Raw genomic sequence first — 54,953 nt, forward strand, 5'->3', positions numbered from 1 at the left:
AGAACGGAAACTAAAGGGGTTCTCGGAGGTGAAGGAGGTGCTGGAGAAGATGCTTCAGGAGCGGTATGCCCCCCGTACACAGACTCTTACACATAACTCTTGACACGACCCTCCACCCCCGGCTCTAAGGAGGGTGGCTTAAAACACTTTAAAAGGCCTCGGGTTTTCGCCTTGTTTATTTGTACTTGACAAACGGTAGTTTTGTGAAAGAATGGGAGAATTTAAGTCTTCCCCAAAATAGCCTTCTTCAGCCACCCCCCAAGCCGCTTCCACCAGGGCCCAAACCGGGCCTCGTACGAGCGGGCCGCCTCCTCGGGGCCAAGGTCCGCCCCCAGTTCCTGGGCCAGGAAGTAGCGGTGGTCCATCACCCATAGGTAGAGGTCGGCCTCGGTGCGGCCAGGGAAATCCTTCAACAAACCCAGCCTTTGGATGGCCTCCACCGTGGGCCGGTAAAGGTTTCGGTACCAATCCACCACCCCCTCCTCCCAGGGAATCTCCCTGTCCTCCTCCAAACCCTTGAAGTACCGCCGGGTAGCGATGTGGTCCAGAAGAAGGTCGTAGCGTCCCAAGGTGGTAAAGCGGATCTCGGAGAACTCCTCTGGAGGGATGAGCTCCTTCAAGCGGGTTCTTTCCAGGAAATGGGCGTACTCGGCCTTGAGGATCAGGTCTTTCAAGGTATCCCCGGGTTGCAAGGCCACCGGCACCTCGAGGGCGATCACGTAAGCATCGATGAATTTCTGGCCCGTAGCCTTGGCCAAGGCCACCCGGTGGTTGCCGTCCTTGACGAAGTAGGCCTCCCCCACCTGGTACACCTCGATAGGGGGAAACTCGACCCCTGAAAGCTGGAGAGCCCTGAGGCGCTTCCAGCGCTCCAGGGTATGGGGGGTTCGCGGAAGGAAGTGGCGGTGGAAATCCTCGTAGCGGTCCACCGAACCCACCACCCTGTCCACCTCGATGGATCTAAGCCCAAGGTGATGCTCCCCCCTGGGTCGTAAGGCCAAGACTTCATGGAAGGGAAGGAGGGTATCGGGCTCCCCCTTAAACCGGTGAACCAGCTCCAGGAGTCTAGCCCGCCACTCCAAGCGCTCTGCCTCGCACTCCGCCTGCCAGGATTCCCTCGGTGTGGATCGGTCCATGGTTATGGAAGCGCTCCCACCCCCTCACTCAGGTTAACCCCTCTCGATCAAGAGAAGGTAAGAAACACCCGCAAGTCCAGGTGCGGCTTGCCATGAACCCACCCCCCGGGGTTAGATAAGGCCATGAGTTTATCCCTGCGCGCCCGCGTGGAAAGCGAGCTGGAAAGGTTAAAGCAGGAGGGGCTGTACATCCGCCCCAAGGTCCTCGAGGCTCCCCAGGAACCCGTAACCCGGGTGGAGGGACGGGAAGTGGTGAACCTGGCCTCCAACAACTACCTTGGTTTCGCCAACCACCCCTACCTGAAGGAGAAAGCCCGCCAGTACCTGGAACGGTGGGGGGCAGGAAGCGGGGCCGTGCGCACCATCGCCGGCACCTTCACCTACCACCTGGAGCTGGAAGAAGCCCTGGCCCGCTTCAAGGGCACGGAAAGCGCCTTGGTCCTGCAGTCGGGTTTCACCGCCAACCAGGGGGTGCTGGGAGCCCTGCTCCAGGAGGGGGACCTGGTCTTCTCCGACGAGCTGAACCACGCCAGCATCATCGACGGCCTCCGCCTCACCAAGGCCACCCGTTTGGTCTACCGCCACGCCGACGTGGCCCACCTGGAGGAACTCCTGAAGGCCCACGACACCGAAGGCCTCAAACTCATCGTCACCGACGGGGTCTTCTCCATGGACGGGGACATCGCTCCCTTGGACCGCATCGTGCCCCTGGCCAAGAAGTACGGGGCGGTGGTCTACGTGGACGATGCTCACGGAAGCGGCGTCCTGGGGGAAAAGGGCAAGGGCACGGTGCACCACTTTGGCTTCCACCAGGACCCCGACGTGATCCAGGTGGCCACCCTCTCCAAGGCCTGGGCAGTGGTGGGGGGATATGCCGCCGGGGCGTTAGAGCTCAAGGACCTCCTCATCAACAAGGCTCGGCCCTTCCTCTTCTCCACCAGCCACCCCCCGGCGGTGGTGGGGGCTTTGCTCGGGGCTTTAGAGCTCATCGAGAAGGAGCCCGAGCGGGTGGAAAGGCTTTGGGAAAACACCCGCTACTTCAAGAGGGAGCTTGCCCGTATGGGCTACGACACCCTAGGAAGCCAGACCCCCATCACCCCGGTACTCTTCGGGGAGGCCCCCTTGGCCTTTGAGGCGAGCCGCCTCCTCCTGGAAGAAGGGGTCTTCGCTGTGGGCATTGGCTTTCCCACGGTGCCCAGGGGGAAAGCCCGGATCCGCAACATCGTCACCGCCGCCCACACCCAGGAGATGCTGGACAAGGCCCTCGAGGCCTACGAGAAAGTCGGCCGTAAGCTTGGGGTGATCCGCTAGGCCGCTTCCCGAAGGACCCACCTGGTGGCTTCCTTGCCCCCCCGTACCCTGGGCCGCATCCTCACCCCTCCCTCCTTGGTGGGCTTCATGGTCTCCCTGGCGGAGGCCCCCAAGGGGGGAAGGATCCTGGAGCCCGCCGCGGCCCATGCCCCCTTCCTCCGGGCCTTCCGAGAGGCGCACGGCACCGGCTACCGCTTCTATGCGGTGGAGGTGGACCCCCTGGCCTTGGACCCGCCCCCCTGGGCGGAAGGCCATGTGGCGGACTTCCTCCTCTGGGAGCCCCACGAGACCTTCCACCTCATCCTGGGAAACCCGCCCTACGGGGCCCTGGGGGCGGGAGCCCGGCTCCCAGCAGAAAAGCGGGGGCTCTACCGCAAGCGCTTCACCACCTGGCACGGCCGCTACAACCTCTACGGGGCCTTCCTGGAGAAGGGGGTGAGGCTCTTAGCCCCTAAGGGGATGCTGGTCTATGTGGTCCCCGCGGGGTGGATGGTCCTTTCGGAGTTCCGTAAGCTCAGGGCCTTCCTGGCCCGGGAGGGGGAGACGGAGGTCTACTACCTGGGCCGGGCCTTCCCCGGGGTCAAGGTGGTGGCCGCGGTGGTCCGCTTCCGTAAGGGGGGAAGGGGACTAAGGCTTTACGACGCCGAGGGCCCATGGTTCCATAGCCCCGTCCTCCTTCTGGAAGACCCCGCCTGGCAGGGGGAGATGATCCGCTTCCCCGACCCCAAGGCCCTGGAGATGGAGAGGAGAGGGGTGCCCCTGGGGGCGCTTTTCCACCTCCACTTCGCCGCCAGGAGCCCGGAGATCCGGGCCCACCCCCTCACCCGCACCGCCCCGGGCCCCGGACTGGTGCCCATCCTCACGGGAAGGAACCTGAAGCCGGGGGAGATCGACTACGAGACCCCCCACTCCGGCCTCTACTTCCCCAAGGAGGCCGCGGGGCTCCTCAAGCCCTTCTACGCCACCCCTCACCTGGTGGTGGGGAACACCCGCCACTACCGGGTGGTGGCCGCCTGGGATAAGAGGGCTTATCCCTGGCGGGAGGAGTTCCACCTTTTGCCCAGGGCAGGGGTGAAGGTGGACCCAGAAGGCCTGGTGTCTTACCTGAATAGCCCAGAGGTCCAGGCTTACTACCGGGGGCTTTACCGGGAGGTGGTGCCCCACCTCACCCGGGAGATGCTCTTGCGGATTCCGGTGCCCAGGGATTTGGCCTTGAACCAGGTCCCCTTTGCCGCTAGCGCCCGGTGAAGTAAACGCGAAGGACAAGCCCCACGGCAAAGAGAAGGCCCAAGGCCACAAAGAGCTCTGGGCGCTTGGGAGGGTCCTTCAGGCCTTTGTAGAACCACCCTCCCGGCTCGAGGCCCCCCAGGTAGTGAAGCCCCGCCGCCAAAAGGAGACCGTAAAGGAGGTGCAGGCCATCCTTGGGCCTGAGGCCCGCCAGGAAAAGGGCAAACCCCAGGGCCACCTGCAGGATGGCCACCCAGGCCACCCCCCGCAAGGCCCGAAAGAAGCCCCCAGGCAGGGGCCGAAAAAAGCCCTGCAAGCCCACCAAGGCCAAGGCGGGCACCGCCAGGAGGAGCAAAGCCCCCAAGGAGGCATGCAGGAAAAGCAAAACCGGCATAGGGCCATGATAAGACACCCTCGCGGTTCATTTGGGGCAGGGGCCCCAAAGCGGAGGGCATCCCGGGCATTATTGGTAATAATACCAATCTCCTCCCCGGGAACACGCGCCCTCTTGGCCCATCCTTAAGGGAAAAGTGCCGCATTCCTTCCTGTGTTATACTAAGGGGGTGAGTTACGACGCTTCCGCCATTAAGGTACTCAAAGGCCTAGAGGGGGTACGCCACCGCCCCGCCATGTACATCGGGGGCACGGGGGTGGAGGGGTACCACCACCTCTTCAAGGAAATCCTGGACAACGCCGTGGACGAGGCCCTGGCGGGCTACGCCACAGAGATCGTCACCACCCTCAACCCCGATGGCTCCCTCACCGTGGAGGACAACGGCCGGGGCATCCCCGTGGACCTGATGCCCGAGGAGGGCAAGCCCGCGGTGGAGGTGATCTACACCACCCTGCACTCCGGGGGCAAGTTTGACAGCAGCGCCTACAAGGTCTCAGGGGGCCTCCACGGGGTAGGGGCCAGCGTGGTGAACGCCCTTTCCGAGTGGACGGTGGTGGAGGTGTTCCGGGAAGGAAAGCACCACCGGATCGCCTTCAGCCGGGGCGAGGTCACCGAACCCCTTGCCGTGGTGGGGCCCGCTCCCAAGGGCAAGACCGGCACCCGGGTCACCTTCAAGCCCGATCCCCTCATCTTCGGGAACCAGGCCTTTGACCCCAGCAAGATCAGGGCCCGCCTGCGGGAGGTAAGCTACCTGGTGGCGGGGCTCAAGCTGGTCTTCAAGGACCTCATCCACGGGCGGGAGGACGTCTACCTGGACAAAGGCGGGGTGGCCTCCTTCGCCAAGGCCCTGGCGGAAGAGGAGGAGCTTCTTTACGAAAAGCCCTTCCTCCTCAAGGGGCAGGAGGGGGAGGTGGAGGTGGAGGTGGGCCTCATCCACACCAAGGGGTACAACGCCGAGATCCTCACCTACGCCAACATGATCCCCACCCGGGACGGCGGTACCCACCTCACCGCCTTTAAGAGCGCCTACAGCCGGGCCCTGAACCAGTACGCCAAGAAGGCGGGCCTAAACAAGGAAAAAGGCCCCCAGCCCACCGGGGATGACCTTCTGGAGGGGCTTTATGCCGTGGTGAGCGTAAAGCTACCCCAACCCCAGTTTGAGGGCCAGACCAAGGGGAAGCTTTTAAACCCCGAGGCGGGGAGCGCCGTAAGCCAGGTAGTCTACGAGAAGTTTTTGGAGATCCTCGAGGAGAACCCCCGCATCGCCAAGACCATCTACGAGAAGGCCCTGCGGGCCGCCCAAGCCCGGGAGGCCGCCCGGAAGGCCCGGGAGCTGGTGCGCCGGCAAAACCCCCTGGAGTCCGACGACCTTCCCGGCAAGCTGGCCGACTGCCAAACGGAAAACCCGGAGGAAGCGGAGCTTTTCATCGTGGAGGGGGACTCGGCCGGGGGAAGCGCCAAGCAGGGCCGCGACCGGCGCTTCCAGGCCATCCTGCCCCTTAGGGGCAAGATCCTCAACGTGGAAAAGGCGGGGCTTTCCAAGGCCCTGAAAAACGCCGAGGTGCGGGCCATGGTGGCGGCCATCGGGGTGGGGATCGGGGGTACGGGCGACGAAGCCCACTTTGACCTCGAGGGCCTCCGCTACCACAAGATCATCATCATGACCGACGCCGACGTGGACGGAAGCCACATCCGCACCCTCCTCCTCACCTTCTTCTACCGCTACATGCGGCCCCTGATCGAAAGGGGGCACGTGTTCATCGCCCAGCCGCCCCTTTACCGCCTGCAGGTGGGGAAAAAGGTGGAGTACCTCTACTCCGACGAGGAGCTTGCCGCCCGCCTGAAGGAGCTGGAGGGGAAAAGCTTTGAGGTGCAGCGCTTTAAGGGTCTCGGGGAGATGAACCCCGAGCAGCTTTGGGAAACCACCATGAACCCGGAGAAGCGGGTTTTGAAGAAGGTGGAGCTCCAGGACGCCCTCGAGGCCAGCGAGCTCTTTGAGAAGCTCATGGGACAGGACGTAGCCCCCAGGAGGGAGTTCATCGAGGAGCATGCCCGCTACGCGGAGCTGGACATCTGACGACCTCCTGAGGGAAGAATCCCTGGCCCCTTAGCCAAGACCCATCCGGCCCATGCCCTACCCGCCCGACCACCCTGGGGATTGGCTGGAGGAGGCCACGGCCCTCCTCCTTCAGGAAGGCCGCCTTCTGCTGAAGGCCTACCCTGGGGCCGGAAAGAGCACCCTCTTCCCTCTCCGGCTCTTAAAGGCCTTGCCGGGTAGGATCCTCCTCTTTGAACCCCGGCGGGTGGCGGCCCGGGCTGTGGCGGCCAGGCTTGCGGAAAACCTGGGGGAGCCCCTAGGGAAAACCGTAGGCTACCGGGTGCGGCTGGAGGGGAAGGAAAGCCAGGAAACCCGCCTTTTGGTGATGACGGAGGGCCTGCTCCTCCGTTATCTCCTGGAAAGCCCCCACCTTCCTGGGGTTTCGGCGGTACTCCTGGACGAGGCCCACGAGCGCCATCTGGAGAGCGATCTGGCCCTAGCCCTACTCCTTCGGGTCCAGGCCACCCTAAGGCCCGACCTCAAGATCGCCTTGCTTTCCGCCACCCCCGACGAGGCCTTGGCCGCCCTAGCAGGAAGGGTCCTCGAGGTGGAGGGAGAAAGCCACCCAGTGGAGATCTTTCACCTGGAAAGGCCTTGGGAAGGCCCGCTGGAACCCCTGGCTGCCCGCTATGCCCGCAAGGCCTTTCTGGAAGGAGAAGGGGACGTCCTGGTCTTCCTTCCGGGGAAAGGGGAGATAGAGCGCACGCAAAGGCTTCTTTCGGATCTTCCCGCCTTCCCCCTCCACGGGGGGTTACCCCTCCGGGAACAGGTTGCCCTGCTCCGGCCTGGACCCAGGAAGATCGTCCTGGCCACGGATGTGGCGGAAACCAGCCTCACCCTTCCCCAGGTGCGTGCCGTGGTGGACTCCGGCCTGGCCAAAAAGCCCCGCTTTGACCCCAGAACCGGCCTCACCCGCCTCACCGTGGTACGTATCCCCGAGGAATCCGCCAGGCAACGGGCGGGCCGGGCCGGACGCACCGGACCTGGGCGGGTTTACCGGCTTTACCCCAAAGGCCCCTTTCCCCCCAAAAGGCCGGAGATCCTGGAGGCCGACCTCTCCTGGGCCCTCCTGGTGGCCCTGGCCCTGGGCGAGAAGCTGGAAGACCTCCCCCTACCCACCAAGCCTCCCCGAGGGGCCTTGGAAAGTGCCTGGAACCTCCTGGAACTCCTGGGAGCGGTCCAAGGGCATGGGCTAAGCCCCCTGGGAAAGCGGATCCTCTCCCTCCCCACCCACCCCCGCCTGGCCCGCATGGTGCTGGAAGCGGAAAGGCTGGGCCTTCTCCCCCTGGCCGCCGATCTCTTAGCCCTCCTGGAGGAGCGAAATCCCCTGGAGGGGGAGCCGGACCTGATGCTCCATCTAGAAGGCCTCCTCGAGGCCCGGAGGGAAAGGCGGGGTGCCTTTTGGCCCCACGAGCAGGTTTCCGCCCTCTGGCGGGGACGCTTTGGCGTGCTCTTTCCCGAGAACAAACCCCCCGGCGTAAGCACGATAAAACCCCAGCAGAGCCTTCCGGCTCCGGAAGAAGTGGGCCGGCTCCTCCTGGCCGCCTATCCCGACCGGGTGGCCAAGCGGGTAGCCCCAAAGCGGTACAAGCTCTCCTCCGGGCCCCTTATCCAGCTATCCGGTGACGGCCCCGCCTACCTGGTGGCCCCCTGGGCCGACCTGGGCCCCCAGGGAGGAAGGGTACTTCTTTACGCCCCTCTGGCTGAGGAGGATCTCCTCAAGCGGACCGAACAGGTCCTTTGGACTGGATGGGAGGAAGGAAGGCTCCGGGGCTATCTGGAGCAGCGCTACGGTGCCCTGGTGCTGGAACGGGTGGCGGTGGACCCAGGCCCCCCCACGGCCAAGCTCCTCGAGGAGGCCTTAAACGGCCAGCTACCCCTTCCCGAGGAGGCCCGGCAGGTCCTCCTGCGCCTCTCCTTCCTCCGAGCCCACGGGATAGAGGTGCCCGAACTCTCGGAGCAAGCCTTGCTTCGCGATCTTTCCTGGCTCCTCCCCTGGACCCAGGGGGTGCGGAAGGTGGAAGACCTCCTGGCCCTGCCCTGGAAGGAGATCCTTTTAAGCCTCCTAGGGGAAAAGCGGGAGCTTTTGGAGAGGCTGGCGCCGGAAAGCCTAGCCCTGCCTTCGGGCAAGCGCAGGCGCCTCACCTACCGGGAAGGGGCCCCACCCCTTCTTTCCCTGCGCATCCAGGAAGCCTTTGGCCTTCGGGAAACCCCCAGGGTGCTGGAAGGCCGGGTAGCGGTGGCGGTGGAGCTCCTTTCCCCCGCGGGCCGTCCGGTCCAGGTGACCCAGGACCTAAAAAGCTTCTGGGAAAACCGCTACCCCGAGGTGCGCCGGGAACTCATGCGCCGCTACCCCAAACACGCCTGGCCGGAGACTCCCTGAAACAACCCTCTACCCAAGGTTTCGGGGCTAGGTTTATACTCGGTTTAAGCAAAGGGAGGAAGCCATGGAGCCTTTCCAGGAAGCTTGGGCCCAAGCCTACTGCCGGAAGCTGAACGAAAGCGAGGCCTACAGGAGAGCCGCCGCCACCTGGGAAGGAAGCCTGGCCTTGGCGGTGCGCCCTGACCCCGCCCTGGGGTTCCCCAAGGGAGCGGCCGTAGTCCTGGACCTGTGGCACGGGGCGTGCCGGGGGGTGCAGGTGGTGGAGGGGGAGGCCGAGGCCGACTTCGTGATCGAGGCCGACCTCGCCACCTGGCAGGAGGTGTTGGAGGGCCGCCTCGAGCCCCTCACCGCCTTGATGCGGGGCCTTTTGGAATTGAAGAAGGGGAGCATCGCCGCCCTGGCCCCTTACGCCCAGGCGGCCCAGGAGCTGGTCAAGGTGGCCCGGGAGGTGGCATGAAGGCCCTGGTCTACCGCGGGCCCTTCCAAGTGGCGGTGGAGGAGGTGCCGGAGCCCAAGCTGGAGGCGGAAACCGACGCCATCGTCCAGGTGGAGCTGGCCGCCATCTGTGGCTCGGACCTGCACATCTACCACGGCAAGATCGCCGGGGTGCTGCCGGGCACCGTCTTGGGCCACGAGTTCGTGGGGCGGATTGTGGAAAAGGGCCCCCTGGTGCCCTTCCCCCTGGGGGAAAGGGTGGTGGGGAGCTTCCAGGTGGCCTGCGGGGACTGCCCAGCCTGCCGCAAGGGGCAGTACTTCGCCTGCCTGAAAGGAGGGGTCTTTGGCTTCGGCTTGGCCCTGGGCAATCTCCAGGGAGCCCAGGCGGAAAGGGTCCGGGTTCCCTTCGCCCGGCAAAGCCTTTTTCCCATTGGGGACCTGCCCGCGGAGGAAGCCATCCTGGCGGGGGATATCCTCACCACCGCCTACGGGGGAGTAAGGCCCTTCCTCTCTCCTGGGATGAGCGTGGCGGTGGTGGGCTCGGGGCCCGTGGGCCTCATGGCCCAGACGGTGGCCCACGCTCTGGGAGCCGGACAGGTCTACGCCATAGACCCGGAAGAAACCCGCCTGGAAAAGGCTGCGGCCCTGGGAAGCCTGCCCGTCAACCCCAAGGCGGAAGATCCCGTGGCCCGGGTGCGCAAGGAGACCCAAGGCCTAGGGGCGGATCTGGTGGTGGAAGCGGTGGGCGGGGATGGGGAGGCGTTGAAGCTGGCCCTCCGCCTGGCGGGGCCCGGGGGCATCGTGTCCAGCCTCGGGGTGCCCACCGCCGAGAAGCTGGAATACCCTTGGCTCTCCGCTTTCAGCCGGGGCATCACCCTGAAAAGCGCCTTGGCCAACATCCCCCGCTGGATCGAGGAGGTTCTGGCCCTGCAACGGGCGGGAAGGCTTAAGGGTAGCTGGGTGTTCAGCCATCGCCTGCCCCTCGAGGAGGCCCCTGAGGGCTACCGCCTCTTCCACGAGCGGCAGGCCACCAAGGTGGCCCTGGTGCCCTAAAACAAAACCGCCGCCCGCAGGCGGCTTCTTCCTCTGACTCCTTCATTATACCACGGTTTGCCGGTATGTAAAGGGGTATGCAGAAAAACCCATATCCAAGAGGGCGGAAGACCCGCGGCTACCCCTCCTCACAACCCCAAGGCCAGGGGGTCTAGGGAGCCTTTGGAGTTCCTCTGGAAGGAATCCGTATTAGGGCACAGGCCAGGACAATGTAACCTCGCTCCCGGCCCTCCTCGGAAGCTGGGCTAACCTCGAGGCAAGGCAAAGGAGGTAAAGGCCATGGCCCGGTATCTGGTGGTGGCCCATCGCACGGCCAAAAGCCCCGAGCTGGCCAGAAAGCTGGCCGAGCTTCGGAGCCAAGACCCCGAGGCCCGCTTTGTCCTTCTGGTACCCGCTGTGCCCCCGGCGGGCTGGGTCTATGAGGAAGGCGAGATCCAAAGGCGGGCCAAGGAGGAAGCAGAGGCCGCCAAGGCGGCCCTCGAGGCCCAAGGAATCGCCATAGAGGAGGCCAAGGCCGGGGATGTCTCCCCCATCCTGGCCCTGGAGGAAGAGCTCATGGCCCATCCCGGGGAGTACCAGGCCATCGTCCTGGCCACCCTGCCCCCGGGGCTTTCCCGCTGGCTCCGCCTGGACGTGCACAGCCAGGCGGAGCGCTTCGGCCTGCCCGTGATCCACGTGATCGCCCATTAAGCTCCCGCCTCCTGCGCTTGTTTCTCATCCTGGCCCCGTATACTCGGCCTGGTGCTGGGCCGGTATGTCCTCAAGGAGGTCCTGGTCCCTTACCTGGCGGGGGTCCTGCTTTTCGTGGCCCTCCTCACCTTTGACCTCCTCTCCAGCCTCTCCGGGGTGCTCCTAAGCCGGGGAGCCGGCGTGGAGGCCATCGCCAAGCTCATCCTCTACCGCCTGCCCTGGACCCTGAGCCTGGCCCTTCCCTTGGGCCTGGTCTTCGCCATCTTGGTGAGCCTCGCCCGCCTCATCCGCCAATCGGAGCTGAAGGCGGCCTACGCCGCGGGCGTACCCCCCTGGGCCCTTTTGAAACCCCTGGCGCTTTTGGCCCTTCTGGTGAGCCTCCTCAACCTCCTCAACCTGGCCGAGCTTCGCCCCAGGGCCCTCGAGGCCTACGATCAGCACCTGGCCCGGCTCCTCTACGGGGAAGGAAGCCTAAGCGGGGTGTTGCGCAAGCAGCTTTACGCCGCGGAGGGCCTTGGGGTCTACTACGCGGAGGAGGTGCGGCCCGAGGTGGGGCAAAACCGCCTCTACGGCATCCGGGTGGTGGACGAAAGGGGCCGGATCTACAGCGGCCAGGAAGGGGTATGGGACAAGGAGGGGTGGCACTTCCGGGGGTACGTCCTGGAGGGGGGAAAGCCTAAGCCCTTTGCCGGCACCCTTCCCTTCCCCACCCAGTTCCGCCCCAAGGAAAGCCTGGGCTCCCGCGATCCCTACGACTCCACCACCCTGCGGGAGCTTTGGGAAAGGAGCCGGGTGGAGCCCAGCGCCCGCTTCGCCCTGTACCGCCGGCTCGCGGATGCTCTCGGAGGCTTTCTCCTGGGCCTGGCGGCAGCCGCCTTGGGCCTTTCCTTCCGGGAGGCTGCCTGGGCCTTCCTCAGCATCGTCCTCCTCATCTTCGGCTACTACGTGCTCTGGACCCTGAGCGCCCAGCTCGCCCGCTACGACGTGAACCCTCTCCTGGCCTTCCTCCCCAACGCCTTCTTCGCGGCCTTGGCCCTTTACCTCACCTGGAGGCTTAGATGAAGACCCTGGACCGCTACCTCCTGCGCGAGGTCCTGGCCCACTTCAGCCTGGGGCTTGCGGTCATCGTCCTCCTCTTCCTGGCCGGGGCGGTCTACGAGGTCCTGGCCCCTTTGGTGGCCAAGGGCGCGGATCCCTACACCCTTCTCCTCTACCTCTTCTACCGCACCCCCGAGGCCCTGGTGCGGGGGGCCCCCGTGGCCTACCTCTTCGCCCTGCTCTTCCTCCTCTCCCGCCTGGGCGAGGACTCGGAGCTCAAGGCCCTCCTGGCCCTGGGAATAAGGCGGGAGCGCGTGCTTTTACCCCTTTTGGGCCTCGGGGCTCTCCTGGCCCTTTTGGGCTTCCTTTTGGGGGAAAGCCTGGTGCCCAAAGCCCTGGCCCAGGGGCAGGACCTCCTTCGCAGGCAGGTGCTGGAACGGCCCAGGACCCTTCTCACCCCGGGCACCACCTTCCAGGACGCCAGGGGCAGGGTGGTCTACGTGGGGGAGGTGGCCCGGGACAGGATCGGAAAGCTTAGAATCCTTTCGCAGGAGGAGGTGGTCCTGGCGGAGGAGGGGAGGTTCCAAGGAGGAATCTTGCAGGTGGAAAAGGGCTTGAGGGTCACCTACGAGGGGGATAGGCCCAGGACCCTGACCCGCTTTCAAGAGGGGGAACTGGTCCTCAGGGATCTCACCTTTGAGCCCTGGCAGAACCCGGCCAACCGCATGACCCTAAAGGAGCTCAAGGAGGAGGTGGAAAGGCTTAGGAAAAGCGGGGTGAAGGCGGGCCTCGAGGCCACCACCTACTACCGCCGCTACGCCGAGCCGGCGGCCAGCCTGGTCTTCGCCCTCTTCGCCACGGGACTTGCCTTCTACCTCCTAGGGGGGTCCCGGAGCCTAGGGCTTGTGGGGGTGGCGGTCCTCACCTTCTTCTACTACGCCACCTGGAGCGTGGGGCGGATCATGGGGGAGCAAAACGCCTTGGATCCCATTTTGGCCGCCTGGGGGCCCAACCTGCTTTACGGGATCCTGGGCCTCCTCCTCTTCCTGGGAGGGCGGAGGTGAACCGGCCCTGGCTTGGGGCTACCCGCAAGGTGGCTTCAGGGTTGGCCGCGGTTCTGCTCCTCTTCTCCCTGGCCCTGGCCCAGGAGAAGGTGTTGAGGATCCTGGAGGCGGAAAAGCTGGAGCTAAGGCAGGAAGGAGGGGAGGAGGTCTACGTGCTCACGGGCAACCCCGTGCGCCTGGAGCGGGATGGGGAGGCCATCGAGGCGGGAAGGGCCACCTACTTTCGCACCCGTAAGCTCCTTTTCCTCTCGGAAGGGGTGCGCTACCGGGACCGGGAGGGAAGGCTTGTGGAGGCGGAGGAACTTCAGATCGACCTTTCCGACGAAAGCTTTGACGCCCTCGAGGTGCGCATCGAGGCCAAGGACCTCCTGCTCACCGGTCCCCTTTGCCAGCGGGTGGCAGGGGCCATCCTCCTGGAAAACGGCTACGCCACCCCTTGCGCCTCGTGCGGCCAGGAGGTACCCGACTACGCCTTCCGCGCCCGGGAGATCGTCCTGTACCCAGGGGACCGGGTGGTGGCCCGGGGGGTGGTGGTGCTGGTGCAGGAGAAACCGGTTCTGGAGCTTCCCGTCCTCCTCCTCTTCCTCTCCGAGCGCCGGCCCCGGTTCGAGGTGGGCCAGGACGAAGGGGGCTTTTACCTGAAGGCCGCTTTGCCCTACGTGGCCGACTTCGGCCTGGGATTCACCCTCCTCTCCTACTACCAGGGCCGGGGCTACGGCTTCGGCTTTGACCACTACGGCACCGGGGAGGCCAAGGAGCGCTACTTTTTCCTCCACACTCCCCCGGACACCTTCCAGTACCGGGGGGAGTACGCCCTAAAGCGGCAGGAGTTTTCCCTCAGCGCCGTGGTGGAGCGGGACGATACCCGGGAAAAACTAACCCGCTTCCGCCTCGAGGCCCTCTCCCCCGGCACCCCCACGCCCCGGGACTGGCGCTACACCCTGAGGGTAGAGGGGTTTTGGGACCACGACCCCGCCACCCCACCCCCCCGCACCCTCCAGCGCCTGCCCGAGGTGGAGGCCCAAAGCCCTGTGTTCCGGGAAGGTCCTTTTAGCCTGCAGGCAGGCTTCGTCCTGGGCCGCTACCTGGCGGAGACCAACCCCCTAAACCGCTCCGCCCGGGCCCTTGGACCCTACGCGGAGGCGGGAAGGGCCCTCCTTGCCCACAGCGAAAGCCTTTCCCTCTCCCCTTGGCCCGGGGCCACCTTCCGGGCCGAGAACCGCTTCCGGGGGTTTTACTACACCACGCAAAATCCCGACGGGGAGCGCGAGCGGCAGGTGGACTGGACCACCTCGGCTAGCCTGCGGCAAAGCCTGGGGGGGTTCAGCGTGGAGGTGGGCTATGCCCGAAGCGTCCAGGAGGGGGAAACCCCCTTCCGCTTTGACGCCCTACCCCAGAGGCGAAGCCACCAGGCCACCTTGGCCCTGGGCTTCCAGGAAAGACCCCTTTCCTTAAGCCTAAAGGCGGGCAGGAACCTGGAGGAGGGAAGGTACCTTCCCCTGGAGGCCCAGGTCCTCCTGCAGGACCAAGGCTACAGCCTCACGGTGGGACACAAGCGGGGCCTCGAGGGGGAAGGCCCCTTGGAAACCCGCCTCGAGGCGGGCTTCACCCCCTATCCCTTCTCCCTCAAAGCCAGCCTCCGCTTCGACCACCCGAAGGCCCTTTTTGACCCCCTCCTTCTGCAAGCAGGCTACGCCCTTCCCGGAGGAAGCCTCAACCTCACCCACCGCCACGACCTAAACGGCAAGGGAGCCCTCACCACCGACCTCACCTACGCCCTGCGGGAGGGAGTTACAGCCTACACCCTGCAAGGCCGGCGGGACTGGCAGGCGGACACCCTGGCCCTGCAAGGCCAGGCCATCCTCGGTCCGGAAAGCCTCTCCTTGCGGACCACCCTGGATCCCAAGGCCCTGGGCTACGCCCTGGGCTACCGCTTTGGGGCCGTTCCGGGACCCCTATTGGACCTGGAGCTTTCCGGGCGGTACCAGGAGGGCTTCCGGGCCACCAACCTGCGCCTGGGCTTGACCCAGGCCCTCCCCGAGGTGGGCTTCCGCCTAAACGCCAACCTGCACCTGCCCGAGGTGGAGGATAAGGACATCTACCTCAAGGACGCCACCTTCAGCGGCGGCATGGAGCTTTGGAAGTCCGTGCCCGCGGACGAGGCGGGGGAAGGAGCCATCCCCGGGCTTTCCCTCTCGGGAAGCCTCACCTACACCCGGAGGCCGCAAACCCCCGAGGGCTACGGCCTGGCCTTACGCAACTTCGGACCCACCCTCACCTTCCTGGGCAGGGAGAACACCAAGCTCCACCTGGCGGCCCTTCTCACGCAAAACCTCCCCGGAGAACCCTTAAAACCCCGCTTCATCCTGGTCCTGGACCGGTGTTGCTGGGCCATGCGCTTCACCCTGGACGCCGCCAAGGGGAGCGTGGGCCTGGCCTTCCTCTACGGGGGACAGGCGGCAGGGCTTCTCCTTTCCGAGGAGGGCGTAAAGCTGGGAGGTGGCCGGTGAAAAAGCTTTGGCCCTTACCCTTAGCCCTCTTGGGGCTCATCCTGAGCGCCTGCACGGGAAGCCAGGAGCCTCCCCTGCCCGCCCTGGTGGCCATGGGAGGGGAGGGGGAGGTGCGCTTCTTCCGGGCCCGGGATCTCCAGGGAGGTACGGCAAGCCCCGTGGGCATCTGGAACACCCCAAGCCTTCAGGACCTGGCCCATAGCCAAACCTTCGGGCGGCTCTACCTCCTTTTCCCTGACCGCCTCGAGGCCTACTCCACCCAAGGCTTCACGGAAGACGCCGTCCCCCAGCCTGCCCCCACGCAGGCGGCCTTCCCGAACGACGTGGACTGCACCGGGGGGTACCTGCGGCTTGGGCAAAACCAGCTCCTCGCCCACTGCCCAGAAGCAGGAAAAGCCTTCCTCTGGAGCCTGGACGCCTCAGGGAACCTGGAGCTGGCCGACCTCACGGGCCTTCCCCGGGAGGTGCGCCTGGCCCTTTTTCCCCAAGGGGGGCAGGAGCTTCTGGCCTATATGACCCGGGAGGCCCTGGGCTACCGCCCCCCCCAGAACCCTTCAGGCACCCCCAGCCTGGAAAAGCCCCTGGACCTCCAGGCGAGCCAAGGACCCTACGACCTTCAGCTGGACCGCCTTCCCGGGCGGCTTCTCGGGCTTGCCGCTACCCTAACCGAGGTGAGGCTCTACACCCTGGAAGGGGACTCCCTCACCAGCCGAAAGGTCTTAGGGGACTTCCCCCAATCCAGCCGCCTGGCCCTGGATCCCGTGGGGGGAGGGGTGGTCTATGGGCAAGGATTCCAGGTACTCTTTCCCCGGGAGTCCCCCGTGCAGCGGCAGTTCCACACCTATACGGCCGGGCTCGTGGGCCAGGATGGCTACCTTTACCTGGTCCAGGGGCAAACCCTTGAAGTCCACGACCTGGTGCCCTCCCCCGCCTTCCTGGGCAGGCAAGCTTTGGACTTTAGCCCCACTTCCCTGGCCTTCATCCCGGTAGAATAAGGCATGCTCCAGGGTAAAGCCTTCTTGGTCACGGGGGCGGGGGGCGCCTTGGCCCGGGCGGTGATCCCCGCCCTGCACCGCGCCGGGGCCCGGCTTTTCCTCTCCGACCCCCGGGAGGAACGGATGGCGGAACGGGCCCGGGCCTACGGGGCCAAGACCTTCGTGGCCGACCTCACCCGGCTGGAGGAGGCCGAGGCCTTGGCCCGCTTCGTGGAGCGGGAGGCTCCCCTTTTCGGGGTGGTGCACACCGTGGGCGGGTTCGCCGCCGGGCGCTTTTTGGACTCGGACCCCGGGCTTTACGACTGGCTTCTGGACCTGAACCTGCGCACCACCTTCAACCTCCTCAGGGCCACCCTGCCCTACCTGGAGGCTCGAGGCGAGGGGTTTTTCGCCGCCATCGCCGCCGGCCCCGCCTGGACGGGGGCCGGCCCAGGAAGGGCCCTATACACCATGGCCAAGACCGCCTTGGCCAGCCTCATCCGCTCCCTCCAGGGGGAGGTGCAGGGGGTGCGCTTCCTCCTCGTCTACCCGATGGGTACCCTGGATACCGAGGCCAACCGGAAGGCCATGCCGGAGGCCGACCCCAGCCGCTGGATCGCCCCGGAACTCATCGCCGAGGCCATCCTCCTGGCCGCCTCCGCCAAGGGCGGAAGGCTTCTGGAGCTCCCCATCTACCCCCCCACCTAGCCCCCAGACAGGCCCCCAGGAAGTCCGCCACAAGGTCCCAGCCGAAGGCCTCCCGTCCGGGAACGCGGCTTTGGTGCCACTCGTCCACCACCCCGTAGAGGGCGGCCAAGAGGAGGGCCGGACGGAAATCCCCGAAGGCCACCCCCAGGAGGAAGCCCAAAAGCCCGTAGGCCAGGAAATGGGCACCCTTGTCCCAGGGATGGGGCAGGCCCATCCCGGTGGCGGGCTGGTCCGAAAGCCACCAGAGTAGCCCCATCTCCCCCAGGGCGAGGAGGGCCGGCACCCAGCGGAACCCTGGCCTACGCACCCTCCGTCTCCACCAGCTCCCAAAGCACCCCGAGGCCAAAGCCGGGGTGGAGGAAGGCCACCCGGTGCCCGCCAAAACCCGGCCGGGGGACCTCGTCGATGAGCCTGGCCCCCGCCGCCTTCAGCCGGGCAAGCTCCTCCTCAATCCGGGAGGTGGCAAAGGCCAGGTGATGAAGCCCAGGACCCCGCTTGGCCAGAAAGCGCCCCACCGGTGTATCCGGCCCCAAGGGGGCGAGGAGCTCCAGAAGGGTCTCCCCTTCCCCCCGGAGCAGGGCCACCCGCACCCCCTGGGCGGCCACCTCCCCTTCCGCCACCACGCCAAAGCCCAAAAGCCCGTAACGGGCCTTGGCCTCCTCTAAGTCCTCCACCGCAATGCCCACGTGGTGTAAGCACATGGGAACTATCCTAGCTCCTCCGCCACCCCCTTGGCGGCCAAAAGCCCAGAGAAAAGGCATCCCCCCAAAAAGGTTCCCTCCAGAGCCTTATACCCGTGCATCCCTCCACCGCCAAATCCCGCCACCTCCCCTGCGGCAAAAAGGCCCGGCACGGGCTCCCCTTGGAGGGTAAGGGCCCGCCCCTTGAGGTCGGTTTGAATACCCCCTAGGGTCTTGCGGGTCAGGGTCCAAAGGCGTACCGCCACCAAGGGACCGCCCCTGCCGCCTAAGAAGGGGTGGGGTTTGGCCACGCGGAAGAGCCGATCTCCCAGATAGCGCCGGAATCCCTGGACGGCCAAAAGCTGCGCGTCCTTACAGAAGGGGTTGGAAAGCTCCCGGTCCCTGGCCTTCACCTCCCTTTCCAATCGCACGGGATCCAGGACCCCGGGGGCCAAGGCCTCCATCTTGCGCATCAGCCCGGAAAGGGTTTCATCCACCAAGAAGTCCTTGCCCCGCTGCAAAAAGGCCCTAACCGGACCGGAGGGACCGAAAATCCGGTTTCGCACCACGCCCAGCCAGCTCCTCCCGGTAAGGTCCGGATTCTGCTCCGAACCGGACAGGGCAAACTCTTTGGCCAGGGTCCTGAGATCCAAAATGAACCAGCTCCAATCCAATCCCGTGCTCCGCAGATGGCGCAAGGTTTCTAGCGCATCAAAGCCGGGAAAGCAAGGCGGGGGAAGGCGCCTTCCCGTGGCATCCACCCAAAGAGCCGAGGGACCCGGAAGGATGCGGATCCCGTGGTGGCTCCAAATAGGGGCGTGGTTCTCCACTCCCTCGGGGTAGTGCCACATGCGGTCCAGGTTGACAAGGGCAGCCCCAGCCCGCTCCGCCAGGAAAAGACCCGACCCATCCACGTGGTCCGGGACCCCGGAAAGCATCCTCCTTGGGGGTTCCCCCATGCGCCTGGGCCAGAAGCGGCGCACCAAGTCCAGGTTGGCCCCCATGCCCCCCGTGGTCAAAACCACCGCCTGGGCTAGGAAGCGAAACTCCCCCTTGGGCTTGCGGCTCGAGGGCGCCCCCCGGGGAACGGTGTCCGGCTCCAGGACAGTCCCCATGACCCCCACCACCCGGCCCTTCTCCAGCAGGACCTCCTCCACACGATGGCGGAGAAAAACCTTAAGCAAACCCCTGTCCTGCAATTCCTGAACCCGCCGCAGGAAGGGCTCCAGGAGCCCCGGCCCCGTCCCCCACACGATGTGGAAGCGGGGAACGGAGTTGCCATGGCCAAGGGCAAGGCCCCCTCCGCGCTCCGCCCAGCCCACCACGGGGAAGAAACGGACTCCTAAGGAGGTAAGCCAGGCCCGCTTCTCGCCGGCGGCGAACTCCAGATAGGCCTCGGCGAAACGCCTGCCCCATGCGTCCGTCTCCCTGTCAAACCCCGCCGCCCCGAACCAGTCCTCCCGAGCGAGCTCCAGGGAGTCCCGGATACCCAAACGCCGTTGCTCCGGAGAGTCCACCAGGAAAAGCCCCCCGAAGGACCAGTAGGCTTGACCTCCCAGGTAAGGCTCCTGCTCCAGGAGAAAAACCCGCCTACCGGTCCCCGCGATCTCCGTGGCCGCCACCAGTCCAGCCAGTCCACCCCCTACCACGATGGCGTCGGCTTCCATGGTTTGACTCCCTTTATACCAAGTTCAGGATCCTTTCGGGAAGAGGGCCATGCCCTTTTCCCAGAAATCCTGCCCTCCCCCCAGGGGAAAAGCCCGGGGAAGCTCCCAAAAGGCCAGTTCACCCGGGGCAAACCCTCTGGCCAGCCGGATCCCGCCCGAGGCTCAGAGATCGTACCAAGGAGGCCTTCCCCGGTAAAGCTCCAGCTCCTGGAAAAGCTCCTCCTTACCCGCCTCCTCGAGGCGGATCACCTGAGGCGGGCAGCTTTCCACACAGGCCCCGCATCCCGTGCAAGCCTCCACCTTAAGCCTTAGGACGTACTCCTCCCCCTCCCGCACCCTGTAGACCGCCTCCGTGGGGCAGATGTTGGTGCACACCGGGCAAAGGGTGCATCCCTCCTCCACCCGGATCCTGGGCCAGCGCACCTCGGAAGCCCGCCTGGCCGCCAAAAGGCGCAGGCGAAGCTCCGCCGGCATGCCCTTTTCCTCCTCCGGGACAGGAAGGGGAAGCTCGGGCACCAGGTCGGCGGCGGTGCGCTTGGCGCTACCCAAAAGGGCCTGGAAAAGTTCCCTGCGCCCCACCTTCTCCCCGGGAAGCTCCCCTTGCACGACCTCCACCTCCACGGGGTGGTAGCGCTGGGCCTCTTCCACCATCCTTTCCAGGTGCTCGGGCACCGCAGGCCCCCCGATCCTACAGGAGGCGCAATCCCCCCGGGCCAAGACCACCTTCCCAAAGCGGCTACCCGCCTCCGCCAAAAGCCCCGGGGTCAGGCGGCCCAGGCACAAGACCTCCTCCCCCTTGCCCTCCGCCTTGGAGCAGCGGATCTGCCCCCTGCCCCGGATCAAGGCCTCCTGGATGCCCCCCAAGGGGTACTCCAAGGCCACCCCAGGGCAGACGCCCGTGCAGAGGCCGCACCCGGTGCAGAGCACCTCGTCCAGCTCCACCCGGAAGCTTTCCAGGCGCACCGCCCCCTTGGGACAGGCCTGGTAGCAACGGTCGCACCCCCCCACGCTGTTCTTGTAGAGGAGGCAACGGGCCTCCGTGTAGCGGGGCCTGGGGTCCGTGGCCTTGAGGAAGGCGTTCAGAAGGTTATCCAAGAAGCCCATTCACGCCCTTAGGAGGTCCTGTATGGCCCGCAGGAAGGCCTCAAACTGCCGGAAGTCCATCTGTTGTTGGTTGTCGGAAAGGGCCACCTTGGGGTTGGGGTGGACCTCCACGTGCACCCCATCCGCCCCCACCGCCAAGGCCGCCCGGGCCAGGGGGGCAAGAAGATCCGTGCGCCCGGCGGCGTGGGTCACATCCACCACCACGGGCAGGTGGGTTTCCTGCTTGGCCAAGGCCACGGCGGAGAGGTCCAGGGTGTTCCGCGTCCAGCGCTCAAAGGTGCGGATTCCCCTTTCCGCCAGGATGACCTGCTCGTTGCCCTGGCTCAGGATGTACTCGGCGGCATAGAACCACTCCTCCATGGTGGCGGAAAGCCCCCTCTTGAGAAGGACGGGCTTACCCGAGCGCCCCACCTCCTTGAGGAGGGCGAAGTTCTGCATGTTCCGGGCCCCGATTTGGAGGATGTCCGCGTACTCCGCCACCACCTCCACGTCCCGGGTATCCATGACCTCGGTGACGAAAACCATGCCAAAAGCTTCCGCCGCCTTGCGACCGATCCTTAGCCCCTCCACCCCCAGGCCCTGGAAGCCATAGGGACTGGTCCTGGGCTTGAAGGCCCCGCCCCTTAGGACCTTGACTCCCTTGGCGGAAAGGAAGCGGGCGGTTTCCATCATCTGCTCCTCGGACTCGATGGAGCAGGGGCCGGCGATGAGGAGGGGCTTCTCCCCGAAGACCACCTCCCCCACCCGCACCCGGGTGGGCTCGGGCTTGTGCCTGCGGGAATAGAGGAACTTCTTCTGGTCCTCCCGCTCCTCGAGGTCCAGGCTGGCCTTGAAGATCTCCTTGAAAAGCTTTCGGATGGTTTCCGGAGGAAAGGGACCGGGGTTTTCGGCGGTGAGGTAGGCCAGCATCTCCTCCTCTCGCTTGGGGTCGTAGTGGGGCAGGCCGAGCTCGGTCTGGATGCGGCCGATCTCCTGCACCAGCCTTCCCCGTTCGGAGAGGAGGCGCAGGATTTCCCGGTTAACCCGGTCCACCTCCCTACGCAGGGCCAGGATGCGCTCGTCCATGGGCTATTCTATGGGGCAAAGCCCCTTGGGGTGTCAAGCGGCTTCCTCCCTGGGCCTGGCCCGCTCCGCCACCCTGGCCACCAGCACGGAGATCCAATACAGGACCAACAGAGGACCGGTGACGATGGCCAAGGACACCACGTCCACCGTGGGGGTGATGAGGGCCGCCAGGCTGAGGAGAAGGACCACGGCGACCCGCCAGTTGCGGGCCAGGAAGGCGGAGGAAAGGATCCCCAGGCGGGCCAGCAAGTAGCTCACCACCGGCATCTCAAAGACCAGGCCCATGACCCCCATCATCATGAGGACCTGGCCCATGTAGCGGCCGATGGAGATCTGGGGGGTGATGACCTCACCCAAAAAGCCCAGGAGGAAGGGTATGGCGAAGGGCAAAAAGCCGTAGTAGGCGAAGAGGGCCCCCAAGGCGAAGCTAAACCCAGCCCCCAGCAAGAAGGGCACCGCCAGCCGCTTCTCGTGCTCGTAAAGCCCCGGGGCGATGAAGGCCCAGACCTGGTAGACGATGAAGGGCAGGGCCAACACCAGCCCCCCGAAGGCCGCCACCTTCAAGGAAACCAAGAAGGGCTCGGTGATGTCCAAGACGATGAGGTTCACCTGGATGCGGTTCTGCTGGGCCGCCAGGTCCAAGGGCCGCTTCAGCCACTCCAGAAGCTGGACCCTAAAACTCCAGGCCACCCCCGTACCCACCACCCAGGCCACCAGGGACCAGAGGATACGGGCCCTGAGCTCCTCCAGGTGCTCAACCAGTGGGGCTTCCTTCAAGCCTTACGCTCCTCTTGAAGTTCAGAACCCTCAGGGGCCTTGGAGGGGGCAGCCTCAGAAACCGGCTTGGGCCTCAGCTCCTCCCTAGCCCCTTCGGGGCCCTTATCTTCCCTAGCCAGCCTAGCCCCTTCGGGGCCCTTATCTTCCCGCACGTCCACGCTCTTCTCCAGCTCCTCCCGGATCTCCTGGGCCCCCCGCTTGAACTCCCGGATGCTCTGGCCCAGGGAACGGCCGAGCTCGGGGAGTTTCTTGGGCCCGAAGATGAGGAGGGCCACCACCAGGATCACCAGGATTTCCGGCATGCCCAGGTTCATACCCCCCAGTTTACCACCCGGGCTGAAAGGAAGGTGAAACCCTAGTCCCCCTCCCGCTTGCGCCGGGCGTAGCCCTCGAGGTTCCGCTGCCTCTCCCGCGCTATGGCCAGGGCATCCTCGGGCACATCGTGGGTGATCACGCTCCCCGCCCCCACCATGGCCCCATCCCCCACCCGCACCGGGGCCACCAACACGCTGTTGGAACCGATAAAGGCTCCCTTGCCGATGAAGGTTCTGTGCTTGCGCTTGCCATCGTAGTTGGCGGTGATGACCCCGGCCCCGATGTTGGTGCCCTCCCCCACCTCGGCATCCCCCAAATAGGCCAGGTGCCCCGCCTTGACCCCGGGGTGGAGGAGGCTATTCTTCACTTCCACGAAGTTGCCCACGTGGGCCCCCTCCCTGAGAACGGCCCCGGGGCGTAGCCGGGCGAAGGGCCCGGCGTCGGCTCCCCTACCGATCACCGCCCCCTGGGCCACGGTGTGGGCCAATACCCGGGCCCCCGGTTCCAGGAGGGTGTCCTCGAGGACCGCATAGGGTCCCACCTCCGCCCCCTCGCCGATTCGGGTCTTGCCCTTAAGCACCACCCCTGGCCAGAGGGTCACGTCCGGGGCCAGCTCCACGCTGGCCTCTAGGTAGATGCTCTCGGGAAGGATCATCCGCACTCCCTTTCGCATCCACTCCCGGCGCAAGGCTGAAAGGAGCACTCCCTCCACCCGGGCGAGTTCCTCCCGGGTGTTCACCCCCAAGGCTTCCTCCGCCACCCCTCTCACCGCCACCACCCTCCGCCCCCTGGCCCGGTAGATGGCGATGAGGTCGGGGAGGTAGTACTCCCGGGCGGCGTTTTCGTTTCGCACCTCCTTAAGGGCCTGGAAGAGGAAGCCGTCAAAGGCATAGGCCCCAGCGTTCACCTCCCGGATGGCCTTGACCTCGGGGGAGGCATCCTTCTCCTCCACACTGCCTAAGATCTCCTCCCCCTGGCGCAGGATGCGGCCGTAGCCGGTGGGGTCAGAAAGCTCCACGGTGAGGAGGGCCATCCCCGCTCCCTCCTCCACCCTTTCCAGAAGCTCCCTTAGGGTTTCCGGGCGAAGAAGGGGCGTATCCCCCTGGGTGACCAGGGTGGGGCCAGGAAAGTCCTTTAACAAGGCCTCCGCCTGCAAAAGGGCGTGGGCGGTGCCGAGCTGTTCTTCCTGCACCGCCACCTCCACCGGATAGGCCTTTAGGACCTCCATCACCTGCTTGGCTCCATGCCCCACCACCACCACCAGCCTTTGGGGTTCCAGGGCCAGGGCCGTTTCCACCGCATAGGCCAGCATGGGCTTGCCCAGGAGGGGATGGAGCACCTTGGGCAGGCGGGATTTCATGCGGGTCCCCTGCCCGGCGGCCAGGATCACATGGGCGTGCATAGGGCTATTTTAGGGCGTGGGCTAGGTGTGGTCCTGGACCACCTCGAGGCCCACCCTCCCGAGCTCCCGCACCAGGGCCCGCACCGCCTCCTTCACCCCCTCGGTGATGAGGGGGCTACCGAAGCGGCTAACCCCCGCATAGAGCCCGCGGGCACTCCTCCTCACCTCCAGAAGCAAATCCTGGGTGAGATCTTCTTCCTCCACGTGGGTGAGCACGTAAAACCCTTCCTCCCCCCGGGCCACCTCCAGAAAAACCGCCACCCCCCCGGGGATGGCCACGGGAGCCTTGGCAAGGGTAAGCTCCTTGGGCAATTCCCCCCTCAACAGCGCATGGGCCACCTCGTACCTCCTTATGGGCGGCCAAGGCGTGGGATCCTCGGCCACCTTGGTGAACACCGCATGGAAGAAGGTCCGGCCCGCCTCCTTCCACTTGAGGGCATACTTGGTGCGCAGGTGGGCCTCCGGGGGCTCCTTAACTTCCACCCGGTAAAGCCCGCTCCGTTTCGCCTCCTCCAGGGCGAAGCGGAAGTACGCCTCGTGGTCGGTGGTGAGGAGGAGGTCCCCACCCTCCATGAGCCTAGTGGAAAGCCTGCGGAAAAATCCCTCCTGCAAAAGCCGCTTCCGCTGGTGCCGCTTCTTGGGCCAGGGATCGGGGAAGTTGACGATGACCCGCTTTAGGCTCCCCGGGGGCACCAGGTTCCTCAGGGCAAAGAGGCCTTGCCCGTGGTAAAGGCGCACGTTCGCTATTCCTTCCCGGCGCAAGCGCCGGTAAGCCCTTTGGACGCTGGCCGCCGAGACCTCGGCCCCCAGGATGAGCCATTCCGGATGGGCCTTGGCGAGCTCCGCGGTGAAGCGCCCATCGCCAAAGCCCACCTCGAGGACCAAAGGTCCCTCCCGGCCGAAAAGATCCACCAGCCGTGGAGGCCAAAGGGGAAGAAGAGCGGGCCGCACCAGCACAAGGGGGGATTATACGCTTTTTTCAAATCCTTTTCACAGGGGGGCTCTAGGGTAAAGGCAGGAGGTTGGGTTATGGCCCTGTTCGGAAGCCTCAATGCACTGCCCCTCGAGGAGCTCCTCCAACTTCTCGCCCACAAGGAGGGGGCCCTGGAAATTTGGAACCTGAAGGATATTCCCGCCACCACCGTTTACTTGAAGCCAGGCTACATCCGCTCCATTGACCAGCACGGCAAGCCCCTGGAGGCCCTGGCCGCCAAAGCCACCCTGCAAGCCTTGCTGCAAGCCCGCGAGGGCAGCTTCGAGTTCCTCCCCGGCGCCAAGCCCAAGCACAAGGTGCGCTTGAACTGGCCCGTGGGGAAGGTTCTTCTAAGCACCGTCACCCTCCAGGATGAGCTGGAGCGCTACCGCCCGTACTTCCCCCCTCCCAAGGCCATCTTCAAGGCTTCTGCGGTGGCCAAGAAGCACCTCCCGGAGGAAAGCTTTCTGGCCAAGTCGCTTCCCTACCTGGAAAAGGGGGTGTCCGCAGAAGGCCTCTCCAAGGCCCTCAGCCTGCCCCTGGACCTGGTGCGCTTTCAGCTCTTCCGCCTGGAGCGGAAAGGGCTGGTGCAACGCACAGGGCAAATGGAGAGCAGCCGCCCAGGGCTTCTGGGCCAGCTACTCAGCGGGGTGAGGCTATGAAACACCCCCAGTTCCCCCATGCAAAAAGGGTGTTGCTGGTAGACGACGAACCCATCCAGCGCCTCCTCCTCATGCGGGCCCTGGAGCCTTTAGGTGTGGAGGTCCAGGAGGCGAGAAACGGGCAAGAGGCCTTGGACCTCCTTCGGGATAGCCTCCCCCACGTGGTGCTCACCGACCTGCACATGCCCATCATGGATGGCCTCGAGCTCACCCGCAGGGTAAAGGCCCTGGACCCCTTGCTCCCCGTCATCCTCCTCACCGCCGACGGGGACCGGGAGGTGCGCCTTAAGGGAATTGAGGCCGGGGCCGACGACTTCCTAAAGCTCCCCGTGGACTTGGTGGAGCTCAGGCTTCGGGTCAAGGGCCATCTGGAGCGCCGAAAACTCCAAGAGAAGCTGGAGGACCTGGAAAGGGCCCTTTTTGCCCTGGTGCGGGCGGTGGAGGCCAAGGACGCCTACACCGCCGGTCACGGGGAAAGGGTGGCCCAGTACGCCCTTTGGACCGCGGAGGAGCTCGGGGCGAAGCCCGAGGAGCTCGAGGACCTCCACATGGGAGCGCTTCTTCACGACGTAGGCAAGATCGGTATCCCCGACCACATCCTCCGGGGAGACTATACCCTCACGGAGCCCGAGTGGCGCCTTATCCAGGAGCACCCAGTGAAGGGGGACGAGATCATCCGGCCCCTTCGAGCCTACGCCCGCTTAAAACCCTACGTGCGCTGGCACCACGAGAAGCTGGATGGCTCCGGCTACCCCGACGGCCTAACCCAGATACCCCTCTTGGTGCAGGCGGTGACCGCCGCCGACATCTACGATGCCTTGACCAGCGTGCGCACCTACCGTAAGGTAGCCCGGCCCGAGGAAGCCTTGCAGGCCCTGGAAAACGAGGTGCGCCAAGGACGCCTGGACCGGGAAGTGGTCCGGGCGTTCAAGAGCGCCCTCCTTCGCAACCGGGCCCTGCGAACCGTCTAGAAGCCGTACTCCTCCCAGCGGGAGTCCACCAGGGCCTTGATCCGCGCATCCATAAGGATGCGCTCGGGCCAGGTGCGGGCAAAGCCCTCCTGGGGCAGCTTGCGGGTGCCGTCCAGCACCAAGACGGGGCCCTCCACTCCCTCCAATACCCGGGCATCCCGCTCCGGATCTATGTTGTTGAGCACAGCCCAAAGAAGTTCCTCGGGGGTGAGGAGGGTGTCGTGGTCTGCCAGGAGCATCAAGCGTATACCAGCGCTTTGCGGCGTCTTGAGGAGCCTTTCCGCCAGGGCCAAGGCCTGGCCTGGCCTCTCCTTGCGCAAGGTAATCCCCCAGATGCCCGGCCACTGCCTTTGGGCCAGGGCCTCCGGGTCTTGGGGAAGCTCGGCATGGACCCTAGGGGTGAAGGGCACCTCCCCCCCCTCCTCGGGAAGCTTACGGGTACCATCCACAAGAAGCTTCCCACCGAAGGCGAAGCTCCTTGAGCTATGGTCCAGCACATCCATAGGCCCCCGAAGGAGGAGGGTATCCCGCCCAGGCAGGGCATGCTTGAGGGCTTCCAAAAGGGTTTGAAACCCCGGCCTCACCGGAACATCCCCATCCACGGCCACGATCACCTTGGCGAACATCATCTGCCCAAGCCCCAGCATCCCGTAAGCCACCTTGTAGGCCTGGCCCGGATAGGCCTTGCGCAAGGCCACGTTCACCCAGTTGTGGGCCACCCCTTCCGGGGGCATGTGGTAGTCCACCACCTCGGGGAGGATGAGGCGCAAAGGCGGCAGGAAAAGGCGCTCGGAAGCCTCGATAAGGTAGGCGTCCTCCATGGGAGGTACCCCCACGATGGTGGCGGGGTAGATGGCCCTTTTCCGGTGGGTAATGGCGGTCACGTGGAAGCGGGGATAGAGATCCACGGGGGTGTAGAAGCCCGTGTGGTCCCCAAAGGGACCCTCCTCCACCAGGGGCTCTTCCGGGTCAATGTAGCCCTCCAGCACGAACTCCGCCTCGGCGGGGACAGGAAGGTCCACGGTGACGCCCCGGGTGAGCTCCACGGAAGCTCCCCGCAGGAACCCCGCCAGGTGGAACTCGCTTACCCCTGGAAGAGGGGGTAAAGGGGCGGTGGCGGCGTAGGTGAGGATGGGATCCCCCCCCAGGGCCACGGCCACTTCCAGCTTTTTCCCCAGCTTTCTGGCCTTTTCCAGGTGCTGGCGGCCCACCTTGTGGAGCTGCCAGTGCATGGCCGTGCTCCTTTTGTCCAGAACCTGCATGCGGTACATGCCCACGTTGAGCTCCCCGGTCTCCGGGTCCTTGGTGATCACCAGGGGTAGGGTGAGGAAGGGCCCTCCGTCCAAGGGCCAGCACTTCAGGATGGGAAGGCGGAAGAGGTCCACTGCCTCTCCCTTGAGAATCACCTCCTGCACCGGGGCCCTCCCCACCCATCTGGGGAAAAACCCTCTAAGAAGGGGAAGCTTGGGAAGAAGGCCCATGAGGGCGGAAATCCCCCCCCTTCCCGGCCTCAACTCCAGCAAGCGGGCCACCTTCTCAGAAAGCTCGTCCAGGTCCCTAACCCCCAGGGCGAAGGCAGTGCGCTCCCGGGTGCCAAAGAGGCCTATGGCCACAGGGAAGTCCTTACCCACCACCCTTTCAAAAAGGAGGGCAGGACCCCCCATTTTCACCATGCGGTCGGCAATCTCCGTGATCTCCAGCTCGCTGGAAACGGGCACCCTTATTCGCTTGAGCTCCCCCCGCCTCTCCAGGGCTTGGAGGTAGGCCTCGAGGTTCCTAAACACCCTCAAGCTTACCCAAAGGACCAAGGGAAAGGGGATTTCCCCCTACACTTCCAACACCAGGTGCTCTATCCGGTGGGCCCTCGGAGTCCCGTGGACCAGGATGGCCTCGAGCCTCACCGGGAGATCGTCCCGTCCCAATAGATAACGGGCGCTTTGTAAAAGGCGCCCCACCTTCCTGGGGGTTAAGGCCTCCAAGGGCGTGCCGTAAGCCCCTGAGCTCCTTTGCTTGACCTCCACCAGCACGTAAATCCCGTCCTTTTCCAGAAACAGGTCCACCTCCCCAAAGGGGGTGCGGCGGTTGCGGCCAAGAAGCCGGTAGCCCCGCTCAAGAAGGTAGGCGAGCGCCAGGTCCTCGGCCCAGCCTCCTTTCACACCCTCCTCCCCAATCCAGGGAACCCTCAGGGGGCCCACTCCTGGAAGAGCTCCCCGTCCAGGTAAAGGCGGAAGTGGGCCTCCCCCACCGCTTCGTAGGTACCCGAAACCCTCAGGCCCTCACGGCCTTCCCCCTCGTAAACCAGGTGCTCCCCCCGGTCGTCCACCAGCACCAGGCGCACCTGGCGTCCTTCCACCTCCGGGGGCAGGTTCAGGGCCAGGGTCACGGTACGGGCCTCGGGCTTAGGGGCAGGCAGAGGGCTCAAAGCCCCCACCCGCACCTCTCCCCTTGCCGCCACCCTCAGGCGCACCCCGCTTCCTGGGGGCATGGGGGTGCCGGGGGCGGGCTCCTGGGCCAGCACCGTGCCGGGCGGAGCCCCGGAGGGCACCTCCTCCACCTGGACCTGCAGGCCCATGGCGTTCAGGAGGAAAAGCGCCTCCTTCTGGCTTAAACCCGTGAGCTGGGGAAGGGGCACCGTGGGACCCAGGGAAGCACCCCGGGAAACCAGAAGCCGCACCGGGGCCCCAGGAGGCAGGGGAGTGCCAGGAGGTGGGTCGCTGGCCAGGACCGTGCCCAGGGGCTCGGGGCTTTCCACCTGGGCCACCCCGGCCAGGCGGTAGCCCAGCTCGGAGAGCCTGGCTTCCGCCTCCTCCTGGCGAAGTCCCTTGAGCTCGGGCAGAGGGTTCAGCCGGGCTTGGTTAAGGGTGAGGCGCACGGTGCGCCCCGCCCTAAGGCGGGTTCCCGGTGGAGGCTCCTGGGCCAGCACCACCTCCTTGGGCTTGGCCGGGTCGTTTCCCTCCACCACCTCCAGCCTGAGCCCCGTATCCTTCAAAAGGAGAAAGGCCTCCCGGGCGGTTTTGCCCACCAGGTTCGGCACAGCGTACTCCGGAGGGTTGAAGTAGCGGTAAACCCCTTGGGAAAAAAGCCATAGCCCCAGGAGGGAAAGGAGAAGACCCGGGGCCACCCCCAGTTGCTTCCCAAAGGGAACAGCTTTAAGAAAGCCCGGCCGGAGGCGGGAAGGAGCCCGGGCCAAGGCCCGCCGGGCAGACCCCAAGGGCCAAGGGGACAGGTAAGCCACCCCCTCCTCGGCCATGACCAGATGCTCCGGGCCAAAACCCAAGGGAGCCAGGGCCTCGAGGGCAGGCCGGGGCGGAGCCTTACGGGCCAGGGGACGTTCCGGAAAAAAGGCGTAGTAGCGCCCGGGCTTTGCGGAAACCACCGCCTCCACAAGCCCGAGCTCCTCTAGGCGTTTGATGGCCGCCCGGTACCGGTAAAAGCGCTCCTTGTCCTCGGGGGTGCGCACCTGGAAAAAGAAAACCACCCCGCCCTCCACCCGATAAAGGGTGATCCCCTCCTTCTCCTCGAGGGTCTCCAGCACCGGGTAGCGGTCGTCCAAGATCATGCGCCGCCGATTATACCTTGCCTTCTCTCCTCCGTTCCCGACCCATATACTCTAAAAGGTATGTGGGACGTTCTCGTGGTAGGCGGCGGCCCCTCGGGTCTTTCCGCGGCCCTTTTCCTCGCCAGGGCCGGGCTTAAGGTCCTGGTGCTGGACGGGGGCCATTCCAAGATCGCCCAGGTAAGCCGGGTCCCCAACTACCCTGGCCTGCTGGACGAACCCTCGGGCAAGGAGCTTCTAGAGAGGCTAAAAGAGCACGCCCGCCGCTACGGGGCAGAGATCCAAAGGGGCGTGGTCAAGGGAGTGCGGGACCTGGGAGGGGTCTTTGAAGTGGAAACCGAGGAGGGCGTGGTGGAAGCGGAAAGGCTTCTCCTTTGCACCCACAAAGACCCCACCCTGCCCTCCCTCCTGGGCCTTACCCGCAAGGGAGTCCACATAGAAACCGACGAGGCTGGCCGTACCAGCTATCCCAGGGTCTACGCCGCTGGGGTGGCCCGGGGCAAGGTGCCGGGACACGCCATCGTGAGCGCAGGGGACGGAGCCTACGTGGCCATCCACTTGATCTCCGACCTGCGGGGAGAGCCCTACAAGGACCACGCCACGTGATGCCCTTTTTCGCCATATCGGTAAAAGTCTAAATAGCACGGGCCAGGGATTGGCCGGGCCCCCGCCCCCCACCCTGGCAAAACCAGGGTGGGGCGGCGCTACACTGGCCTACCCGCCATCATGAAGCTGGCCGTCATCCCCCCGTCCACCACCAGAATGGCCCCGGTGATGAAGCTGGCCTTCTCCGAGGCCAGGAAAAGCACTGCCTCCGCCACTTCCTCGGGCTGGCCCAGCCTCCTCAGGGCGTGAAGGTCCTCCCAGTCCCGGCGGGTCCTCTCCGGGTCCTCGGAAAGAGCGATGGCCTCCAGTACCGCCTCCGTGGCAATGGCCCCCGGGGCCACGGCGTTCACCCGGATGCCCAAGGGAGCCAGGTCCAGGGCCAGGGAACGGGTGAGGTTGACCAGCCCTCCCTTGGAGGCGTTGTAAGCGGCGTTTTCCTGCTCGGCGAAAAGCGCCTGGACACTGGCCACGTTCACGATGGCCCCCCCGCCCACCTTGGCCATCTCCCTGGCCGCCAGGGCGGAGAGGTGCATGGGAGCGGTGAGGTTCACCTCCAGAACCCTTCGCCACTCGGGGAGCTTCACGGTCAGGGCCGACCCTGGGGCGCTGATGGCTGCGTTATTGACCAGTACGTCCACCCGCCCCAGGGCATGGGCTGCCTCCTCCACGAAGCGCACCCGGTCCCTTTCCTCGGCCAGGTCCGCCTGCACGAAGAAGCCTCCGATCTCCTCCGCCACCCCCCGCCCCACGGGATGCAGATCGCAAAGGGCCACCAGGGCCCCTTCCCGGGCGAAGGCCCGGGCGATGGCCCGGCCGATACCCCGGGCCGCTCCCGTCACCAGGATTCCCTTTCCCTCAAAAAGCCCCATGGCCTTAGCTTACGAGGCTTGGATCCAAGGCCGCGGCCACCTTTTCCTTGGGCAGGCTTCCCTGGACCACCTCCTTTCCCCCGCCCTTGGCCCCAAGGGCCTTAAGCCTTTCCAAAACCTCCTGCCGGCCGGGGCCCAGGGCGGCGAAGCGACCCTCGGGGGAAAGGAGCAAAAAGGTCTTCTCGCTCCAGGAAAGAAGCCTCTTGGCCAGGTCCCCCAGGACGGGAGCCGGCACCAGGAGCACCCGCTCCTCGAGGGCCCGGGGCAGGAGGGCCTCCACCAAAGCCTCCTTAAGCTCCAGGTTCTCGCCCTTTAGGGCGTACACCTCTTCCTGAAGCCGACGCACCGGTTTTTCCAGCTCCAGGGGGCTGGTGGAGAAGGAAAGGGCCAGGCGGGAAAGCAGGGCGTGCTTGGCATGGTAGTCCTCCAAAGCCTCCCACCCCGCCATGAAGTACACCCGGCTTCCCCCCTTGTACCGCTCCCACTTCAGGACCTTGATGGGGCCCGCCTGGGCACTGGTCCTCAGGTGGGTGCCCCCGCAGGCCGCCAGGTCAAAGTCCCCGATCCGCACCAGGCGCACCTGGCCCTGAACCTTGGGAGGCCGCCTTAAAGGGTAACGGGCAAGCTCCTCCTCAGAAACCCAAAAGGCCTCTATGGGGTAGTCCGCGTACACGGCGAAGTTGGCCAGGGCCTCCGCCTCCTGGAGCTTGGCCTCCTCCACTTCCTCCTCGAGGTCCACGGTGGAAACCGGGCTATCCAGGCTCACGGCGATGGTGTGGTACCCCCCGGCCCTGAGGAGGGCCTGGGAAAGAATGTGCTGGGCGGTGTGGCGCTGCATGTGTCGAAACCGCCGGTTCCAGTCGATCTCTCCCTCCACCTCCGCTCCCTCGGGGATAGGGCCGTCCACACGGTGCACCACATCCCCGAAGGCCTTGGCTTCCTCAAAGACGTAAAGCACCCGCACCTGGCCAAACTCCCCTTTCAGCACGCCCGTGTCCGCAGGTTGCCCCCCGGACTCCGGGTAAAAGAGGGTTTGAGAAAGCACGACATGGTGGCCCTGCTCATCGCTCCAAGCCCGCACCACCCGGGCCTGGAAGCGGGTGGCGTAGCTGTCCTCCTGGTAAAGCCTCATGTCCTTTAGAATAAAGAGGATGGCACCCCTGGACTGGGAGGAATGGGCAAGATGGCACGCGCAAGCCCAGCATACCCTGGCCTCTGGGAAGCGGGACCTGGAGGAAGGGGACTACGACTGGGCCAGCTTTAAGGCCCACCAGGCAGGGGAATACGCCCTTAAGGGCCTGCTACGGGGACTAGGACAGCCCGCCTTTGGTCACGCCCTGATCCGCCTGCTCCAGGCGCTGAAGGAAGCGGGCCATGAGGTCCCCGAAGCCTTGGAAGAAAAGGCGCGCACCTTAGACGCCCATTACATTCCCGCCCGCTATCCCGATGCCTACCCCGAAGGAAGCCCCTACGAGTACTACACGCGGGCCCGGGCTGAGGAGGCCCTAAGGGCAGCCGAGGGCGTTCTGAAATGGGCAGAGGAGGTTTGGCGTGGCCTCGGAAGCCCTTAGGCTGCGAATGGCCGCCTGGGAGGCCCTCCTGGAAGAGGCCCAAGCCTACGCCACAAGGGTGCGGGCAACCCTGGGAGAGGCCCGGGTTTACCTTTATGGCTCGGTAGCCCGGGGTAGCTTCAACCTGGAAAGCGACATAGACCTCCTGGTGGTCTCCCCCCATCTGCCGAAAGACCCCTTAGAGCGCTTCCTCTTCCTCCAAGGCCTCAACCCCGGGCGGGTGGAGGCCAAGGGCCTAACCCCGGAGGAGTTCGCCCAGGCCATGGCCAAGGGGGCCCTGTGGTGGCTGGAAGGAGCCTTGGAGCTATGAGGGGGGAAAGGCTCGACAAGCTCCTCGCCCACCTGGGCCTAGGAAGCCGCAAGGAGGTGGCCCGCCTGGTGCGAAGCGGCCAGGTGCAGGTGGAAGGCCGGGTGATCAGGGACCCAGCCTTTCACGTGCCCCCAGGTGCCCGCCTCGAGGTGGACGGTGAACCCCTTGTCTTGCGGTGCCACCACCACATCCTCCTGCACAAGCCGGCGGGGTACGTGACCAGCCGGAGGGAAGGCCCTTCGGTCTACGCTCTCCTGGAAGGCTTTCCCACCCGGGACCTCTCCCCGGTGGGCCGCCTGGACAAGGACACGGAAGGGCTTCTCCTCTTCACCACCGACGGCGAGCTTCTCCACCGCCTCACCCATCCCCGGCACAAGGTGGAAAAGCGCTACCTGGTCCATCTGGAACGCCCCGCCACAAGGGAGGACCAGGAGGCCTTTAGAGAGGGCCTGGTTCTAGAGGGCACGCGGCTTCTTCCCGCGGAGCTCTCCTGGGACCAAGACCCCACCCGGGTGGAGCTGGTCCTGAGGGAAGGGCGCTTTCACCAGGTAAAGCGCATGTTCCAGGCTCGAGGGAACCGTGTCCTCTACCTGAAGCGGCTCTCCCTGGGCCCCCTCACCCTAGGGGACCTCCCCGTAGGACAGGCCCGCTACCTCTCCCAAGAGGAGGAGGAAGCCCTGTACCGGGTGGTGGGGCTTTTCACAGACCTTTAACAGAACACGTGATAGATTGCCCCCATGCTTCGGCGATTCGCCTGGACGCTGGCCCTGGGCCTTGCCCTGGCCCAGGGTAGCACCACCCCTGATTCCTCCCCTATCACCGCCATCCTGGTCCTGGAAGAGGACGTCATTGAAGATGGTCAGATTCTCAGCTATGTAGGTAGCCAACCCTATCCTGTGGCCACGGAGAAGGAGCTGAGAGTCCTCATCAAAAAGCTGGCCCGTGAACCCAAAAGGCCCCGCTTCATCCTGCAGGATGGGCGCTGGCGGGGGGTGGAGAAAAAAGGGCTCGCCTTTGACGAGGCCGAGGTTCTGGCCGCCTATCGCGAGGCTCTGGCCAACGGGCGCAAAAGCTTCCGCCTGCCCGTGCGCTACCTCCCGCCCAACCCAAGCCTCAAGGACCTCTACGCCCTGGGAATCCGGGAGCACCTGGCCACCGGGGAAACGGACTTCCGGGGTTCCAGCCGGGAGCGTACCCACAACCTGCTCCTTGCCTCCAGCAAGCTGGACGGCCTCTTGATCCCCCCGGGCACCTTCTCCTTCAACCAGGCCCTGGGGCCCATCACCGAGGAAGAAGGATACAAGGAAGCCTTCGTCATCGTGGGGGACCGCACGGAGCAGGGGGTGGGGGGCGGGGTCTGCCAGGTTTCCACCACCTTGTTCCGGGCGTTTTTCCTGGCCGGGCTACCCATAAAGGAGCGCCACGCCCACAGCTACCAGGTGGCCTACTACAAGCCCACGGGCCTGGACGCCGCGGTGATCCAGCCTTACAAGGACCTCAAGGCGGTGAACGACACCCCGGGGCACATCCTGGTGCAGCGCTCCGTGGTGGGCACCCGGCTCCGCTTTCACCTCTTCGGCACCAAGGACCGGGAGGTGCGCTGGGAAGGTCCCTTCATCTCCGACAGAAAGCCTCCCTTACCCCCCCGGGAGATCCCGGACCCCTCCTTGTCCCCTGGCGTGCGCAAACAGGTGGACTTCGCCGCCGAGGGGGCCAGGGTGGAGGTAAGGCGCACCGTGCGCTACCGGGACGGCCGGGTGCGGGAGAGCAAGGTGGTGAGCGTGTACAGGCCCTGGGGTGCCGTGTACCTGGTGGGGCCTACCCCACCTCCAGAAGCACCGCCCGCTCCACCGGCACAAGGCGGTGGGGCTCCGTAACCCGGGCGGCCTCCCCCCTTTTCAGGTGCAGGTACTGGCCTTGGGGCAGGTCAATGACCAGTTCCCCCTCCAGAACCAGGTAAAAGGCCCTATCCTGGCGTTCTTCTTCCCCCACCAGGGTATAACCCCGCACCGGCACGCCGGGCACCTCCACCTTCCCCTCCCGGGCCAGGCGCAGGAGATGAAGCTTGAAGCTTTCCATCAGGTAACCGCCTCCTTCCTGGCGCGGCCCTTCTTCATGCGTAGCTTGAAGATGGCCCGCTGGGCCAGCTTGGCCGCTTCCGGGGAAAGGACTTCCCCAAGGGCCAAGGCCTCCGCCGCCTGGCGCTCTTCCGGGGTGAGTTCCCCAAGGAAGGGTTTCAGCTCCTCCCAGTCCTTGGGGGGTTTGGGTGGGGAAGGTTCCTGAACCTTCGCCTTGGCCTTCGCCCCAGTGCGGCTTTCTCCCGCCCTAGCGGCCTTGCGGCGGGAGGACCTCCTGCCCCTGGAAGCCGAATCCCCTGACGGGGAGGCAGCCCGGCTGGAAGCTTTGGGAGGAGGAATCAGCTTGGGGTCATGAACCGGGCAGGCAGGGTTCATGCAGGCTCCTTCCCCCTTCTTCACCAAGGGCCAGCCGCAGGAAGGGCAGGTCTGGTCCAAGAGGGGGTAGAAGGATAGGAAATCGCAGGCGTTGTTCTCGCACTTGTAGTAGGGCTTACCCCGGCGGCTTCGCTTCTCGAGGACCTGGCTTCCGCACTTGGGGCAAGTATGCCCCGTGGGCTCGCCATCGTCCCGGGTGTAATCGCACTCGGGGTAGCCGGAGCAGGCGATGAAGCTGCCATACCGGCCCTCCTTGCGCACCAGGGGTCTTCCGCACTTGGGGCAAGCCTCCCCGATGGGCTCGGCCTCCTTTTTCCTCTCCAAAGGCTCGGTGTAGGTGCACTCCGGGTAGCCCGTGCACCCCAGAAACTGGCCGAAGCGGCTTACCTTTAGCTCCAAAGGCCTCCCGCACCGGGGACAGGTCTTCTTGGGCACCTGGGAAAGTTCCCCCAGAAAGGGCTCGTAGAACTCCCAAACCACCTTGGGCCAGGGGGCTTTCCCTTCCTCCACCTGGTCCAGGCGATCCTCCATGCGGGCGGTGAACTCGTAGGCCACCACCTGAGGGAAGCGCTCCTTAAGGTAGTGGGTCACCTGACGACCCAGGGGGGTGGGCAGCAGGGTACGCCCCTTGCGCACCACATACCCCCGCTTTTCCAGGGTTTCCAGGGTGGGGGCGTAGGTGGAGGGACGCCCGATGCCGAGCTCCTCCATGGTCTTCACCAAGGTGGCGTCCGTGTACCGGGGCGGGGGCTCGGTAAAGTGTTGCTGGGTCTTGACCTCCAAAAGCTCCGCCCCTGTGCCCTCCGCCACCAGGGGCAAGGGGGGTTCCGCCTCCGCCTCTTGCCCCTCATTTACCGCTTGCGCCACCCCCCCTTCATCCCCCCGCCCCCAGGCCTTCAGGTACCCCTCAAACTTAAGCACCGAGCCCGAGGCGCGGAAGGTGAAACGGGGCTTCTCCCCCTCATCTTTGAGAAGCACCACCGTCTGGTCGTAGAGGGCATCCCGCATCTGGCTGGCGACAAAGCGCCGCCAAATGAGGTCGTAAAGGCGATACTCCTCGTCGGAAAGGTACTTCCTCACGCTATCGGGAGTGCGCCGCACGTCGGTGGGGCGGATGGCCTCGTGGGCGTCCTGCACCCCCTCCTTGCGGTTCCGGTAAACCCTGGGGCCTTCCGGCAGGTACTCGAGGCCAAAGATCCTTTGAATGACCTCCCGGGCCGCTTGCAAGGCCTCCGGGGAAACCCGCACCGAGTCGGTGCGCATGTAGGTGATGAGGCCCACCGTCCCTTCGGGAAGATCCACGCCCTCGTAGAGGCGCTGGGCGATGCGCATGGTGCGGCTTGCCGTGTAGCCTAGACGGCTGCTGGCCGCCTGCTGCAAGGTGGAGGTGGTGAAAGGAGGCGGGGGAGATTTGCGGCGCTCCTTGGTCTCCACCTGGACCACGCGGTAGGACCGGCCCTTGACCTCCTCGGCCAAGGCCTGGGCCTGGGCCTCGTTCGCCAGGTGGAGCTTCCCCTCCTTCTCCCCCTGGCCGGCCCATAGCCGCTTGCCCTCCACCTCATAGAGGCTTGCGGGAAGGGTTCGGTCCTGGCCCAGGGTGAAAACCCCCTCCAAGGTCCAGTACTCCTCCGGGCGGAAGGCCTCGATCTCCTCCTCCCGCTCCACCACCAGCCGTAGGGCCACGCTCTGGACCCTTCCCGCGGAGAGGGCCCGCTTGCGGAACTCCAGGGAAAGGAGAGGAGAGAGGTTATAGCCCACCAGACGATCCAGGACCCTCCGGGCCTGCTGGGCATCCACCAGGTTCTGGTCTATGGGCCTAGGGTTTTGCACCGCCTGCCGCACCACCCTGGGCGTGATCTCGTGGAACTCCACCCTTAGAGGCTCCCTGGGATCGCGGCCCAGAAGCCTCGCCACATGCCAGCCGATGGCCTCCCCCTCCCGGTCAGGGTCGGTGGCGATGAGAAGGCGCTTGCCCTCAGCAGCCCGCTTCAACGCCTCCACCACGGGCTTCTTGTCCTTTTTTATCTCGTAGGTGGGGGCGAAGTCCCGCTCCACATCCACCCCGAGCTCTCGTTCCGGCAGGTCGGCCACGTGCCCCAAACTCGCCCGCACCTCATAGCCGGGCCCCAACATCTTCTGGATGCTCCTGGCCTTGGCGGGGGATTCCACCACCACCAGGGTGGAAATCCCTCCCTCCCGGGGAGTCCCGGCCCGGTCGGCATCCAGGCTGGCCGATGACGCAGGGCTCGCGCGCTGGGTATCTTTCAAGCCTTTCTCTCGTCCTTTGGTCGCCTTTCGCGCCCCCTCGGGCCGGCTCTTGCTCGGCATCGCCCCCTATTTAGGAGCCTCATCCCCCCACTTGTCAAGGCCGCTAGGCCCCAAACAACCAGGAAAACCTAGGGCAACGCCTTCCTAGCCAGAACCCTTAGGCCCCAGGTCGATGCCCGGATAAACCCTGGGCAGAAGCCTCCTCTCCCACGCCGCTTTCAAAAGCTCCTCCCGGAAGTCGGGGTGGGCCACCTCAATGAGGGCCAGGGCCCTCTCCCTTAGGGAGCGGCCGAAGAGTTCGGCGATGCCCCACTCGGTGACCACGTAGTGCACATCGGCCCGGGTGGTGACCACCCCGGCCCCTGGCTTCAGGTAGGGAACGATACGGCTTTGCCCCTTGGCGGTGGAGGGCAGGGCGATGATGGGCTTGCCCCCCTCGCTCCTCGCCGCCCCACGGATGAAGTCCAGCTGACCGCCGAAGCCCGAGTAGATGCGGGTGCCGATGGAGTCCGCCACCACCTGGCCGGTAAGGTCCACCTCGATGGCGGAGTTGATGGCCACCATCTTGCGGTTCTGGGCCACCACAAAGGGATCGTTCACGTAGTCCGCGGGGTGGAGTTCAAAGAGGGGGTTGTCGTGGACGAAGCGGTAGAGCCGTTCCGAGCCCAGGACAAAGGTGCCGACCACCTTGCCAGGGTGAAGGGTCTTCCTGGCCCCTGTGATGAGGCCCTTTTCAAAGGCCTCCAGAACCCCGTCGGAGATCATCTCCGTGTGGATGCCTAAGTCCCGCCTGCCCTCGAGGCTGGCCAGCACGGCATCGGGAATGGCCCCGATGCCCATCTGCAAGGTGGCCCCATCCTCAATGAGGCTCGCCACGTGCTCCCCGATCCTCCGCTCCACCTCGCCAAAGCCCTCCCGCTTCAGCTCGGGCAGGGGCCAGTCCAGCTCCACGATGGCGGTGAAGCGGGAGACGTGGACGAAGGTATCCCCCAGGGTTCTCGGCATCCTGGGGTTCACCATGGCGATCACGATGGGGGCCGCCTCGAGGGCCGCCTTGGTGGCGATCACCTCCACCCCCAGGGAGCAGAAGCCGTGCTCGTCGGGCGGGGAAACCTGGACGATGGCGGCATCCAGGGGAAGGATGCGCCTTTTGAAAAGCCAGGGCACCTGGTGGAGCATGATGGGCACGTAGTCGGCCCGGCCCTGGTTCACCGCCTCCCGGTCGGTGGGCCCCACGAAGAGGGAGCGGCGCCGGAAGTGCCCCTCCATCTCCGGGGAGGCAAAGGGATCCTCCCCCATCTGCAAGAGGTGGACGAGTTCCACGTTCTCCAGCTCCTCCTTGCGGGCGGCCAGGGCCTTCAGGATGGGGGTAGGGGTGGCGGCGTTTCCGGAAACGAAGACCCGCATCCCGGATCGGATGAGGGTGACGGCATCCTCGGGGGAAGTCAGCTTCTTGCGGTAGCTCATTCCAGGTGGCCTCCTTTCTGGCCCAGGAGGAGGTAAGCCCCTTGCCGGAGCTCGGGAACCCCCAAGGGATCCTCCTCCACCTCTAGGAGAAAGGGCAAAAGGGTGGCGGTGAGGGCGTGGCTGCTGGTACGGGGCACCAGGGCGGGAACGTTGGGGAGGCAGAAGTGGGTGATGCCCATCTCCTGGTACACCCCCACCCGGCTGGTTTCCGCAATTCCCCCCTGGTCGATGGCGAAATCCAGGAGCACGGCCCCCGGGCGCATGCGGGAAAGCAGGGCCCGGCTTAGGAGGAGGGGGGCCCTCTCCCCAGGCACCGCCACCGCTCCCACCAGGACGTCGGCAAAGGCGGCGTACCGCTCCAGCCGGCTTTGGGTGATGAGGGCGGTAACCGCCCCCTTGGCCTCCTTGGAGGCTTCCTCCAGGGCGGAAAGCTCCTTGTCCAGGAGGTAGACCGAGGCCCCCATTCCCAAAAAGGCGCGGGCCGCCGCCCTTCCCAAAACCCCCGCCCCCAGGATGACCACATCCGCAGGGGGAATCCCCGGCAGCCCGGAAAGAAGCACCCCGGGACCAAAGGGGGCCTCCAGAAGCCTCCCGGCGATCTGGGGGGCCAGGCGGCCTGCGATCTCGCTCATGGCCTTGAGCACGGGGCGCCTCCCCCCGGCTCCGATGAGTTCGTAGCCGATGGCGGTCAAACCCTTTTCCGCCATGGCCTCCACCAGGGAGGATTCCGCCACCGCCAGGTGCATGAAGGCCATGATGGTGGCTCCGGGTCGGAGCAGGGCGATCTCCTCGAGGGTGGGCCTTCCCACCTTCAAGACCACCTCCCCACGGCCAAAGGCTTCCTCCCGGCTCACCAACCGGGCCCCGGCCTCCTCGTAGGCCCCATCGGGGAAGCCCGCCCGTTCTCCCGCCCCCCGCTCCACATAGACCCGGTGGCCCCTCTCCACCAGCTCCCGCACCCCCTGGGGGGTAAGGGCCACCCGTCCCTCCCGCACCTCCCCGAAGGGGGGTTGGGTCTTGACCACGCCTTGCTCCTTGGGTAGGCCAAAGTCCATACCCGCCTCCTCGCCTAGAGCTTAAGGCCCTGCCTCAGGGCGGATGTCCTTTTCCTTCTCATGAAACCCCACCCTAGGCTTTTTTCGTGGATGCCTTCGCCGACTGGCTCTTCGTGGTCCTCTGGGGGGCGGGGGTGCTCCTCACCCTGGTGCCCTTCGTCCCCGCCACCCTCCTGATCCTGGCGGCCGCCCTCCTCCATGAGGCCCTGGTGGGCTTCCGGGAGCTTTCCCTGGGCCTGTGGCTGGCCCTGGGCGTCCTGGCCCTTCTGGCCATGAGCCTGGACAACCTCGCCACCCTCCTGGGGGCCAGAAGGTACGGGGCGGGGCGGGCAGGGCTATGGGGAGCGTTTTTGGGCGGGGTTTTGGGCCTCTTTCTGGGAGTGGTGGGGGTTTTGGTGCTCCCCTTTGTGCTGGCCTGGCTCTTTGAGTACCTTTCGGGGCGGAAACCCGAGGAGGCCCTTCGGGCGGCCTGGGGCACCCTGGTGGGCCTCATGGGGGGCGTGGTGGCCAAGGCGATCGTCCACGTGGCCATGGGGATCCTGGTGATCCGGGCCATCTTCTGATGCCATCCCCACCTGGCCAAACCAGGTTAGGGGCCCCCGGCGGTACTACCCCAGAGCAAGGTATGCTTTCCCCATGGACCTGGTCTTCGTCACCCGCGAGGGGTGCGGCCTTTGCGAGAAGGCGGAAAGGGCCCTCTGGACCCTGGGAATACCCTATGTGCGCCGGGATGTGGACCAAGACCCCGGGCTTTTCCGCCTCTACACCTTCCGGGTACCCGTGCTCCTCCTGGGGGAAGCGGTGCTTTTGGAAGGAGCCTTTGGGGAGAAAGAGCTGCTGGCCCTTGTGGCGCGCTGGCAGGAGTCCAAGGGAGGTGAGGCATGAACCCCACCATGATCCAAATCGGCCCCTTGCGCATCCAGTGGTACGGCTTCCTCCTGACCCTGGCCATCTTCATCGGCTTCGAGCTGGCCAAGCGCAGGCTTAGGGCCTGGGGGTTGGATGCGGAGAAGTTTGAGGTGGTGGCCTTCTTTGCGGTCATCTTCGGGGTGGTGGGGGCCCGGCTGGGCTACGTGCTCACCTCCCCGGGCTACTTCCTGCAAAACCCCATAGAGGTCCTGTACATCTGGCACGGAGGCCTCTCCTTCCACGGGGCCATTCTGGGCGGGGCTTTGGTCTTCTTCTACTTCCATAAGCGAAAGGGCTACCCCCTCTGGCCCTACCTGGACGCCGCCACCCCGGGGGTGGCCTTGGGCATCATCGCCGGCAGGATCGGGAACCTGATGAATGGCTCGGATACCGTGGGGCGCCTCACCTCCTTGCCCATCGGCTTCACCTGGCCGGAGTGGGCCAAGGGCTTCCCGGGAATCTGCCCCGGCATAGAGGACATCTCCCAGGTGTACCGGTGCGCGGAACTTCTCCGGGGCCCCGTGCACCTCACCCAGATCTACGGGGCCCTGGTGGGCCTCATCCTCCTGCCCCTCTCCTACTACTGGCTTCGCAAAAAGCCTTTTTACGGGTACGCCTTCTGGAGCTTCATCCTCTGGTACAGCGTGCTCCGCTCGGTCCTCGAGGAGCCCTTCCGGCTGAACCCCTTGTGGCTTCCCGTGTACCGCAATGACGAGCTGGGCATCGGCCTCTTCACCGCCACCCAGGTGGTGAGCCTGCCCCTCATCCTCCTTTCCTGGTACATGCTGCGGCGCCTGGGCCGGTAAGATAAGCCCATGGTGCTTCCCCCCCGCAAGGACTCGTTGAAGTGGGGCACCTACCCTGAGGACGTCCTGCCCCTTTGGGTGGCGGACATGGACTTCCCCGTGGCCGAGCCCATCCAGAGGGCCATACGGGAAAGGGCCGAGGGCTTTTTGGGCTACCCGCCACGGGATGGGGACCCGGAACTCAAGGCCCTCATCCTGGAACAAACGGGCTTAGAAGGGGAGGTGGCCTTCATGCCCGGGGTGGTGGTGGGGCTCTACGGGGCGGTGGCCGCCTTCACCGCACCCGGGCAGGGGGTCTTGACCCAGGTCCCCGTATACCCCCCGTTTCTGGCCGCCATCCGCCAGCAAAGGCGCACGGTTCTGGCCAACCCCTTACGGGAAACAGAGGAGGGGTACAGGCTGGACCTCGAGGGCCTGGAGCGCCTGGCCTATGCCAGCAGGCTCCTCCTCTTCTGCCACCCGCAAAACCCCACGGGAAGGGTCTACAGCGAGGAGGAGCTTTCCGCCCTGGCCGCCATCGCCCGCAAGCACGACCTCATCGTGGTTTCCGATGAGCTCCACGCCCCTTTGACCTACGAGAAGCCCCACGTGCCCCTGGCCCGCTTCCTCCCCGAGCGCACCCTCACCCTGCTGGGTCCGGGAAAGGCTTATAACCTGGCTGGACTGCCCATAGGGGCGGTGGTGGGGCCTAGGCCCCTGGTGGAGGCCTTCAAGCGCCACCTGCCCCACACCTTCCCCAACGTGTTGGCCATGGCCGCCTGGAAGGCCGCCCTGCTGGAGGCTGGACCCTGGCTTCGGGAAACCCTAGCCCGGCTTAGGGCCAACCGCGACCGGGTGGCGGCCTGGGCCAAGGAGGTGGGCCTCGGGCACTTCGCTCCGGAGGGCACCTACCTGGCCTGGTTCAAAACCCCCATTCCCCAGGCGGCCTCCTTCTTCCTCAAGGAGGCCCGGGTGGCCCTGAACCCCGGGGAAAACTTCGGGGAAGGATACGACCGCTACGTGCGCCTCAACTTCGCCACCTACCCCGAGGTGCTGGAGGAAGCCCTGAAGCGCCTTGCCGAGGCTCTAAAGAAAGTGTAAACCCCCCGGGGAACGTCCCCGGGGGGAAGGAGCTTCCGGGCTTACTGGACCACCTCGATGGGGATCCGCTTGGCCCGGGCCTCGGCCACCTTGGGCAGGGTGAGGCGCAGGATCCCGTGGCGGAACTCCGCCTTGGCCTGGGAGGCATCCACCTCCACGGGGAGGGTGAAGGTGCGCACGAAGGAGCCGTGGGGGATCTCCTGCAGGTAATAGCGGCGCACCTTAACCTCCTCGGCGGGCTTCACCTGGCCCCGTACGGTGAGCTTGCTCCCCTCGAGGCTCACCTCCAGGTCCTCGGGAGCCAGGCCCGGCACCGCCATCTCCAGGACCAAGGCCTCGTCGGTCTCGTAGAGGTCGGCCGGAGCCACGTAGGTGGCCACGGGCCGAACGAAGTCGCCCAGAACTTCCTCAAAGAGCCGGTTGGCCTCCTCCAGCAGGGAGAAAGGACCCCAGGTGCGGAAGGGGGTAATCTCCGCAGGGCGCACATCCCTACGAACCAGGGCCATACCTATCACCTCCTTTTCCACTTATATCACCTGCGCGTATCTTTGTCAAGTACGTTTATGCTTTCACGCCTACCCTTGCGCCCTCTATAATCAAGGGCATGGAGATCCCTCCTGAAGCCGTCTTGGTGGACACCCGGCCCAGGGCTGCCTACGAGGCAGGCCACCTGCCAGGCGCCCGCCACCTGGACCTTTCCGCCCCCAGGCTCCGCCTGCGGGAAGAGGCGGAGCTCAAGGCTCTCGAGGCCGGCCTCACCGACCTGTTCCAGGAACTTGGATTAAGAAGCCCGGTGGTCCTCTACGATGAGGGGCTCACCAGCCGCCTTTGCCGCACGGCCTTCTTCCTGGGCCTTGGGGGGCTAGAGGTGGAGCTTTGGACGGAGGGTTGGGAACCCTACGCCACCGAACGGGAAGAGCCCAAGCCCGAGCGCTCGGACACCATAGCCCGCCTCAGGCGAGACTGGCTCCTCACCGCAGACGAAGCGGCCAGGCACCCCCTTCTTTTGGATGTGCGAAGCCCCGAGGAGCACCAAGGTAAGGTCCATCCCCCCTGCTGCCCTAAGGGAGGACGGATCCCGGGGAGCCGGAATGCTCCCCTGGAGCTCTTCCTGGAGCCGGATAAGGTGCTAAAGCGGCTTGGCCTGGAGCCGGGACAGGAGGTGGGGGTCTACTGCCACTCCGGGGCCCGGAGCGCCGTGGCCTTCTTCGTGCTGAGAAGCCTCGGGGTGCGGGCCAGGAACTACCTGGGCTCCATGCACGAGTGGTTAGGGGAGGGCCTTCCCACCGAGCCATGAGGGTCTATTGCCTGAGCGTGGGCCCTCTCCAGGAAAACACCTACCTGGTGGAGGGGAAGGAGGGGGCGGTGCTCATAGACCCCGGGGACGAGGTGGAAAGGATTCTGGCCCTTTTGGAGTCCACGGGGTTAACGCCCAAGGCCATCCTCCTCACCCACGCCCACTTCGACCACGTGGGAGCGGTGGCCCCCTTGGTGAAGGCCCTGTCCCTGCCGGTCTTCCTCCACCCCTTGGACCTTCCCCTTTATCGGCATGCGGCGGAGGCGGCCCGCATGTGGGGCCTTGCCATCCCCGACCCTCCCCTCCCGGTAGAGCCTCTGGAAGAGGGGCAGGTCCTTTACGGCTTCACCGTCTGGCACCTTCCCGGCCATAGCCCCGGCCATGTGGCCTTCATCCATCCCGGCGAGGCCGGGGAACCCCCCCGGGTCCTTTCCGGGGATCTCCTCTTCAAAGGAAGCATCGGCCGCTACGACCTGCCAGGGGCAAACCGGGAGGACCTTTTCCGCTCCTTAAAGCGCCTCCTCACCCTGCCCCCACAAACGGAGGTCTACCCGGGGCATGGGCCCAGCACTACCCTGGCCCTCGAGGCCAAGACCAACCCCTTCCTCCTAGGGTTAGAATGGGAAACGTGAACGGGGCGGATGCTCCCCACAGGGGACAGCTTGAGGCGCTCAAGGCTCTTTATGACCTGCAGGAAAAGGACCTGGAGATAGACCGATTGCAAAAGGAGGCGGAAACCCTCCCCGAGGACCTGGTTTCCGTGAAGGCCCAGGTGGAGGCCCTGGAAGACCGGCTTGCCGACCTCCTGGAGCGCCAGGCAGAGCTCCGCAAGGAGTACCACCGCCACAGCTTGGACATCGAGGACCTCACCGCCAAGGAAAAACAGGCGGAGGCTGAACAGCGCCAGGCCCAAAGCGCCCGCGAGCAGACCCAGTACGAGAACCGCATCCAGCAGATCAAGGACCGCATCAAAGAGCTCCTGGAGCTTTCCACCCCCATCATGGAGGCCATGGAGAACCTGGAAAACGAGATCCAGGAGGTGGAAGCCCAGCTGGCGGCTTTAAAGCCCCGCCTGGAAGAACTCTTGGAGGCCAACCGGGTAAGGGTGGAGGCCCTAAAAGCCGAGATCGCCGTCAGGCTGGAGGAGCGCTCCCTCATGGCCCAGGCCATCCCTGCCCCTGTCCTGAAGGAGTACGAGGCCATTCGCCGGGCCCGCAAGGGCACCGGTATCGCCCGCATGCACCGCCAGGGCCAGGTCTTCCGTTGCGAAGGGTGCAACGTGGTCCTGCCCACCCACGTGGCGCAAAAAGTGGTACAGGGGCAGCTGGTGCGCTGCCCCTCCTGCGGCCGGCTCCTCTGGAAGGGGGAAGGTTAGGCCAAGCGGGCCTCGAGGGTAATCTCCCTCACTGCCCCCAGGGCCCGGGAAACCGGGCACCCTTCCTTGGCCGCCTGGGCGATTTCCTGGAACTTCTCCGGGGTTATCCCTGGCACCTCCACCTCGGTAACGAGCTCAATCCGCGTGATGGTGGCCTTTCCCTCCACCATCTCCAGGTGCACCCGGGCCTCGGTGGAAACCCGCTTGGGGGGAAACCCCTCCCGTTCCAGCGAGGCCGCCAGGGCCATGGAGAAGCACCCCGCATGGGCAGCGGCGATGAGCTCCTCGGGGTTGGTTCCCGGCCCCTCCTCAAAGCGGGAGGGGAAGGAATAGGGCCCTTCAAAGGTCTGGCTTTGCAGCCGCATCAACCCCTTGCCGCTCCGCAAACCTCCCTCCCATACCGCATTGGCCTTTCTTACCGGCATAGACTTACCTCCAGTGCCAGGATACCCAGAACCTCCGGGAAGGCCCGGTGAGAAAAGGCACTTTCTTCCCCATGCCCCTCTGGTTTGACGAAGGGGGATGAGTGGCGCACACTATAAGCGTGCTCTTCCTCTTTGTGGACGGCCTGGGCCTAGGGGAGGCCTTGCAGGGCCTCTTCCCCCTTCTTTTGGAACTCTCTCCCAAGGCCCTGGACGCCACCTTGGGGGTGGAGGGCCTGCCCCAGTCGGGTACGGGCCAAACCACGCTCCTCACCGGGGTCAACGCCGCTAGGCTCTTAGGCCACCACCAGGGGCCTTTCCCGAGCCCCAGGCTCAGGCCCCTTCTTCGGCAAAGCCTTTACGCCTGGGCCAAAGAGGCCGGCCTCAGGGTCCTGCACGCCAACGCCTACCGCCCGGAATACCTGAAGCGGGCCACGGGGGGAAGGAGGCTTATGCTTTCCGCCTTCGCCCAGGCGGCCCTCCTGGCAGGCTACCCCCTTCTGCCCTTAGGCCACCCCCTGGCACTCCCCCCTGCCTTCTGGGAGGATCCCTACGGGGTGGGGGCCAAAATGGCGGCCTTGACCCGAAGTTTCGACCTGGTGGTCCTGGAGTACTGGGCCCTGGACCTGGCCGCCCACCGCCATCCGGATACCCTTCCCGATCGCTTCCGCGAGCTTTCCCTGTTCCTGAAGGGCTTTCTGGAGGAAGGAGGCACCCTCCTCCTCACCTCCGACCACGGAAACGCCGAGGAGCCCTGGCACCCCAAGCACACCCGAAACCCCGTACCCCTGGTGTATACCGGGGAAACCCCCTTCTGGCCGCAGGATCTCGTGGGGGTGTTCCCCTGGCTGCAAGTGATTATCACTTCTAAACTTACAAAATCCGACCGGAATACTTGACTTTAATCCCCCCTTGGGGTAAAGTCCCCAGGCAGAGGGCGCCCTCGCCCCGGGGAACCCCTGGGGATGCAGGAAGGAGGCGAGATGCAGCTTAGAAGGTTCGCTACCCTGATCGGCCTTGCGGCTTTAGGACTGGCCTTCGCCCAGCAGCAGACCCTAACCATCTACTCCGGGCGGGGGCAGAGCTTGGTGGAACCCTTGGTGAAGCAGTTCCAGACGGAAACGGGTATCCGGGTCCAGGTGCGCTACGGCACCGACGCCCAGATCCTGGCGGCCTTGCAGGAGGAAGGAAGCCGTTCCCCGGCGGATGTCTTCTGGGCCAACACCGCGGGCGCCCTGGGCCAGGCGGCAAGCAAAGGGCTCTTAAGACCTCTGGGGGACACCCTCCTCAGGCAACCCCTGGCCTTCGTGCCCGCCTCCAAGGCCTGGGTGCCGGTGACCCTGCGCCTGAGGGTGCTGGCCTATAACCCCCAGAAGCTTAAGCCGGAAGAGCTTCCCGCGAGCATCCTGGACCTCCCCCGCTTCGCCCAGGAAAAGGACCTGGTGGGCCGGGTGGGCTGGACCCCCACCTACTCCAGCTTCCAGGACATGGTGGCGGGGATGATCGCCCTCTACGGGGAAGGCAGAACCCGGGAGTGGCTTTCCGCCATGAAGGCCCTAAACCCCAAGGGCTACGCCTCCAACCCGGCCATGCTGGACGCCATCCGCGCCGGGGAGATCGACCTCGGCTCCACCAACCATTACTACGTGGTGCGCTTCCGCCGGGCCGGGTACAACCTGGGGCTGCACTACTTTAAGGACGGGGACCCCGGCAACCTGGCCTTGGTCACGGGAGCGGGCATCCTCAAGACCTCCAAGAACCTGGTGGCCGCAAACCGCTTCCTCACCTACCTGCTTTCCCCGAAGGGGCAGCAGTACTTCGCGGGCACGGTGGGGGAATACCCCTTGGTGAAGGGAGTGGTGGCCGATGCCCACCTCCTGCCCCTCGAGGAGGCCCTGGCGAAAAGCCCCAAGCTGGACTTTGAGAAGCTCCCCCTGGACCAGGCCCTAAGGCTCCTAAGGGAACTGGGGATTCTCTAGGACTACCCCCTCCCCCCCGGATCCGGGGGCGAGCGCCAAAGCTGAGGATGACCAGCGCAAGAAGGCTCCACCAACTTCCCGGGCTCCTGCCCTTCCTGGTGCCCGCCCTCCTCACGGGGGGCGGGGTGGCCCTTCCCCTCCTCTACCTAGCCTTAAGGGCCCTGGAGGCCGATCCTGAAACCCTTCGGGATATCCTCCTCCGTCCCAAGAACCTGGAGCTGGTGAAGAACACCCTTTCCCTCCTCTTCGGGGTCCTCCTTTTCACCACCCTCATCGCCCTGCCCCTGGCCTTCCTCACCACCCGCACCGACCTCAAGGGGAAGCGCCTCTTCTCCATCCTCCTCACCCTGCCCCTGGCCATCCCCGGCTACGTGGGGGCCTACGTGATCCTTTCGGCCACGGGGCCCGGGGGAATCCTCCCCCTGCCGCGCCTCGAGGGGTACTGGGGGGCGCTTTTGGTCCTCTCCCTCATCACCTACCCCTACCTCTTTCTGGGTTTGCGGGCTGCTTTTTTGGGGCTGGACCCCAGCTTGGAGGAAGCCGCCCGAACCCTGGGCGTGGGACCCTTAAGAGCCTTTTTCCAAGTGGTCTTTCCCCAGCTCCTCCCCGCCCTCCTTTCGGGTTACCTGGTGGTGGGCCTCCACGTCCTGGGAGACTTCGGCACCGTGAGCCTCCTTCGCTACGAAACCTTCTCCTACGCCATTTACCTTCAGTACAGCGCCGCCTTTGACCGGGTGTACGCCGCCTGGCTGGCCCTTTTCCTCCTCCTCTTTACTGGAGGGCTTCTCCTTTTGGAAGGTACCTTCCTTCGCCGCCTTAGCCTGGCCCGTACGGGAAAGGGCAGCGGGAAAAAGGCTAGGCCCGTGCGCCTGGGCAGGTTCACCCCCTGGGCGTACCTCCTACTCCTCCTCCCCGTCCTCCTGGCCCTGGTCCTCCCCCTCTACGCCCTTTTCCACCTGGCAAGCCGCTTTCCCCGGGAACACCTCACCGGGCTTTGGGAAGCCCTCTCCCACTCCGCCATGGCCGCCATCCCCGCCTCCCTCCTGGCCGTGGGCATGGCCATGCCCATCGCCTACCTGGCGGTGCGCTACCCCTCACCGGCCTCCCGCTTCCTGGAAAGGCTGGGCTATCTGGGCTACACCGTTCCCCCTTTGGCCTTTGCCCTGGCCTGGATCTTCTTCAGCTTGAAAGGCCTCCCCTTCCTCTACGGCACCCTACCCCTCCTCATCCTGGTTTTGGCCTTCCACTTCCTGGCCGAGGGCCTGGGGCCGGTGCGGGGGGCGCTTTACCAGGTGCCAAGGCGCCTCGAGGAAGCAGCGAGGACCCTGGGGGACACCCCGGCGCGGGCCTTCTTCCGCGTCACCTTTCCCCTCCTCTGGCGAGGAGCGGTGGCGGGAGGGGCCTTGGCCTTCATCGGGGCGGTGAAGGAGCTTCCCATCACCCTCCTCCTCGCTCCCATGGGGTACAGCACCCTTTCCACCCAGGTTTTCGGCTACACTCAGGAAGCCATGTTCGCCGAGGCCGCCCCCTTTGCCCTAGCCATCGCCCTCCTCTCGGCGGCCTTTGTGGGGGTGTTGCTTTGGAGCGAGCGCCGCTTCTAATCCTGGAAGGCATCGTCAAGCGCTTCGGGGAGCTCGAGGTGCTTAAGGGAATCGACCTCGAGGTCTACCCCGGGGAGATCCTGGCCCTTTTGGGGCCCTCGGGCTGCGGCAAGACCACCCTCTTGAGGGTAGTGGCCGGGTTGGAAAACCCGGAGGCAGGGCGGATTTTCCTGGAGGGCAAGGAGATCACCTCCCTGCCCCCGGAAAAGCGGGGCATCGGTTTTGTCTTCCAGGACTATGCCCTTTTCCCCCACCTCACCGCCTTGGGCAACGTGGCCTTCGGCCTTAAGGGGAAAGACCGCTACGAGAAAGCCAAGAAGGCCCTGGAGCGGGTGGGCATGACCCTCTTCCAGGACCGCAAGCCCGGGGAGCTTTCCGGAGGGCAGCAGCAGCGCATCGCCCTGGCCCGGGCCCTGGCCCCGGGGCCGAAGCTGGTCCTCTTGGACGAACCCTTTTCCAGCCTGGACGCCAGCCTCAAGGCCAGCACCCGGGAGGAAGTGCGCAAGATCCTCAAGGAAACGGGCACCACCGCCCTCCTGGTCACCCACGACCAGGAGGAGGCCCTCTCCTTCGCTGACCGCCTGGGGGTGATGCGGGGAGGAAGGCTAGAGCAGGTGGGTACCCCCGAGGAGGTCTACCTCAAGCCCAAGACCCCCTTTGTGGCCCAGTTTCTGGGGCGCACCAACCTGCTTCCGGGGGAGGGATTCGGCCGGTATGCGGAGACCTGCCTGGGCCCTGTGCCCCTGGCGGAGCCCGCCCACGGACCCCTTCTCCTCTCCCTGCGCCCCGAGGCCCTAAGGCTTCTTCCCCCCGAAACCCCGGAGGGCGCCCTGGGACAGGTGCTGGCCCGGGAGTTCAAGGGGCACGACCTCACCTACCGGGTGCGCCTCTTCTCCCCGGAGAAGGAGATCCTGGTGCAGGAGGGACCGGAAAGCCCCTTCCGCGTGGGGGACCGGGTGCGGCTCAAGGTGGTGGGAAAGGGCGTGGCCCTCGAGGGGCATTCCTCCAAGGCCCCGGTGGGTGCGGATTAAGCTGGGCCCGTGCGCCGCATCCTGATCCTCACCGAGTACGACGGCACCCATTTCGCTGGGCTTCAGCGCCAGCGACCGGGCCTGCGCACCGTGCAGGGCGAGCTGGAAAGGATTTTGCCGGAAATCGGGGCCCTGCCCAAAGCGGTGGCCGCAGGCCGCACCGACGCTGGGGTGCATGCCCTGGCCATGCCCTTCCACTTTGACCTCTTAAGCAGGATTCCCACGGAAAGGATCCCCGAGGCCCTGAACCGCCTTCTCCCTGAGGACCTGAAGGTGATCGCCGCCAAGGAGGTGGCCCCAGACTTCCATGCCCGCAAGGACGCCCTTTGGCGGGCTTACCTTTACCGCATCCTCCTGAGGCCCCACCCCTCCCCCCTCCTCCGCCACCGGGCCCTTTGGATCCGCCACCCCCTGGACCTCGCCGCCGTGCGGGAAGCCCTCGCCCACCTCCCGGGCCGGCACAGCTTCCTGGGCTTCGCCAAGGAAGAAGTGCGGGCAGGGGAAAGGGAGCTTTACGAGGCCCGCATGGAGGAGGTGGAAGGGGAAGCAGGTAGGGAGCTACGCTTCTACTTCCGGGGCCAAAGCTTTCTGAGGGGCCAGGTGCGGGGGATGGTGGGAACCCTCCTCGAGGTGGGCTTGGGCAAGCGCTCCCCGGATAGCATCCGGCTCATCCTGCAAACCCAGGACCGGAGCCAAGCGGGCCCCTCGGCGCCGCCCCAGGGGTTATATTTCCTCGAGGCCGCCTACCCCCCGGAAAAACTAACCCCTCGGTAGACCGGGGGCCCCACCCTGGCTTTGCCAGGGTGGGGTGGCATCAGAGACGGCTCCTCGGATCCAAAGCATCCCGAAGCCCATCCCCCAGGTAGTTAAAGGCCAAGACGGTGATGAAGATCATGAACCCCGGGGGCAAGGCTAGCCAAGGAGCGGTGAAGATATACTCCTGGGCATTGGTGAGCATGTTGCCCCAGGTGGCCACCGGGGGCTGGATGCCAAAGCCCAGGAAGGAAAGGGCCGCTTCCACCAAAATGGCCCCGCCGATCTGCAGGGTGGCCTGCACGATGAGGGGAGCCAAGGTGTTGGGCACAAGATGCCGGAACATGATCCTGGCATCGCTTGCCCCCAGGGCCTGGGCGGCGGTGGCGTAGTCCTGCTCCCTCAAGGAAAGGATATTCCCCCGCACCAGCCGGGCCGTGCCCAACCAACCGAAAAGCACCAGGATGGTGATGATGATGAAAACGCTGGCCGCATCGCCGAAGAGCTCCTGGGCCCACTGCCCCACCTTTACCCCAGGGTCGCGCAATAAGGCGGAGAGCACCAGAAGAAGGGGCAGGGTAGGAATGGTGAGCATGAAGTCGATGAGGCGGCTTATGGCCACGTCCAAATCCAGGCGGATCTCCCCCTTAAGCCCATACCAGGCCGCCCAAAGCACCAGGACCAGGGCGAGCCCAAAGCCCAGATAGCTTCCCACGCTTCCCGCATGGATCCCATCCCTGGCTAAGGTCCAGGCGATGGAAAGGGCCAGGTACAGAACCCCGTAGTAGAGGAACCAGGAAAAAACCCGCCACAGGGCGAAGCTCCAGGGATAAAATCCCTCCCGCTCCCGCCTTAGGGGCCCCAGGTAAAACCGCAAGGGCCGGCCCGAATAGTACCCCGCCAGGGTGCCCATGATGGTACCCAGGATGACGCTGGAAAAGGCCACGGCGAAGCCCACCAAAAGGGAGATGCGGGAACCGTAGATGATGCGGGAGAGCACATCCCGGCCCAGGTCATCGGTGCCCAAAAGGTGCTCCCGGGAAGGGGGATTGAAGTAGTACTGGCCTACATCCTCACCCGTGGGCTGGGCAGTGGGATCATAGGGGGCGATCCAGGGAGCAAAGATGGCCATGAGGATCAGGAGAACGATGACCACCAACCCGGCCATGGCCATCTTGTGCCGCCTTAAGCGGCGCCAGAAAAGGCCGAAGAAGGTCCGGGGCTTGGCTTTCAAAGCTTGCGTTGCCATGATGCACCTCTAGCTGTAGCGGATGCGGGGGTCCACCACCGCATAGGCCAGGTCCGCCAGCAGGTTGAAAAGCGCCGTCATCAAGGCCAGGAAGGCCAAGGCCGCCATGGCCACGTTGTAGTCCTTCTCCACCAGGGCGTCAAAGATGGCCCGCCCCATGCCAGGGTAGCTGAAAATGGTCTCGGTGATGGTGGCCCCGCCCAATACCCCGGGGATGGCCAGGCCCACCAGGGTCACGATGGGGATCAGGGCGTTCCTAAGGGCGTGCTTGTAGAGCACCACCCGCTCGGCCAAGCCCTTGGCCCGGGCGGTGCGAATGTAATCCTGGGAAAGCACCTCCAGCAAGGAAGCCCGCATGAAGCGGGTCCACTCCGCCATCTGCAAGGAGGAAAGGGCGATGACCGGAAGGATGAGGTGCCAGGCCCATTGCCCTAGGAAGTACCAAAAGCTTATCGCCCCCGAGCGCACATCCTCCCAAAGCACCCCGGGCACCCCCCCGGTGGGGAAACGGGGGAAGCCAGGAATGTGGTCGGGCAACCAGATGGCGAAGAGGTAAAGGAGCAGGATCCCCAGAAAGAAGACAGGCATGGAAAACCCCACGAAGGAGAGAAAGGTGATGACGTAATCCGCCAAGGAGTACTGGCGCACGGCGGAAAAGACGCCCACAGGGATGGCCACCACCAAGGCTAGGGTCAGGGCTAAGCCGGAGAGGATCAGGGTCTTGGGCAAGCGTTGCACGAAAATGTACTCCGCGGCAGGGATGCCATAGGTACGGCTGTAGCCAAGATCCCCCCGCACCGCCCGGGAAAGCCACTTGAAGTAACGGATATGGAGGGGCTGGTCCAGGCCGTAAGCCCGCTTCAAGGCCTCAAACTGCTCGGCGGTCATGCGGGGGTTCTGCCGCTTCAGTTCCTCCAAAGGATCCCCGGGTTGCAGGGCCAGCAGGGTGTAGATCACCACGCTGGCCGCAAAGAGCAAGGGGATCATCTGCAAAAGCCGACGCACCGTGTAGGCAAACACCTTTGTACCTCCCGTGTTTTTAGCCTCAAAAAGCCCGCTGGGCTTTTAGCCCAGCGGGCACCACTATACCACCCAGGCTACCTGATGGAAAGGGCGTACTTCGCCTGGTCCCACTTCTTCACAGCGCCGCGGCTTTCCCAGCCGATCTCCCAAGCGTTCCAGCCGGGGTAACCGTAGCCGCCCGCGTAAGCGCTGGCCACGTAGTTGACCAGGCCCTTGCGCACCACGTAGGGGTTGGCCCGGAAGTAGAGGGGCAGGGCGGGAAGCTCCTCCGCCCAAATCTCCTGGGCCCTCCAGAAGAGCTGCTTCCGCTTGGCCTCGTCGAACTCCAGCACCGCCTGGCTGGTGAGGCGGTCAAACTCGTCGTTCCGCCAGCCGCCAATGTTCTGGCCCTGGTAGTTGTTCTCCTTGGTGGGCACCATGATGGCCCCGGTATTCAGGTTCCTGTACTGGAAGAGGGAGCCATCCTCGGCCAGGCTGGACACCCAGGCGAACTCAAACAGCCCCGTCCACTTGCACTCGCTGGCCCGCTGGATGTAGTCGTCGGCGAAGACCACGGCGCTGGGGGCGTTATTGATCTTGACGGCGATGCCGATCTTCTTCAGGTCCTCGGCGAAGAACTGCTGGGTGCGCTCCCGG

Annotated in this window: 55 protein-coding genes and 1 pseudogene (1 of these 56 running past the window's edge); 31 read left to right on the forward strand and 25 right to left on the reverse strand. The window is 65.4% G+C overall.

Annotation, left to right across the window (positions count from 1 at the left end):
• Window positions 1-221: 221 nt before the first annotated feature.
• Window positions 222-1,136 carry a DUF4032 domain-containing protein gene (locus tag G584_RS0107615; RefSeq protein ID WP_028494090.1) on the reverse strand — a complete coding sequence of 305 codons (915 nt, stop codon included), beginning with the start codon at window positions 1,134-1,136 and terminating at the stop codon, window positions 222-224.
• Between the two features lie 123 nt (window positions 1,137-1,259).
• On the opposite strand from G584_RS0107615, the gene G584_RS0107620 reads away from it, so the two are divergent.
• Entirely contained in the window at window positions 1,260-2,447 is a 1,188-nt protein-coding gene (locus tag G584_RS0107620) for a glycine C-acetyltransferase (protein ID WP_028494091.1), read from the forward strand.
• Window positions 2,448-2,534: 87 nt separating this feature from the next.
• Window positions 2,535-3,695 (forward strand): TaqI-like C-terminal specificity domain-containing protein, encoded by a 1,161-nt coding sequence (locus G584_RS0107625; RefSeq protein ID WP_051209209.1) that lies wholly within the window; start codon window positions 2,535-2,537, stop codon window positions 3,693-3,695.
• On the opposite strand, the gene G584_RS0107630 is transcribed toward G584_RS0107625, so the two are convergent.
• Window positions 3,682-4,068: a hypothetical protein gene (locus G584_RS0107630; RefSeq protein ID WP_026328987.1), complete on the reverse strand. Its 387-nt coding sequence runs from the start codon at window positions 4,066-4,068 to the stop codon at window positions 3,682-3,684. The genes G584_RS0107625 and G584_RS0107630 overlap by 14 nt on opposite strands.
• A gap of 169 nt (window positions 4,069-4,237) precedes the next feature.
• On the opposite strand from G584_RS0107630, the gene G584_RS0107635 reads away from it, so the two are divergent.
• From G584_RS0107635 to G584_RS0107680, 10 genes are all read left to right on the forward strand, one after another.
• On the forward strand, window positions 4,238-6,145 hold the full coding sequence (locus G584_RS0107635; protein WP_028494093.1) for a DNA topoisomerase subunit B: 1,908 nt from the start codon (window positions 4,238-4,240) through the stop codon (window positions 6,143-6,145).
• 52 nt (window positions 6,146-6,197) lie between these two features.
• A complete protein-coding gene (gene hrpB / locus G584_RS0107640; RefSeq protein ID WP_028494094.1) occupies window positions 6,198-8,549 on the forward strand; it encodes an ATP-dependent helicase HrpB in 2,352 nt (783 codons plus the stop codon).
• Between the two features lie 64 nt (window positions 8,550-8,613).
• The gene (locus G584_RS0107645; RefSeq protein WP_028494095.1) at window positions 8,614-9,006 is read left to right on the forward strand and encodes an SCP2 sterol-binding domain-containing protein; all 393 of its coding nucleotides are present in this window, start codon (window positions 8,614-8,616) and stop codon (window positions 9,004-9,006) included.
• Window positions 9,003-10,037, forward strand: a complete 1,035-nt coding sequence (locus tag G584_RS0107650; RefSeq protein WP_028494096.1) for an alcohol dehydrogenase family protein — start codon at window positions 9,003-9,005, stop codon at window positions 10,035-10,037. Before G584_RS0107645 ends, G584_RS0107650 begins: the two co-directional genes overlap by 4 nt.
• A gap of 279 nt (window positions 10,038-10,316) precedes the next feature.
• On the forward strand, window positions 10,317-10,727 hold the full coding sequence (locus G584_RS0107655) for a hypothetical protein (protein ID WP_028494097.1): 411 nt from the start codon (window positions 10,317-10,319) through the stop codon (window positions 10,725-10,727).
• Between the two features lie 51 nt (window positions 10,728-10,778).
• A complete protein-coding gene (locus G584_RS0107660; protein ID WP_028494098.1) occupies window positions 10,779-11,789 on the forward strand; it encodes an LptF/LptG family permease in 1,011 nt (336 codons plus the stop codon).
• Complete coding sequence (locus tag G584_RS0107665) at window positions 11,786-12,829, forward strand: LptF/LptG family permease (protein ID WP_028494099.1); 1,044 nt, start codon at window positions 11,786-11,788, stop codon at window positions 12,827-12,829. Before G584_RS0107660 ends, G584_RS0107665 begins: the two co-directional genes overlap by 4 nt.
• Window positions 12,826-15,339, forward strand: a complete 2,514-nt coding sequence (locus tag G584_RS0107670; protein ID WP_038050908.1) for an LPS-assembly protein LptD — start codon at window positions 12,826-12,828, stop codon at window positions 15,337-15,339. Before G584_RS0107665 ends, G584_RS0107670 begins: the two co-directional genes overlap by 4 nt.
• A complete protein-coding gene (locus G584_RS0107675) occupies window positions 15,336-16,334 on the forward strand; it encodes a hypothetical protein (RefSeq protein WP_028494101.1) in 999 nt (332 codons plus the stop codon). The genes G584_RS0107670 and G584_RS0107675 overlap by 4 nt, the downstream gene beginning before the upstream one ends.
• Before the next feature lie 3 nt (window positions 16,335-16,337).
• A complete protein-coding gene (locus G584_RS0107680) occupies window positions 16,338-17,021 on the forward strand; it encodes an SDR family oxidoreductase (RefSeq protein WP_028494102.1) in 684 nt (227 codons plus the stop codon).
• On the opposite strand, the gene G584_RS0107685 is transcribed toward G584_RS0107680, so the two are convergent.
• The 9 genes and pseudogenes from G584_RS0107685 to trmB form a co-directional block, all read right to left on the reverse strand.
• Window positions 16,942-17,277 (reverse strand): VanZ family protein, encoded by a 336-nt coding sequence (locus G584_RS0107685; protein ID WP_049775676.1) that lies wholly within the window; start codon window positions 17,275-17,277, stop codon window positions 16,942-16,944. The genes G584_RS0107680 and G584_RS0107685 overlap by 80 nt on opposite strands.
• Window positions 17,278-17,320: 43 nt before the next feature.
• Window positions 17,321-17,722, reverse strand: a complete 402-nt coding sequence (gene mce, locus G584_RS0107690; protein ID WP_028494104.1) for a methylmalonyl-CoA epimerase — start codon at window positions 17,720-17,722, stop codon at window positions 17,321-17,323.
• 5 nt (window positions 17,723-17,727) lie between these two features.
• On the reverse strand, window positions 17,728-19,368 hold the full coding sequence (locus G584_RS0107695; protein WP_028494105.1) for an FAD-binding dehydrogenase: 1,641 nt from the start codon (window positions 19,366-19,368) through the stop codon (window positions 17,728-17,730).
• A 162-nt stretch (window positions 19,369-19,530) separates the two neighbouring features.
• Window positions 19,531-20,472, reverse strand: a complete 942-nt coding sequence (locus tag G584_RS0107700) for a 4Fe-4S dicluster domain-containing protein (RefSeq protein ID WP_028494106.1) — start codon at window positions 20,470-20,472, stop codon at window positions 19,531-19,533.
• The gene (locus G584_RS0107705) at window positions 20,473-21,537 is read right to left on the reverse strand and encodes a bifunctional 3-deoxy-7-phosphoheptulonate synthase/chorismate mutase (RefSeq protein WP_028494107.1); all 1,065 of its coding nucleotides are present in this window, start codon (window positions 21,535-21,537) and stop codon (window positions 20,473-20,475) included. It lies immediately after the preceding gene.
• A gap of 33 nt (window positions 21,538-21,570) precedes the next feature.
• Entirely contained in the window at window positions 21,571-22,314 is a 744-nt protein-coding gene (gene tatC, locus G584_RS0107710) for a twin-arginine translocase subunit TatC (protein WP_028494108.1), read from the reverse strand.
• A 104-nt stretch (window positions 22,315-22,418) separates the two neighbouring features.
• Window positions 22,419-22,628, reverse strand: a pseudogene (locus G584_RS12950) (TatA/E family twin arginine-targeting protein translocase); the annotation flags it as partial.
• A 41-nt stretch (window positions 22,629-22,669) separates the two neighbouring features.
• A complete protein-coding gene (glmU, locus tag G584_RS0107720; RefSeq protein WP_028494110.1) occupies window positions 22,670-24,031 on the reverse strand; it encodes a bifunctional UDP-N-acetylglucosamine diphosphorylase/glucosamine-1-phosphate N-acetyltransferase GlmU in 1,362 nt (453 codons plus the stop codon).
• A gap of 21 nt (window positions 24,032-24,052) precedes the next feature.
• Window positions 24,053-24,988, reverse strand: a complete 936-nt coding sequence (trmB, locus tag G584_RS0107725; RefSeq protein ID WP_028494111.1) for a tRNA (guanosine(46)-N7)-methyltransferase TrmB — start codon at window positions 24,986-24,988, stop codon at window positions 24,053-24,055.
• 72 nt (window positions 24,989-25,060) lie between these two features.
• On the opposite strand from trmB, the gene G584_RS0107730 reads away from it, so the two are divergent.
• Complete coding sequence (locus tag G584_RS0107730; RefSeq protein WP_028494112.1) at window positions 25,061-25,666, forward strand: DUF4388 domain-containing protein; 606 nt, start codon at window positions 25,061-25,063, stop codon at window positions 25,664-25,666.
• Window positions 25,663-26,637 (forward strand): response regulator, encoded by a 975-nt coding sequence (locus G584_RS0107735; protein ID WP_028494113.1) that lies wholly within the window; start codon window positions 25,663-25,665, stop codon window positions 26,635-26,637. Before G584_RS0107730 ends, G584_RS0107735 begins: the two co-directional genes overlap by 4 nt.
• Here the strand turns inward: G584_RS0107735 and G584_RS0107740 are convergent.
• Genes G584_RS0107740 through G584_RS0107750 form a run of 3 tightly spaced genes read right to left on the reverse strand, consistent with a single transcriptional unit; the run spans window position 26,634 to window position 30,196 of the window.
• Window positions 26,634-28,421 carry a menaquinone biosynthesis decarboxylase gene (locus G584_RS0107740; RefSeq protein WP_028494114.1) on the reverse strand — a complete coding sequence of 596 codons (1,788 nt, stop codon included), beginning with the start codon at window positions 28,419-28,421 and terminating at the stop codon, window positions 26,634-26,636. The two genes, G584_RS0107735 and G584_RS0107740, sit on opposite strands and share 4 nt — an antisense overlap.
• A 42-nt stretch (window positions 28,422-28,463) precedes the next feature.
• Window positions 28,464-28,793 carry a YraN family protein gene (locus G584_RS0107745; RefSeq protein ID WP_028494115.1) on the reverse strand — a complete coding sequence of 110 codons (330 nt, stop codon included), beginning with the start codon at window positions 28,791-28,793 and terminating at the stop codon, window positions 28,464-28,466.
• Between the two features lie 26 nt (window positions 28,794-28,819).
• Window positions 28,820-30,196, reverse strand: a complete 1,377-nt coding sequence (locus G584_RS0107750) for a PASTA domain-containing protein (RefSeq protein WP_028494116.1) — start codon at window positions 30,194-30,196, stop codon at window positions 28,820-28,822.
• Window positions 30,197-30,256: 60 nt separating this feature from the next.
• Between G584_RS0107750 and G584_RS0107755 the strand changes: the two genes are divergently transcribed.
• The gene (locus tag G584_RS0107755) at window positions 30,257-30,799 is read left to right on the forward strand and encodes an NAD(P)/FAD-dependent oxidoreductase (RefSeq protein ID WP_015718158.1); all 543 of its coding nucleotides are present in this window, start codon (window positions 30,257-30,259) and stop codon (window positions 30,797-30,799) included.
• A 98-nt stretch (window positions 30,800-30,897) separates the two neighbouring features.
• Here the strand turns inward: G584_RS0107755 and G584_RS0107760 are convergent, their stop codons facing one another.
• Window positions 30,898-31,668 carry an SDR family NAD(P)-dependent oxidoreductase gene (locus G584_RS0107760; RefSeq protein ID WP_015718159.1) on the reverse strand — a complete coding sequence of 257 codons (771 nt, stop codon included), beginning with the start codon at window positions 31,666-31,668 and terminating at the stop codon, window positions 30,898-30,900.
• Between the two features lie 4 nt (window positions 31,669-31,672).
• Window positions 31,673-32,800: an alanyl-tRNA editing protein gene (locus G584_RS0107765; RefSeq protein ID WP_015718160.1), complete on the reverse strand. Its 1,128-nt coding sequence runs from the start codon at window positions 32,798-32,800 to the stop codon at window positions 31,673-31,675.
• 19 nt (window positions 32,801-32,819) lie between these two features.
• Here G584_RS0107765 and G584_RS0107770 point away from each other — a divergent pair, with 19 nt between their 5' ends.
• Genes G584_RS0107770 through G584_RS0107785 form a run of 4 tightly spaced genes read left to right on the forward strand, consistent with a single transcriptional unit; the run spans window position 32,820 to window position 35,426 of the window.
• Window positions 32,820-33,239 (forward strand): HEPN domain-containing protein, encoded by a 420-nt coding sequence (locus tag G584_RS0107770; RefSeq protein WP_172640115.1) that lies wholly within the window; start codon window positions 32,820-32,822, stop codon window positions 33,237-33,239.
• Window positions 33,220-33,549 (forward strand): nucleotidyltransferase domain-containing protein, encoded by a 330-nt coding sequence (locus tag G584_RS0107775; RefSeq protein ID WP_028494118.1) that lies wholly within the window; start codon window positions 33,220-33,222, stop codon window positions 33,547-33,549. Before G584_RS0107770 ends, G584_RS0107775 begins: the two co-directional genes overlap by 20 nt.
• Window positions 33,546-34,262: a pseudouridine synthase gene (locus tag G584_RS0107780; protein ID WP_028494119.1), complete on the forward strand. Its 717-nt coding sequence runs from the start codon at window positions 33,546-33,548 to the stop codon at window positions 34,260-34,262. Before G584_RS0107775 ends, G584_RS0107780 begins: the two co-directional genes overlap by 4 nt.
• 24 nt (window positions 34,263-34,286) lie before the next feature.
• Window positions 34,287-35,426 carry a VanW family protein gene (locus G584_RS0107785; RefSeq protein ID WP_028494120.1) on the forward strand — a complete coding sequence of 380 codons (1,140 nt, stop codon included), beginning with the start codon at window positions 34,287-34,289 and terminating at the stop codon, window positions 35,424-35,426.
• Here G584_RS0107785 and G584_RS0107790 read toward each other — a convergent pair.
• From G584_RS0107790 to G584_RS0107805, 4 genes are all read right to left on the reverse strand, one after another.
• The gene (locus G584_RS0107790; RefSeq protein WP_028494121.1) at window positions 35,368-35,628 is read right to left on the reverse strand and encodes a cupin domain-containing protein; all 261 of its coding nucleotides are present in this window, start codon (window positions 35,626-35,628) and stop codon (window positions 35,368-35,370) included. The genes G584_RS0107785 and G584_RS0107790 overlap by 59 nt on opposite strands.
• Complete coding sequence (topA, locus tag G584_RS0107795) at window positions 35,628-38,135, reverse strand: type I DNA topoisomerase (protein ID WP_245563364.1); 2,508 nt, start codon at window positions 38,133-38,135, stop codon at window positions 35,628-35,630. The genes G584_RS0107790 and topA overlap by 1 nt, the downstream gene beginning before the upstream one ends.
• A 279-nt stretch (window positions 38,136-38,414) precedes the next feature.
• The gene (locus tag G584_RS0107800; protein WP_028494123.1) at window positions 38,415-39,737 is read right to left on the reverse strand and encodes an acetyl-CoA hydrolase/transferase family protein; all 1,323 of its coding nucleotides are present in this window, start codon (window positions 39,735-39,737) and stop codon (window positions 38,415-38,417) included.
• Window positions 39,734-40,792: an NAD(P)-dependent oxidoreductase gene (locus G584_RS0107805; RefSeq protein WP_028494124.1), complete on the reverse strand. Its 1,059-nt coding sequence runs from the start codon at window positions 40,790-40,792 to the stop codon at window positions 39,734-39,736. The genes G584_RS0107800 and G584_RS0107805 overlap by 4 nt, the downstream gene beginning before the upstream one ends.
• Window positions 40,793-40,878: 86 nt before the next feature.
• On the opposite strand from G584_RS0107805, the gene G584_RS0107810 reads away from it, so the two are divergent.
• The 4 genes from G584_RS0107810 (at window position 40,879) to G584_RS0107825 (ending at window position 43,587) form a co-directional block, all read left to right on the forward strand.
• Window positions 40,879-41,355, forward strand: coding sequence for a DUF456 domain-containing protein (locus G584_RS0107810; RefSeq protein WP_028494125.1), 477 nt, complete (start codon window positions 40,879-40,881; stop codon window positions 41,353-41,355).
• A 73-nt stretch (window positions 41,356-41,428) separates the two neighbouring features.
• Entirely contained in the window at window positions 41,429-41,677 is a 249-nt protein-coding gene (locus G584_RS0107815; RefSeq protein WP_028494126.1) for a glutaredoxin family protein, read from the forward strand.
• Between the two features lie 8 nt (window positions 41,678-41,685).
• On the forward strand, window positions 41,686-42,507 hold the full coding sequence (lgt, locus tag G584_RS0107820; protein WP_157626400.1) for a prolipoprotein diacylglyceryl transferase: 822 nt from the start codon (window positions 41,686-41,688) through the stop codon (window positions 42,505-42,507).
• A 9-nt stretch (window positions 42,508-42,516) separates the two neighbouring features.
• Entirely contained in the window at window positions 42,517-43,587 is a 1,071-nt protein-coding gene (locus G584_RS0107825; protein WP_028494128.1) for a cystathionine beta-lyase, read from the forward strand.
• 41 nt (window positions 43,588-43,628) lie between these two features.
• Here G584_RS0107825 and G584_RS0107830 read toward each other — a convergent pair whose 3' ends face one another.
• Window positions 43,629-44,093, reverse strand: coding sequence for an Hsp20/alpha crystallin family protein (locus G584_RS0107830; RefSeq protein WP_028494129.1), 465 nt, complete (start codon window positions 44,091-44,093; stop codon window positions 43,629-43,631).
• 98 nt (window positions 44,094-44,191) lie between these two features.
• Here G584_RS0107830 and G584_RS0107835 point away from each other — a divergent pair, with 98 nt between their 5' ends.
• Genes G584_RS0107835 through G584_RS0107845 form a run of 3 tightly spaced genes read left to right on the forward strand, consistent with a single transcriptional unit; the run spans window position 44,192 to window position 46,259 of the window.
• Complete coding sequence (locus tag G584_RS0107835; protein WP_028494130.1) at window positions 44,192-44,884, forward strand: sulfurtransferase; 693 nt, start codon at window positions 44,192-44,194, stop codon at window positions 44,882-44,884.
• On the forward strand, window positions 44,881-45,516 hold the full coding sequence (locus tag G584_RS0107840) for an MBL fold metallo-hydrolase (protein ID WP_028494131.1): 636 nt from the start codon (window positions 44,881-44,883) through the stop codon (window positions 45,514-45,516). Before G584_RS0107835 ends, G584_RS0107840 begins: the two co-directional genes overlap by 4 nt.
• Window positions 45,504-46,259: a zinc ribbon domain-containing protein gene (locus G584_RS0107845; protein WP_028494132.1), complete on the forward strand. Its 756-nt coding sequence runs from the start codon at window positions 45,504-45,506 to the stop codon at window positions 46,257-46,259. Before G584_RS0107840 ends, G584_RS0107845 begins: the two co-directional genes overlap by 13 nt.
• Here G584_RS0107845 and G584_RS0107850 read toward each other — a convergent pair.
• A complete protein-coding gene (locus G584_RS0107850) occupies window positions 46,256-46,684 on the reverse strand; it encodes an OsmC family protein (RefSeq protein WP_028494133.1) in 429 nt (142 codons plus the stop codon). The genes G584_RS0107845 and G584_RS0107850 overlap by 4 nt on opposite strands.
• A gap of 119 nt (window positions 46,685-46,803) precedes the next feature.
• Between G584_RS0107850 and G584_RS0107855 the strand changes: the two genes are divergently transcribed.
• The 5 genes from G584_RS0107855 (at window position 46,804) to truA (ending at window position 52,066) form a co-directional block, all read left to right on the forward strand.
• Entirely contained in the window at window positions 46,804-47,580 is a 777-nt protein-coding gene (locus tag G584_RS0107855) for a metalloenzyme (protein WP_028494134.1), read from the forward strand.
• Between the two features lie 84 nt (window positions 47,581-47,664).
• Complete coding sequence (locus tag G584_RS0107860; protein WP_028494135.1) at window positions 47,665-48,660, forward strand: iron ABC transporter substrate-binding protein; 996 nt, start codon at window positions 47,665-47,667, stop codon at window positions 48,658-48,660.
• 47 nt (window positions 48,661-48,707) lie between these two features.
• Entirely contained in the window at window positions 48,708-50,261 is a 1,554-nt protein-coding gene (locus tag G584_RS0107865) for an ABC transporter permease (RefSeq protein ID WP_028494136.1), read from the forward strand.
• Window positions 50,240-51,292 carry an ABC transporter ATP-binding protein gene (locus G584_RS0107870; RefSeq protein ID WP_028494137.1) on the forward strand — a complete coding sequence of 351 codons (1,053 nt, stop codon included), beginning with the start codon at window positions 50,240-50,242 and terminating at the stop codon, window positions 51,290-51,292. Before G584_RS0107865 ends, G584_RS0107870 begins: the two co-directional genes overlap by 22 nt.
• 9 nt (window positions 51,293-51,301) lie before the next feature.
• On the forward strand, window positions 51,302-52,066 hold the full coding sequence (gene truA / locus G584_RS0107875) for a tRNA pseudouridine(38-40) synthase TruA (protein ID WP_028494138.1): 765 nt from the start codon (window positions 51,302-51,304) through the stop codon (window positions 52,064-52,066).
• A 40-nt stretch (window positions 52,067-52,106) separates the two neighbouring features.
• Here truA and G584_RS0107880 read toward each other — a convergent pair whose 3' ends face one another.
• From G584_RS0107880 to G584_RS0107890, 3 genes are all read right to left on the reverse strand, one after another.
• On the reverse strand, window positions 52,107-53,294 hold the full coding sequence (locus G584_RS0107880) for an ABC transporter permease (protein ID WP_028494139.1): 1,188 nt from the start codon (window positions 53,292-53,294) through the stop codon (window positions 52,107-52,109).
• Window positions 53,295-53,303: 9 nt separating this feature from the next.
• Complete coding sequence (locus G584_RS0107885; protein WP_028494140.1) at window positions 53,304-54,314, reverse strand: ABC transporter permease; 1,011 nt, start codon at window positions 54,312-54,314, stop codon at window positions 53,304-53,306.
• A 77-nt stretch (window positions 54,315-54,391) separates the two neighbouring features.
• A protein-coding gene (locus G584_RS0107890) for a peptide ABC transporter substrate-binding protein (protein WP_028494141.1) crosses the window boundary here: on the reverse strand, window positions 54,392-54,953 show its 3' portion. The gene runs 1,307 nt beyond the window's last position; the window shows 562 of its 1,869 coding nt (coding positions 1,308-1,869); its start codon lies beyond the right edge, outside the window — the gene reads right to left on this strand; its stop codon occupies window positions 54,392-54,394.

This window comes from Thermus antranikianii DSM 12462 (genome assembly GCF_000423905.1).
Lineage (GTDB): Bacteria > Deinococcota > Deinococci > Deinococcales > Thermaceae > Thermus > Thermus antranikianii.

Excerpts from the sequence above, each read along its gene's own strand:
- G584_RS0107615 (WP_028494090.1), bottom strand. The coding sequence starts at position 1,136 with ATGGACCGATCCACACCGAGGGAATCCTGGCAGGCGGAGTGCGAGGCA.
- G584_RS0107620 (WP_028494091.1), top strand. The coding sequence starts at position 1,260 with ATGAGTTTATCCCTGCGCGCCCGCGTGGAAAGCGAGCTGGAAAGGTTA.
- G584_RS0107625 (WP_051209209.1), top strand. The coding sequence starts at position 2,535 with ATGGTCTCCCTGGCGGAGGCCCCCAAGGGGGGAAGGATCCTGGAGCCC.
- G584_RS0107630 (WP_026328987.1), bottom strand. The coding sequence starts at position 4,068 with ATGCCGGTTTTGCTTTTCCTGCATGCCTCCTTGGGGGCTTTGCTCCTC.
- hrpB (WP_028494094.1), top strand. The coding sequence starts at position 6,198 with ATGCCCTACCCGCCCGACCACCCTGGGGATTGGCTGGAGGAGGCCACG.
- G584_RS0107645 (WP_028494095.1), top strand. The coding sequence starts at position 8,614 with ATGGAGCCTTTCCAGGAAGCTTGGGCCCAAGCCTACTGCCGGAAGCTG.
- G584_RS0107650 (WP_028494096.1), top strand. The coding sequence starts at position 9,003 with ATGAAGGCCCTGGTCTACCGCGGGCCCTTCCAAGTGGCGGTGGAGGAG.
- G584_RS0107655 (WP_028494097.1), top strand. The coding sequence starts at position 10,317 with ATGGCCCGGTATCTGGTGGTGGCCCATCGCACGGCCAAAAGCCCCGAG.
- G584_RS0107665 (WP_028494099.1), top strand. The coding sequence starts at position 11,786 with ATGAAGACCCTGGACCGCTACCTCCTGCGCGAGGTCCTGGCCCACTTC.
- G584_RS0107680 (WP_028494102.1), top strand. The coding sequence starts at position 16,338 with ATGCTCCAGGGTAAAGCCTTCTTGGTCACGGGGGCGGGGGGCGCCTTG.
- G584_RS0107685 (WP_049775676.1), bottom strand. The coding sequence starts at position 17,277 with ATGGGGCTACTCTGGTGGCTTTCGGACCAGCCCGCCACCGGGATGGGC.
- mce (WP_028494104.1), bottom strand. The coding sequence starts at position 17,722 with ATGTGCTTACACCACGTGGGCATTGCGGTGGAGGACTTAGAGGAGGCC.
- G584_RS0107695 (WP_028494105.1), bottom strand. The coding sequence starts at position 19,368 with ATGGAAGCCGACGCCATCGTGGTAGGGGGTGGACTGGCTGGACTGGTG.
- G584_RS0107700 (WP_028494106.1), bottom strand. The coding sequence starts at position 20,472 with ATGGGCTTCTTGGATAACCTTCTGAACGCCTTCCTCAAGGCCACGGAC.
- G584_RS0107705 (WP_028494107.1), bottom strand. The coding sequence starts at position 21,537 with ATGGACGAGCGCATCCTGGCCCTGCGTAGGGAGGTGGACCGGGTTAAC.
- glmU (WP_028494110.1), bottom strand. The coding sequence starts at position 24,031 with ATGCACGCCCATGTGATCCTGGCCGCCGGGCAGGGGACCCGCATGAAA.
- G584_RS0107730 (WP_028494112.1), top strand. The coding sequence starts at position 25,061 with ATGGCCCTGTTCGGAAGCCTCAATGCACTGCCCCTCGAGGAGCTCCTC.
- G584_RS0107735 (WP_028494113.1), top strand. The coding sequence starts at position 25,663 with ATGAAACACCCCCAGTTCCCCCATGCAAAAAGGGTGTTGCTGGTAGAC.
- G584_RS0107750 (WP_028494116.1), bottom strand. The coding sequence starts at position 30,196 with ATGATCTTGGACGACCGCTACCCGGTGCTGGAGACCCTCGAGGAGAAG.
- G584_RS0107755 (WP_015718158.1), top strand. The coding sequence starts at position 30,257 with ATGTGGGACGTTCTCGTGGTAGGCGGCGGCCCCTCGGGTCTTTCCGCG.
- G584_RS0107760 (WP_015718159.1), bottom strand. The coding sequence starts at position 31,668 with ATGGGGCTTTTTGAGGGAAAGGGAATCCTGGTGACGGGAGCGGCCCGG.
- G584_RS0107765 (WP_015718160.1), bottom strand. The coding sequence starts at position 32,800 with ATGAGGCTTTACCAGGAGGACAGCTACGCCACCCGCTTCCAGGCCCGG.
- G584_RS0107770 (WP_172640115.1), top strand. The coding sequence starts at position 32,820 with ATGGCACCCCTGGACTGGGAGGAATGGGCAAGATGGCACGCGCAAGCC.
- G584_RS0107780 (WP_028494119.1), top strand. The coding sequence starts at position 33,546 with ATGAGGGGGGAAAGGCTCGACAAGCTCCTCGCCCACCTGGGCCTAGGA.
- G584_RS0107785 (WP_028494120.1), top strand. The coding sequence starts at position 34,287 with ATGCTTCGGCGATTCGCCTGGACGCTGGCCCTGGGCCTTGCCCTGGCC.
- G584_RS0107790 (WP_028494121.1), bottom strand. The coding sequence starts at position 35,628 with ATGGAAAGCTTCAAGCTTCATCTCCTGCGCCTGGCCCGGGAGGGGAAG.
- topA (WP_245563364.1), bottom strand. The coding sequence starts at position 38,135 with ATGTTGGGGCCCGGCTATGAGGTGCGGGCGAGTTTGGGGCACGTGGCC.
- G584_RS0107800 (WP_028494123.1), bottom strand. The coding sequence starts at position 39,737 with ATGAGCTACCGCAAGAAGCTGACTTCCCCCGAGGATGCCGTCACCCTC.
- G584_RS0107805 (WP_028494124.1), bottom strand. The coding sequence starts at position 40,792 with ATGGACTTTGGCCTACCCAAGGAGCAAGGCGTGGTCAAGACCCAACCC.
- G584_RS0107815 (WP_028494126.1), top strand. The coding sequence starts at position 41,429 with ATGGACCTGGTCTTCGTCACCCGCGAGGGGTGCGGCCTTTGCGAGAAG.
- lgt (WP_157626400.1), top strand. The coding sequence starts at position 41,686 with ATGATCCAAATCGGCCCCTTGCGCATCCAGTGGTACGGCTTCCTCCTG.
- G584_RS0107825 (WP_028494128.1), top strand. The coding sequence starts at position 42,517 with ATGGTGCTTCCCCCCCGCAAGGACTCGTTGAAGTGGGGCACCTACCCT.
- G584_RS0107830 (WP_028494129.1), bottom strand. The coding sequence starts at position 44,093 with ATGGCCCTGGTTCGTAGGGATGTGCGCCCTGCGGAGATTACCCCCTTC.
- G584_RS0107835 (WP_028494130.1), top strand. The coding sequence starts at position 44,192 with ATGGAGATCCCTCCTGAAGCCGTCTTGGTGGACACCCGGCCCAGGGCT.
- G584_RS0107840 (WP_028494131.1), top strand. The coding sequence starts at position 44,881 with ATGAGGGTCTATTGCCTGAGCGTGGGCCCTCTCCAGGAAAACACCTAC.
- G584_RS0107845 (WP_028494132.1), top strand. The coding sequence starts at position 45,504 with ATGGGAAACGTGAACGGGGCGGATGCTCCCCACAGGGGACAGCTTGAG.
- G584_RS0107850 (WP_028494133.1), bottom strand. The coding sequence starts at position 46,684 with ATGCCGGTAAGAAAGGCCAATGCGGTATGGGAGGGAGGTTTGCGGAGC.
- G584_RS0107860 (WP_028494135.1), top strand. The coding sequence starts at position 47,665 with ATGCAGCTTAGAAGGTTCGCTACCCTGATCGGCCTTGCGGCTTTAGGA.
- G584_RS0107865 (WP_028494136.1), top strand. The coding sequence starts at position 48,708 with ATGACCAGCGCAAGAAGGCTCCACCAACTTCCCGGGCTCCTGCCCTTC.
- G584_RS0107880 (WP_028494139.1), bottom strand. The coding sequence starts at position 53,294 with ATGGCAACGCAAGCTTTGAAAGCCAAGCCCCGGACCTTCTTCGGCCTT.